The sequence below is a fragment of the Pseudomonas sp. DF5 genome (assembly GCF_058148225.1).
Genome location: NZ_JBYVYM010000035.1, coordinates 1 through 53,294, shown reverse-complemented (window position 1 = coordinate 53,294; position 53,294 = coordinate 1). Strand labels below are relative to the sequence as shown.

Here is a 53,294-nt window from a genome sequence, read left to right as displayed (position 1 = left end):
TCCGACGGTGGTCTGCGTGGCGGTCTCGCTGTTCTGTTCGGTACTGTTCAGCTATTGGCAATGGGGTTCGGCGCTGGTGCTGTCGGGGTTGGCAGGCATGACGGCGGGCTTTATCTGCAACAAACTCTACGTGGGGCGCACATGATGGTCTGGGCTGTGATTATCGGGATGGGCCTGCTGGTATTCCTGAACCGCTACGTATTTCTTGAGCCTCGGTTGCCGGTACGCCTGAGCAGCAATGCCCGGCAGTTCCTCGGTTTCGCGGTGCCGGGCATGCTCACCGCGATCTGCGGGCCGATTGTGTTCATGCCCGACAAACAGTTGAACCTGCAGTGGGACAACCCCTACCTGATCAGTTCGCTGGTGGCCGTGGGCCTGGTGCTTTACACCCGCAATACTCTGCTCAGCATGTTGTTGAGCATGGGCTTTTTCTTTTTGCTGCGCTGGTGGCTCTGAGTCTCCGGCGCGAAACTGTTCTACGCTTAACGGATGATCCCTTGAGGACGGGAGGTGGACATGGCCACTGAACCAAAGCGTCCGGACCTGGATGATGAGACCGATGAACCGACGGAGGAAGAAATCGAGCGGCAGAAGCGTTCGACGCCGGACTGGAAGCACCCCGACGACGGTAAAGAGCTGTCGGACCGCGACCAGGAACGCCCGCTGAAGCCCTGATCGGTTTGCACATCCCCAAAGCCCCGCCAATTGATGGCGGGGCTTTTTAGTTTTTGTAGTTTGAAATGCAATCACCTGGGGAGCAGGCGCTGGAACCAAACACTGTGTACCCTTATCCAACCTCGGCTCGCAGCGATTGGCGGGCCGGTCGAAGGATAAATGGGCGAGGGGCTTTTGCCATTAAACGTGACGGTCGCAAGGTCTGGCCCAAGGCAAAACATGAAGCAGTTGATCAAGGTTCTATCCGTATTCGCCATCGCCGTCGGCCTGTTTGGCTGCATCGCCGCGCCCATTGAAATGACGCCGCAGACGCAACAGCGTCTGCAAGCGCAGGCGCCGATCCGCTTTCTGCTGACCTTCGACGACGGGCCCAGCGCGTCCGGTTTTTACAACCCAACCGCCACTGTACTCGACAGCCTGGCGCGCAATCCGCTGCAACCGGACATCAAAGCCGTGTTCTTCGTGCAGACCCGTGCCTCGGGCGCCGGCGGCAGTGACGTGGGCCGCCAGCTCATGCGGCGCGAACAGGCCGAAGGGCATCTGCTGGGCTTCCACACGGCCACTCCCCACCACACCAACCATCGCTCCCTGGAGCCGGAACAACTGGAACAGTCGCTGACCAACGGCAGCGCAGACATCGCCGCGATCACTGGCACTCCACCGAACCTGGTGCGTCCGCCGTTCTGGAACTACGACAAACGCACCTTCGCCGCTTATCAGCAGCATGGCATGCACGTACTGCTGACCGACCTGAGCGCCAATGACGGCAAGATCTGGGGCTTCAACGCCAGCCCTCGACGACGGGCCAATATGCTGCGGCAGCTGTCCGAAGTGCGCGAGCGCATCGCCCTTGGCGAGTTGCCGACGGTGGATGGGGTGATTCCGGTGGTGGTGACCTTTCACGACCTCAACCGCTACACCGCCCGGCATGCCCGCGAATACCTGCAAATCCTCCTCGACAGTGCCAACGCCACCGGTCTGGCCACGGCGCAGAAACCGTTTTACGACGACACGACAGCGCTACAGCGGGCGGCCATGGCGCGCACCGTCAAGCAGAGTTCCGAACCTGTTCGTTTGCCGGGGATCTGGAATTGGATATGGGATGGGGATTCTCACTGAACGACGTCGGGGGTGATTGACTGTGTAGCAGCTGTCGAGCCTGCGAGGCTGCGTTCGGCTGCGCAGCAGTCGTCAAACCAGAACTTGCGGTGCATCAGGCAAACCCCGCCAGCCGGATTCACGACTGCTGCGCAGCCGAACGCAGCCTCGCAGGCTCGACAGCTGCTACGGCGAACGCAGCCTCGCAAGCTCGACAGCTGCTACGGCGAACGCGGGCTCGCCAGCTCCTACGAAGCTCACTGGCGCATTGCGCAAGCTGAACTAATCTCAGTGGATCCAATCGGAAAACCGTCCATGGAGGGGCGTCTATCATGGTTTCAATTGAGCAGCTTTGCCAGATTGTCGAGTCCGGTTTCAAGCCGCTCTCCTGCGAATGCACCTTGAACCAGAATGAAACCTTGCGGATCAAGGTTTTCGATCAGAGCTCCGGGCGGATTGAGTTGTTGATCACCGGCGTATCCCCCGACAAACTGATCAGTGTTCGCGATATTTCCAACCTGATCGGCGAACTTCGCACAGAAATGCGTGCCGGTCGCCGAGCGTTCGCCGGTGTCGTGGCCTAACCGCGACTTCTTGTAGCAGCTGCCGAAGGCTGCGTTCGGCTGCGTAGCAGTCGTAAAATTGGAGATCGCGATACATCAGGCAGACCGCATTAGCCAGATTCACGACTGCTACGCAGCCGAACGCAGCCTCGCTGGGGCTCGACAGCTGCTACGGATTGCATTTACGGCTCAACTGTCGCGCGGCAGCAGTTCATCGATCATCCGCAAGCAATGATTCAACCCTGGCGATACATCGCCCACGCGCCTGCTGAGAATGATCGGCGAGGTTGCGTTGTCTTCCAGCACCGGGGTGAAGCCGATGTCGTCGCGGTGCAGCAACTGCACTGAGGCCGGTACCAGTGTCACCCCGATTCCCGCCCCCACCAGACCAATCGCCGTTTGCAGCTCGTTGGTCCATTGCGCCACCTTGATGTGCACGCCACTGGCTTCGAATAACGCGATCACGTGGTCGGCGTAACTCGGGCGCGGGTTGCCGGGGTAGAGCACAAAAGGTTCTTTCGCCAACTCACGAAGGCTGATGGGCCTGGCGAGGAGCGGATGGCCGGCGGGCAGGGCGGCGACCAGTCGATCTTCGGTGAGCACGGTCTGCAGAATGGCCGGGTCGTCGATGCGGATGCGCCCGAAGCCGACATCGATGCGCCCGGCCTTGAGCGCCTGCACCTGCTGCAACGTGGTCATTTCCGAGAGCCCCAACTCCAGCGCCAGTGGCTCGCCACTGCGCAACCGGCGAATCAGTTCCGGCAGCACGCCATAGAGGGTCGAGGGCGCAAAGCCGATACCCAGCCAGGTCTTTTCACCCAGGCCGATCCGCCGCGTGTTGTCGCAGACCTTGCCCAGTTGTTCGAGCAGGGCGGTGGAGTGTTCATGGAAAAACCGCCCGGCGTCGGTCAGCTTCAACGGTCGGCCGCGCTCCAGCAGAAGTACCCCGAGTTCGTCTTCCAGCTGCTGGATCTGCCGGCTCAGCGGCGGTTGGGCGATGTGCAGCAGTTCGGCGGCGCGGGTGAAGTTGAGGGTTTGAGCCAACACCTGAAAATATCGCAGGTGACGCAGTTCCATGGGGCCTCCGAACGTCGATCTGTTGAATACCTTTAAGGTATCGAGTCAGACCAATTCTATATTGGCTTCCCGAAAAAAGCCGTACCAGAATCGGTTCCAGAACTTAAAGAACCTGACGGGTATCGCGACATGCTTGCAGCAGCCATTGAATCGATCGAGACGATCATCGTCGATCTGCCGACCATTCGCCCACACAAGCTGGCGATGCACACCATGCAGAACCAGACCCTGGTGATCATTCGGGTGCGCTGTGCCGATGGCATTGAAGGTATCGGTGAGTCGACCACCATCGGCGGCCTGGCCTACGGCAACGAAAGCCCGGACAGTATCAAGACCAACATCGACAAACACTTCGCGCCACTGCTGATCGGCCAGGACTGCGGCAATGTGAATGCCGCGATGTTGCGCCTGGAGCGCAGCATTCGTGGCAACACCTTCGCCAAATCGGGTATCGAAAGCGCCTTGCTCGACGCCCAGGGCAAGCGCCTTGGCCTGCCGGTCAGCGAACTGTTGGGCGGACGGGTTCGCGATGCATTGCCGGTGGCCTGGACCCTGGCCAGCGGCGACACCGCCAAGGACATTGCCGAAGCGGAAAAAATGCTCGACCTGCGCCGCCACCGGATCTTCAAGCTGAAAATCGGCGCCGGCGAGGTCAACCGCGACCTGGCTCACGTTATTGCGATCAAAAAGGCCTTGGGCGATCGCGCCAGCGTGCGGGTCGATGTCAATCAGGCCTGGGACGAAGCAGTCGCTCTGCGGGCCTGCCGGATCCTCGGCACCAACGGCATCGACCTGATCGAACAACCGATCTCGCGCAATAACCGCGCCGGCATGGTGCGCCTGAATGCCATGAGCCCGGCGCCGATCATGGCCGATGAATCCATCGAGTGCGTGGAAGATGCCTTTAACCTGGCACGGGAAGGCGCCGCTTCGGTGTTCGCTCTGAAAATCGCCAAGAACGGCGGCCCGCGCGCCGTGCTGCGAACCGCCGCGATTGCCGAGGCGGCCGGTATCGGCCTGTACGGCGGCACCATGCTTGAAGGCGGAATCGGCACGCTGGCCTCGGCCCATGCCTTTGTCACCCTGAATACATTGAGCTGGGATACCGAATTGTTCGGCCCGCTGCTGCTGACCGAAGACATCCTCAGCGAGCCCTTGGTCTACCGCGATTTCCAACTGCACGTCCCGTCAACACCGGGGCTGGGCCTGACCCTGGATGAAGAACGCCTGGCGTTTTTCCGTCGGGACAAAAGTTCCACTGTCGTTCATCAAGCCTGAGGAGGGCATCATGCTGTTTCACGTAAAAATGACCGTGAATTTACCGGTCGACATGAACCCGGAGCGCGCCGCTCAGCTCAAGGCAGACGAGAAAGCCCTGGCCCAGCGCCTGCAAGAGCAAGGCAAGTGGCGTCATCTGTGGCGCATCGCCGGGCTCTATGCCAATTACAGCGTGTTCGATGTCGACAGCGTTCAGGAACTGCACGACCTACTGATGCAATTGCCGCTGTACCCGTACATGGCCATCGAGGTCAACGCGCTGTGCCGGCATCCTTCTTCCATTCGCGAGGATGACCGCTGAACCCAGCCTGTTCAGTTCGCTACGCTAATAATTACAAGATGAGGATCCACCATGAACGTCAAGATTTCCCACACCGCCAGTGTCCAGAAGTTTCTCGAAGAAGCCAGCGGCCTGCTCAACGAGGCCGGCGATCCGCGGGTCAAAGCGCTGGTTTACCGCATCCTGCGTGATTCGGTGAACATCATCGAAGACCTGGCCGTGACCCCGGAAGAATTCTGGAAAGCCGTCAATTACCTCAACGTGCTGGGCGCGCGGCAGGAGGCCGGTCTGTTGGTGGCCGGGCTCGGTCTTGAGCATTACCTCGACCTGTTGATGGATGCCGAAGACGAGCAGGCCGGCAAATCCGGCGGCACCCCGCGGACCATCGAGGGGCCGCTGTATGTGGCGGGTGCGCCGCTGTCGCAAGGCGAAGCGCGTCTCGATGACGGCGTCGATCCGGGTGTGACTCTGTTCATGCAGGGCCGGGTGTTCAACACCGCCGGCGAACCGCTGGCCGGGGCGGTGGTGGATGTCTGGCACGCCAACACCGGCGGCACCTATTCGTACTTCGACACCACCCAGTCCGAGTTCAACCTGCGTCGCCGGATCGTCACCGATGCCGAGGGCCGTTATCGCTTCCGTAGCATCGTGCCGTCGGGCTACGGCTGCCCGCCGGATGGTCCGACCCAGCAACTGCTCAATCAACTGGGACGTCATGGCCAGCGGCCGGCGCACATTCACTTCTTCATTTCGGCACCGGATCATCGTCACCTGACCACCCAGATCAACCTCGATGGCGATCAGTACCTGCATGACGATTTCGCGTACGCCACCCGTGACGAACTGATCGCCAAGATCACCTTCAGCGACGATCCGCAGCGTGCAGCGGCCCATGGCGTGAGCGGTCGTTTTGCCGAAATCGATTTCGACTTCACCCTGCAGTCGTCCGCCCAACCTGAGGAGCAGCAACGCCACGAACGGGTCCGCGCACTCGAGGACTGACACCTCTCGAGCAGCCGAACCGGGCCACGAGATAACCGACCGTTTATCTCGTGGCCTTCTGTGTTTCGGCCCTAGAATGGCGGCGCCACCGATAACAACAATGAGAGTGAACCGATGATGCAAGCGCAATTGTTGAGTCATCGCAGCAGAATCTTCGACCATGCCGACCCGTATGCGGTGTCGGGCTACGTCAATCAGCATGTTGGCAACCATTGCCTGCAGATGCCCAGGGCCGGCCGGCCGCTGGCCAGCCTCGATCATCGCAAGTTTGCCAGCCTTGATCTGTGCCGCATCAGTTATGGCGCCAGCGTGCGGGTTACCTCTGGCGCGCTGGACAGCATCTATCACTTGCAAGTGTTGTTGCGCGGCAATTGTCTGTGGCGTGGCCACGATCAGGAACATTACTTCGCGCCCGGGGAGTTGCTGCTGATCAACCCGGACGATCCGGTGGATCTGACCTATTCCAGTGATTGCGAAAAATTCATCCTGAAAGTCCCCACCCGGCTGCTGGAGTCGGTGTGCGAGGAGCAGCGCTGGCGGTATCCGGGGCAGGGCGTGCGGTTTCTGGAGAACCGTTATCAGCTCAATGAACTGGAAGGTTTCGTCGGCCTGCTGGCGATGATTTGCCAGGAAGCCGAGGCATCCGAGCCGATTCCTCGCGTGCAGGAGCACTATGCGCAAATCGTGGTCAGCAAGATGCTCGGCCTAATGAAGACCAACGTCATGCGCACCGACCCTGGCTCAGCCTCGGCCACGTTCGAGGCGCTGGTCGATTACATCGCCTGTAACCTCAAGCAAGACATCGACAGCGAAGAACTGGCGCGCCAGGCGCGGATGAGCCTGCGTTCGCTGTATGGGCTGTTCGAACGCAATGCGGGGGACACGCCGAAAAACTACATCCGGCAGAAGAAGCTCGAACGCATTCACGCCAACCTGAGCGACCCGACCTGCAACGTGCGCAACGTCACGGAAGTGGCCATGGATTACGGCTTCCTGCACCTGGGCCGGTTCTCCGACAGCTACCGCAAACAGTTCGGCGAATTGCCTTCCGACACCCTCAAGCGCCGGCACTGAGATCAATGAGCAACCTGTGGCGAGGGAGCTTGCTCCCTCGCCACATTGCAACCATCAACCGCCCTTTGCACAAAACGGATACAGGTCTGCACCCCGCGGATAGTCCGCCCCATCACCACGTCCTAGCATGGCCCTGCCTGAATAAAAACAATGGAGGCGGCGGCCATGTCCCTGCGACCCGAATACCTTCACTCCCTGCTTGAAGAAGACCCTGAACAGGGTATCTATCGCTGCAAGCGGGAGATGTTCACTGATCCGCGGCTGTTCGACCTCGAGATGGAACACATCTTCGAAGGCAACTGGCTGTACCTGGCGCACGAAAGCCAGATCCCCAACAACAACGATTTCTACACCACCACCATGGGGCGCCAGTCGATCTTCATCGCGCGCAACAAGGATGGCGTGTTGAACGCCTTCATCAATGCGTGCAGCCACCGCGGGGCGATGCTCTGCCGGCACAAGACCGGCAACAAGAGCTCCTACACCTGCCCGTTCCACGGCTGGACCTTCAACAACTCCGGCAAGTTGCTCAAGGTCAAGGACCCGGCGGCGGCCGGCTACCCGGCGAGCTTCAATTGCGAAGGCTCCCACGACCTGACCAAAGTCGCGCGTTTCGAGTCCTATCGCGGCTTCCTGTTCGGCAGCCTCAAGGCCGATGTGGTGCCGTTGGTAGAGCATCTGGGCGAGTCGGCGAAGATCATCGACATGATCGTCGACCAGTCCGCCGATGGCCTGGAAGTGCTGCGCGGTTCCTCCAGTTACATTTACGAAGGCAATTGGAAACTCACCGCTGAAAACGGTGCCGACGGCTATCACGTCAGCTCCGTACACTGGAACTACGCCGCCACCCAGAACCAGCGCAAACAGCGCGAAGCCGGCGATTGCAATCCGACCATGAGCGCCGGCACCTGGGCCAAGCAGGGCGGTGGTTTCTATTCCTTCGACAAGGGCCACATGCTGCTCTGGACCCGTTGGTCCAACCCCGAAGACCGTCCGCTGTACGAACGTCGCGACGAGTTGGCCCGGGACTTCGGCCAGGCCCGCGCCAACTGGATGATCGAGAACTCGCGCAACCTGTGCCTGTACCCGAACGTGTACCTGATGGATCAGTTCAGCTCACAGATTCGCATCGCCCGGCCGATCTCGGTCAACCGCACCGAAATCACCATTTACTGCATCGCGCCCAAAGGTGAAAGCGACCACGCCCGTTCGAGCCGGATTCGTCAGTACGAGGACTTTTTCAACGTCAGCGGCATGGCCACTCCGGACGATCTGGAAGAGTTTCGTTCCTGCCAGACCGGCTATCAGGGCAGCGTCACCACCTGGAACGACATGTCCCGTGGTGCTGAGCACTGGATTGAAGGCGCCGATGACGCGGCCAGGGAAATCGACCTGCATCCGCTGCTCAGCGGGGTGCGAACCGAAGATGAAGGCCTGTTCGTGCTGCAACACAAATATTGGCAGCAAACCATGCTCAAGGCCCTGGCCGCCGAACAGTCCGACCTGATTGCAGTGGAGGCCGTGCAATGACCATGACTTATGACGCGGTGCGCGATTTTCTCTACCGCGAAGCTCGCTACCTCGACGACAAGCAATGGGACGACTGGCTGGAGTTGTATGCGCCGGACGCAACTTTCTGGATGCCGTCCTGGGATGACAACGACGAACTCACCGAAGACCCGCAGCGGGAAATTTCGCTGATCTGGTACGGCAACCGCACGGGCCTGGAAGACCGCATCTTTCGCATTAAGACCGAGCGTTCCAGCGCCAGCGTGCCGGACACCCGCACCTCGCACAACCTCAGCAACATCGAGCTGATCGAACAGGCCGACGGCCTGTGCAAGGTGCGTTTCAACTGGCACACCCTGAGCTTTCGCTACAAGACCGTCGACAGCTATTTCGGCAGCAGTTTCTACACCCTGGATGTGCGCGGTGAGAACCCGCTGATCTTGGCCAAGAAAGTGATCCTGAAGAACGACTACGTTCGCCAGGTCATCGATGTTTACCACCTCTGAGGCGGCCGTCATGACTCATTCCATAGCATTCAATTTCGAAGATGGCGTCACCCGGTTCATCGACGCCAACGCCGGCGAAACCGTGGCCGATGCCGCTTACCGCCAGGGCATCAATATTCCGCTGGACTGCCGCGACGGCGCTTGTGGCACTTGCAAGTGTTTTGCCGAAGCCGGGCGTTACGACCTGGGCGAGGATTACATCGAAGATGCTCTCAGCGCCGACGAAGCGCAGCAGGGTTTTGTCCTGACCTGCCAGATGCGTGCGCAGAGCGATTGCGTGGTGCGGGTGCCGGTTTCATCGGATGTCTGCCGTACCCGTCAGACCAGCTACGACGCGACCATCAGCGCCGTGCGTCAGCTGTCCGACAGCACCATCGCGCTGTCGATCAAAGGCGAGTCCCTGAGCAAACTGGCGTTTCTGCCGGGGCAATATGTGAACCTCGGGGTTCCCGGCAGCGAGCAGACCCGCGCGTATTCATTCAGCTCGTTGCAGCGTGACGGCGAAGTCAGTTTCCTGATTCGCAACGTGCCCGGCGGCTTGATGAGCAGTTTCCTGACCGGCATGGCCAAGGCCGGCGACAGCATGAGCCTGGCCGGACCGTTGGGCAGTTTCTATCTGCGCGATATTCGCCGGCCGTTGTTGCTGCTGGCCGGTGGCACCGGTCTGGCGCCGTTTACCGCGATGCTGGAAAAAATCGCCGAGCAGGGCAGCGAGCATCCGCTGCATTTGATCTACGGCGTGACCAACGATTTCGACCTGGTGGAAATGGATCGACTGGAAGCCTTCGCCGCAGGAATCCCGAACTTCAGCTTCAGCGCCTGCGTGGCCAACCCCGACAGTCGGCATCCGCTCAAGGGCTACGTGACCCAGCACATCGAGCCACGGCATCTGAACGATGGCGACGTCGATGTCTACCTGTGCGGCCCGCCGCCGATGGTCGAAGCGGTCAGCCAGTTCATTCGCGATCAAGGCATCGCGCCTGCGAACTTCTACTACGAGAAATTTGCCGCCAGCGCGGCCTGAAAATGTTCTGCGGCGACGCCCCCCTGTAGGAGCGAGGCTTGCCCGCGAAGAATGCACCGCGGTTTTTCAGGTATTTCGCGTCATCGTTCTTCGCGGGCAAGCCTCGCTCCTACAGGACTAACTGATCTTCGTCACGAGGTACACATGAACAGATTCCACGAAAAAATCGCGCTGATTACCGGTGCCGCCCAAGGCATCGGCCGGCGTGTGGCGGAACGCATGGCCGCCGAAGGTGCGCGGTTGATTCTGGTCGATCGCTCCGATCTGGTGTTCGAACTCCAGAAAGAACTGGGGCGGGACAGCCAGGTGCTCGCCCTGACCGCCGACCTTGAGCAATACAACGAATGCAGCCGCGTGATGCGCACCGCGGTCGAGCGCTTCGGGTGCCTCGATGTGTTGGTCAACAATGTCGGCGGCACGATCTGGGCCAAGCCTTTCGAGCACTATGAAGAGTCGCAGATCGAGGCCGAAGTCCGCCGCTCATTGTTCCCGACGCTATGGTGCTGCCATGCCGCGCTGCCGTTCATGCTTGAGCAAGGCAACGGCGCCATCGTCAACGTTTCATCCATCGCCACCCGTAGCGTCAATCGCGTGCCTTACGGTGCGGCGAAGGGCGGGGTCAATGCGCTGACCGCGTGCCTGGCGTTCGAAACCGCCGGTCGTGGAGTGCGGGTCAACGCGACCGCTCCCGGTGGCACCGAAGCGCCGCCACGGCTGATCCCGCGCAACACCGCAGAACAAAGCGCTCAGGAAAAGCTGTGGTATCAGCAGATCGTCGACCAGACCCTCGACAGCAGTTTGATGAAGCGCTACGGCACACTGGATGAACAGGCCAGCGCTATCCTGTTTCTGGCCAGCGACGAAGCCTCCTACATCACCGGCATGGTCATGCCGGTCGGTGGTGGCGATCTGGGCTGACCCTTCAAGGGGGCGTTGGCAGCGATGAGCTACAAGCGACGCTGAAACGCTCTGACGATTCTGAGCGTGGCGTCGCTTGTGTTCAGGTTCTGGACGGCGTCCAGCGGGTACCAGATACAGTCGAAGATTTCATTCTGTGGCCGAGCCTCGGCCAGGTTTACGACCGACGCCTCGTAGACATGATGTCGGGTGCTGATCGTTTCCAGCTCCATCAGGTACAGCAGGCCGTCGACCCCAAGCCCGGTTTCTTCATAAAGCTCTCTTGTGGCCGCGCCCGCGATGGTTTCGCCAGGCTCGATTTTTCCGCCCGGCAAGGTCCAGCGTCCCCTGGGTTTGCGCACCAGGAGAATGTGCCGGTCCTGCTCGCAAATGACGGTTGCGCGTACTTTCATGGATTACCCGACTGCTGCTTGTCATAAAACAGTCATAAAAATGCAATATTCGGACCGCAATCCGCAGACGAGTCTGCTTCAAGGGTTAGAGTCGACAGGGCGGTTGAAAGTGCAATGGGATGCCGGAATCCTGACGCGACGTCTGGTCGGCACATCAGTGAAGGTCGGGTGTAAGGTAATAAGTGGACTCTGGACTATCACTGCCGAAATGGAGGTGAATTATGAGCGTTTCGATGCTGACCAAAATGCACATGAACGGCTATGACGTACTCAGCGTGAACAGCGGTCCGTGGCGGGTGTGCACCAAAGGTGACCGGCTTGGGTCCTTTGGCAGCCGAGAGGAAGCACTGGCCTATGCGGCTGCGCTTCCCGCCTACAGAGCCCGGTCGGGTAAATCGTCGCGTAGTCATAAATCAGACAAATAGTACACCTGAAGCCCCGGTTCGCCGGGGCTTCAGGTGATAAGGTCGTGGTCTCAGTAACCGCCGCCCATCCCGCCCGTGGTGGGGGAATACTCTCTGGCTTTTTGTTGGACACGACTCCATTCAGCACAAGTCATGAAACTTTTGTGGTCGACCTTGCCCCTGCCGTCGAAACTGACGTTGTACGGCTGCTGATGGCCCGCTTGCGTCAGTTTGTAATCGAAGCAGGTGCCAGGCTCCACCGTGCGATCGGTGATCGATAGCGGTTTGCCGCCAATCTGCTCGACCTGATCCTTGGTCATGCCGGCTTCGACCTTGGCGACCAGCGGCTGGTCCCGGTAAATTTGTGATTCGGTGTTGCAGCCACCTGTCGCCGCCAGCACGGCGATCAGCGCGCATAGAGGCTTGTTCATGGCAGCGCTCTCTAGTGAGCTTTCGTTCGAGTGATGGTTTTTGCTTTCACCTCTTCAGCATAGCCTGCCAGCCGCTCTTCATCGCCCTGGAACAAGGAGCACAGCCTGAGCGTCGCCTCTGCGTCCACATCATTGCCGGCCAGGCGCAACTGCTCTGCGATGCGCAAAAGCTCTACCGCCGACCACCTCAGGTCCGACGCCACACCTTGCAGGTCGCGCCGTAGTTGCTGTTCATATTCGTTAAGCCACATGATGACCTCCTGCAATTCCCCGCTACGAAATAGTAATCCCATTTACCTCGATGGAGCGTTATGTTCGTCTGATCCAAAGAGAGTCGAAATCATGCAACAACCTGCCTACCAACTGCTGGAAGTCGCCAACGGCAAGCCGATCAAACTCTGGACCGAAGGCGTGCCGGTTGAAAGCGAAGCCCGGCAGCAACTGATCAATACCGCGAAGATGCCGTTCATCTTCAAGCACCTGGCGGTGATGCCGGATGTGCACCTGGGCAAAGGCTCCACCATCGGCAGCGTGATCCCCACCGTGGGCGCGATCATTCCGGCGGCCGTGGGCGTGGACATCGGCTGCGGCATGATCGCCGCGCGCACCTCGCTGACTGCTGCCGACTTGCCGGACAACCTGCATGGTCTGCGCACGGTCATTGAAAAGGCCGTGCCCCATGGCCGCACGTTGAGCCATGGTCGCCGTGATGAAGGCGCCTGGGAACGCGTTCCACAGCAGGCCGATCAGGCCTGGGCAGCGCTGAGCCCACGGTTCAAGGCGATCACCGACAAGTACCCGAAACTCGCCAGCACCAACAACCGCCATCACCTGGGTACCCTCGGTACCGGCAACCACTTCATCGAGGTCTGCCTGGACGAGGCCAATCGCGTCTGGTTCATGCTGCACAGCGGTTCTCGCGGCGTTGGCAATGCCATCGGTACGCTGTTCATTCAATTGGCCCAGGCGGACATGCGCCAGCACATCGCCAACCTGCCGGACCGCGACCTGGCCTACTTCAAGGAAGGCAGCCGGCACTTCGATGACTACGTCGAAGCGGTGGGCTGGGCTCAGGACTTCGCCCGGCAGAACCGTGCCTTGATGATGCAAGCGGTGATTCACGCAGCGCGGCAGGTGATCCGCAAACCTTTCGAGGTTGCGCTGGAGGCTGTGAACTGCCACCACAATTACGTGCAGAAAGAGCGGCATTTTGGCGAAGACATACTGGTCACCCGCAAAGGCGCGGTGTCGGCGCAGAAGGGTGAGTTGGGAATCATTCCCGGCTCCATGGGAGCCAAAAGTTTCATCGTTCGCGGCCTCGGCAACGAGCAATCGTTCTGTTCCTGCAGCCATGGCGCAGGTCGCACCATGAGCCGCACCAAAGCCAAGAACACCTTCACCGTCGCCGACCAGATCCGCGCGACCGCCCATGTGGAATGTCGCAAGGATGCGGCGGTCATCGACGAGATCCCAATGGCCTACAAGGACATCGACAAAGTCATGCACGCCCAGCGTGATCTGGTGGAAGTGCTGCACACTTTGCGACAGGTGGTATGCGTGAAGGGGTAGGGATGGAAGGTGCTTCCACTGGTCGGGAAAATCAACGGGAGTGAACAGCTCTGCTGTCGTAAGGAGGTAGTGATCCATTCGCTGGGGCGAGGTATCTCAAATGACGGCGACTGATGATTTCAGACACCATGCGCATGAACTGATCGCAGACCTGGACGCGGCCACCACGGAAATGATGAAGCTGATTTCGGCCCATCAGTTCAGTGGGCCGGAATGGGAGCGGGTCACGAAATGGCAGCATGAAGCGTATGAGCGATGGATGAAGTATCTGAATGCGAGTTCGTATACCGATTCCGGCTCGGGGGCCGATCCGGGGCAGGGCGAAGCCTCTATATAAAAGCTCCCTATAGCGGCATAGCCCAGCGTTTGCTGGATGTCTGCGCAGGCACAGGCTACATTTCCCGTTTTTCAGGATAGGAAAGCATCATGCGGATGTTGATAGCGGGAGTAGCGGTGGCTGCGTTGGCGGGCTGCTCATTGCCCGCATCCCTGGTGCCCGGTGAGCCCAATGTCAGCAAATACAGCGATAAGGCACCCAAGGAGTATGCCGGGTGTGTATTGCCGTTGTGGCATCAGGAGATTGCGGGAACGACACAAACCGCGATTTCCAATGGCTACCGGATCACTGCACCGAGCATCATCACGGCTGACGAAATTGTGGATATCGTGAAGTCGAAGGATGGCAGCCGGGTATCGCTTTACCAAGGGCCACCATGGGCCAAGTCAGGGGCGCTGCGTCAGGCTGTTCGGGATTGCTTGTAACGGTTTCTTCCGTAGATGACTCAAAAATAGTGTGGATATTTAATGAGTTACGAGATTTAGTAACTGGATGGTGAGTCAAAATATCTTGTTACAGATCAATTGATTGGGTAATATTGCCCCGCGTTCACCACCACGGTTTATGCATTTTTAAAGCCCAGGCGTCCATCAGCTGCCTGGGCTTTTTTTTGTCTGGAGTTTGGCGATTGCTTAGAAGCACGCTGCCGGCAAAGCGCCAGCAGCGTCGGTGATGAGGTGGGTAAAGCTATTGCTGCCTGTTGTTATCCGGCCGGATCAGCCTTGCGCCGATCACTGCCAGAAGGATTGCCGGTGTTTATAAGCCTTCTTTCGACCAGGACATTTCGCAGGGCCTGGCGTGCCGAAGGATCCAGTTGATGTTCTCTCTCCTTGAGTTCAAGCAAGATGGGGCTGGACCATCCACGATAGGTTTGCTCGGTAATACGAGTAGGCGTCATCTATCTCTCCCTTGTGAGTCGCCCGACAACACAGTGGGCGACGTCCTGTGCGATAAAAATCCTAGTCGAGGAAACGATTTGTCGCCAGCGATGGGCAGTGCCGATTGTCCTGCACAACGAAAGTTGTTGGTGATTCGGGCGTAAACTGAAAAAGCTACCTCATCAAAAGGAGCCGAATATGATCGCCGACCAAACAACTAGACAGGTGTTGGAGCAAAGCACTGTCTGGGACCAATATTTCTGTGCTGCGCTGATTGCCGAAAGCCATCTGACGGCACCGGTGGTAGGAGAAACCACCCACGAAGACAGGCAAAACATGCTGATTCAAAGGGCCAAAGCGCTTGCCGACAAGATGCTTGAAAACAGAAGATAAAACGGAGCCCGGCCATTGCGCCGGGCTCTTCATTTATCGCCCTTTGACAGGTCACCTGGCCAGACTCCGACTTGGCGACGCGATGGACTGATCCGGTTTTTTGTGGGCGCACGGTTCCTTGTTCGTGGATCGTCTACAGTTGGTAATTCATGGATACGGAGATCGAACATGAAGTGCTTAATTTGTCACGCTGTCTCTAACACTGTTCATGTGGCTGAAGACTGGTCAGAAGTTGCATGCTCGGCCGGGTGTGGACGCTTCCGGGTCTCGGCGAACCTTATTAAAAAAATGAAGGGCCGGAACGAGTCCTTCGACATCGAGCGCACAAGACAATGGCTCAAGATGTCCCGCAATGACGAACCGGTGCCGTTGATATCGCGCTATGACTACAACGTTGCCTTGTTGCATCGCGACACTGAGGAGAAGCCAGTCATTGCGCCGAGTCGCACCAGGCAGCCGCTGACTTCGGATTAGACGCTGCCGAAGGCTGCGTCTTTTCAGCGGCTCCTGAACGTTCTACCGCCATGCAAAAACAAGCAACCTCCTTGGATAGCCCGTGTCGATATCAACATGTCCGCACTACTCGTCACACCTGTCCGGGTTGTCAGCGTTTATGGCGGGCTGAAAGCGGCTATAGCTGAATGTTCAGGAGGTGGCTATGAACTGTCCGCTATGTGGCAATACCAATGCGCTGGAAGATCTTTCGTTCGGGGGTGGATTGCGAATTCATTGCGAACCGTGTGGCGGTTTCTATCGAATTTCATCAACCCTGCATGCCTTGGCGGAAGGAAAGATTTATCACACCGAGCGCGCTCGAGCCCGCCTGAAAAAGAAGCGTGAGACCGGCAAGCTGGAGGATCAAGAGCCGGCGCTAGGCCCCGAAGACAAAGACCTGCTTATCGAGGCCAGGCTAATGAGTCGCGCAATATGAATGCAGTTCAGCGAGGATGCGTTGCGACTTCCGCTGCACATTGCCCAAGCGATACGGTGATTGCTCAACTCGTCGCTGACGATCGGTAACGCGTTTTCTCTGATCTACGCTGAAAACATGGCCGGAGGACTTTCCCCATGTGCGGGCGCCTTTCCCAATACCGTGGCATTCACGACTTTGTCGCGGCGCTGAGCATGCCCAACGCCCTGATCAACTATGCCGGTGACCAGCCTTTCGAGCTCTACAACGCCGCGCCAACCGCCCAGCTCGCCCTTTTTCACCAGGAAGGTCAGTTTCTGCGAGCCGACATGGTTCGCTGGGGATGGCGGCCGCAGTGGGCAACGGATCGTGCCGCGCCGATCCATGCGCGGGTAGAGAGAGTTGCCCACAATCCTTTCTTCAGAGTGATCTGGCCGCACCGGGCGATCGTCGCGATCGACAACTGGTTTGAATGGGTTGACGAGGGTGGGCCGAAGAAACAGCCCTACCTGATCCGACGGAGGGATCGCGCGCCCATGCTCTGCGCCGCGATAGGCCAGTACCCTAACGCCGAGCATGAACCGGACGAGCATGACGGCTTTGTGTTCATCAGCGCCGACAGCAGAGGTTGCATGGTGGATATTCACGATTGGCAGCCGGTGACGCTCAATCCTGAACTGGCCCGGGCATGGCTGAGTCCGGCTACACCGAAAGACCGCGCCGAGCAAATAATGCTGTTGCAGTGGGAACCGACCGAGGTTTTCGAGTGGTTCAAGGTCGACACACCCTGTGAGCAATGTGCGAAATCAGGGAGCCCACCTGATCATTCCGACGGGCTGAATCGCAGGCAACCATCCATCAGCATCCAACGCAAAATAGTTCGATCGGGTCCAGTCTGAAGCGATTAATAAAGGCCGAAGGATTTTATTTTTGGTTTAAAACGCCTCTCTCTTATTCCTGGACATGAAGCGCCGCGCTCAAGGACGTATCCATACGGGCGATGTCCGAGGAGAAAGCACATGTCAATCGAGACCGCTCAATCATCTTGTTCGGTATGTGTAGTCATTCCGATGCACAACGCCGCGAGCAGCATTGAAAAAACGCTGGAGTCCCTGAGCCAGCAAACCCGCTTGCCCGACAACGTGATCGTCGTTGACGACGGTTCCAGCGACCTCAGCCCGCAAATGGTCAAACACTATGCGGCACCCTTTCCCTTGACACTCTTGCAGCAGGTCAACGAAGGGCCGGCCAGCGCATGGAACAAGGGGCTCCTCCATGCCAAAGAAACATTAATCGCCTTCCTCGACGCCGATGACCAATGGCATCCAGACAAACTGGAAAAACAGTTGGCACTCTATGAGGAGCTCATTGGCAAAGGACATCGGGTTGGACTCATCGATTGCTTTCAGTTGAGTGAGTTCAGCGACGGGAAACGGCAGCTGGAAGATCGACGCAAATGCGGCAATCATTTCGCCGACTTCATTCACGAAAACATCATCAACGGAACGTCCGGTGTGCTGGTGGCACGCGAGGTGATTGTCGCCCTGGGAGGTTTCGATCAAACACTGCACTTTGCCGAAGACCGCTTGCTATGGACCCGGATTGCCGAGCACTGGGAGATTCATACAGTGCCGCAGGTATTAGTGAAGCGTGGAGTCAACAGCGACAATATCACCGCGCAACCGCGAAAAAATTACCCGCACAAGCTCAAATTCATCGAACTGTACCTCGCGCGTTATGGAGCAATGCTCACCAAACAGCAGCGCATTCACTTCGTGCTGGCCAATCACGTCGATTTTCTCAATGCGTTTTCCAGACGCGGCGAACATGCGCAAGTCATCAAGGTATTCAGGCGAATGCGTGAGTATTCGTGGCAAGCACTGATTTTCCTTAAGGGCAAACCGACCCTGCGTTATCTCTATGCGCGAGTGAAAACATTATGCCGGGCCGCTTGAACCGTATTTCGGCTGGCACATCCCACGCGGGATACGATCACCTTCATAACCCCAACTCCCGATCAATCACCGCAGCCGCGCACGGGTCACCGCCGATCCTCTCCTGCCAACCAGGCAGCGATGCCAGCACCGGCGACCAACAGCAAACGTGCGAGAGAGCAGGCGTTCCCGGATGGATGGTCGAGTTTGTAACTTGCTAGATACAAATATAAATCTGTATCATTTAGTTTCATGTCAAGGGTGCGAGGGAGTGCATTGCCCATATAAAAATAAGGTCCAGGTAATGCTCAAAATGCTACTCGTGTATGGTCATCTGATTGCCACATGTATTGCTCTGGGGAGGGTGCTGCAGGCAGATCACAAGCTATGGAGCTGGCGTAAGGATGTGTTGAACCAGGTGCAGCGTGAGTATGTCGATGAGACTCAAAAAATCGTCACGCTCGCTCTATTGGCTCTTTGGGGAAGTGGCTTGCTGCTGGTGCTTCAGGGCTACCTCTATGAGGGGAGCGCGTATCTGCTCAATCAGAAGCTCTGGGCCAAGGTGAGCGTTGTCGCGCTGCTGAGCGTCAACGGCGCTTTGCTGCATCGAATCGGTTTTCCGCTGCTGCAGAAGGCCCCCTTTGTCTTGTTACACAGCTGTGCCCGGACTCGCCTTGCACTGTTGGGGGCGCTCTCTATGAGTGGCTGGTTATTTGCGGCATTTCTGGGGGTGGCCCGAGCGTGGAATCACGTATTGCCTTATTTGCATGTGATGGGTGCTTTTGCCGTGTTCTCGTTAGTGGCTTGTGCAGTGGCGTGGATAGTCGCCAGCACAGCGGGCGCCATGGATGATAAGTGGTCGAGCACTGGCAGCGAGTGAAGCCTGATTGTGCCCACTGAACGATGCGCCTCTGCGCGCGGCAATGTGCGCAGGGGCTGGTAGAGCGTGTTCTGATCACCGGAGGATCCATTGGACTTGCTGTTCCTTGAACATGAGGATTCCTGGCCTTTCGTTCACCGGCAGGCTGTTCAGGTTTATTCAGAATTGTGTTCGGGACACATGGCACAACTCTGGATAGAGTTTTCACCGCTCACCCAGCTTTGGCTCTTTATCAAGCACGGAGTGCTAGGCCTTGGTTGGGGGAGCACCTTTTTTGATTTTTCTCGACAGAGAGGATGATGGCGCAAGGAGGCGAAAAGACGGGCGAGGCTGGGATGTTGAGGGATGCATGGTCGGCCCGCAGGTGTTGATCCAACAAAACTCGGATGCACTCAGTCAGCTCCGCTAGTTGCCATTGGGCGCGAAGGGAGCATGCGGGTGGTGTCGGAGGGGAAGGGCGTGACTGACTATTTGCGACTCGACAAACATCGATGCCCCTACATTGGGGTGTGATCTGCGCGAGGTCGTCACCTCTGGCTCTGCCTGCACCGGCTTCTGTCCAGCGTGCTCAATGACTGGTCTGATCAAAAGTCCGGTGCCGCGCTTTGCTGCAGATCACACACCGATGCGCTCTCATTGAGAGGATCGGGCAGTTATCGTCAGGCTGACGTGGTGCTGGTTTGTCTTGCTTGCACGAAATGCGCGATATCAGCCGTGAGTGATGGAAAGGTCGCTGATGATGCATACCGAACCGTCTTCCGGGTCGGTGGTGTCGGAGTAATCGATCTGGTTGTATACGCCGCCGTGGAAAGCGAGAGTTTTCGTGTCCCAGGTATTGTCGAGGCGCATGATTGCGGAAGTGGATTTGACGCCGTTACAGCTCGCCGAGACGGATACAGCGCCGCTCGAATTGGCGTGGATGTTGATCTTGAAAAGTGCACCGAGCGGCACGTTTTCCAGAACCGTCGTGTTCACCGGGTCTTCCTGAAGATAGCTCGACCGGAACCCCATAGTGATTTGGCCTTTGTTCCAAAACACTTTTACAGGTGGCCGCTCTGAACCCTGTACATGAATCTGGCTGATCACAACCTTCTGTAGCGAGTTGACCTTCGTGACTCGCATTTCCTGTCGGTTCCAGTGGTCAGCAGCGCTGGCGAACAACCAATAGCCTGGCTCTTTCCACTCGCAGCGCGTCCGCAGGGTGCTCTTGCTCGAAGCACCGAGCGTCGGCGCCGTCATTTGCAGCGAGCCATCTGGAAGCATTGAAATAACTTCTGGGCATTCAAGCAGTGCCCGCCAGCCGATCAATTCAAGCGCGATCGGGTTGGTGTCGGAGATCGGAAGCGGTGTAGCGATTGTGTAGTTGCTGATGTCTACGGTCATGGTCATTCCCCTATTTCATTTGATGTCACCCTTTGCTCAGTTGAGCCTTACATTTGATGCTGCTGGGCCTATGATGCGTTGGCCTGAATCAAAATATAGGCATTCCCATAAATCATGTCAATGGGAATTCCCATAATTCAGCTGCTCCCACATTCTTATGGTGAGAGGGGGTCTGCATTTGGTGAGATTGGATGCGCTGAAATTCTTCTTGGGAGTGCAGCTACGCGCAATGCGACGAACTCCTCAAGCTCGTCCAGGCATCGAGGATGGGGCGTCCAGTAGAGCGTGTATTCGTTCTACTTTGCGAAGACTGCACGTTGGAGCCAATTCCGTCTTTCTGCTTTGGTGAGCGTATCGAATCCATGCGACGGTAAAGTGCCAGGGATTTCGAAGGGTCGAAAGGCTTGAAAGCAGCAGAAAAATATCCTGCATTTCAAGATAACCATTCCGTCAGCGCGAATACATCGCCCACCAGAACACATGTCCCAGAATCGAAATCTGCTGCTCCTGGATTTGCTGGAACGTGTAGTCCTCGTCCGGATGCTCGTCTCGGTTAAAGCTTCGCAGTCGAACTCCGGTGGGTGTGCGGTACACCTGCTTGACCCTCAGCTGACCGTGATGGTTGATCGCGTACATCTCGCCGTCGACGATATCGCTCAATGTGTTCTTGCCGACGTTCACGCCAACCGTGGCGCCGTCGCGCAGCACCGGCAGCATGCTGTTGCCACTCACCGCCACACACTTCGCGTTGCTGAACTGAACGTTGTTGTGGCGAAGGTCTTTCTTAAAGAAGCGCAGCCTGGCGCTGGCGCTCTCGGCGATCGCGAATCGGCCGGAGCCCGCCGCTAACTCCACTTCCTGGAGAAATGGCACGTAAACCTCGTCGTCATCGAGCGGGGTTTCGTCATCCCATGTCTCAATGTCTGACATTGCCATGTGTGGCTGAGTGCGCTCAGCGGCTACCACGACACCTTTAAGCATGTCGCCAGTGCCTTCAGCGAGCCACATAGGGGAGACGCCACAGGCCGAAGCAATCTGGGCAGCAAAGGCTGTCGCCTTCGATTTGCCGCGCTCAAGGTCGGAAATTGATGTCTGCGTGAGGCCGGCGCGCTCAGCAAGCTCGGTCTGGTTCAGACCGGCATGGCGACGGGCGGTTTTGAGTCTTTCTTTGAATTCCATCCGCGAAGTATTACGGGCGCTCCCATACTCTTGCAAATCGGTATTCCTATAATGATGTGGTATGGGTGTTCCCGTATGGACATTACGGATTACTTGATTGACGTCAATCGCATGTGTCTGCCTGCTCTGTATTCTGCGCTGAAACCGACTGTTGGTAGCGCAAGGCTTATTGCTTATGACCGAATTGATACTGACTCACCTCGACTCGCTGGGATGCGCACGTATGGTCGATGTGACAGATAAATGTGTGACGTCCCGAGAAGCAGTAGCTGAAGCATGGGTTCATATGCTTGCCGAGACTCGACAGCTGATTGCCAGCGGTGCTCACCCTAAAGGCGATGTATTTGCGGTAGCGCGGATCGCCGGCATTCAGGCGGCCAAACGCACGAGCGAGTTGATTCCGCTCTGTCATCCGCTGCTTCTGAGCAGTGTTAACGTCGAGTTGAGTTTTGAAGGTGACCAACGCGTACGCATTGTTTCTCGGTGCAAGTTGTCCGGACAGACCGGCGTCGAGATGGAGGCACTGACCGCGGCCAGTGTGGCGGCCTTGACCCTGTATGACATGTGTAAGGCTGTGGACCGGGGCATGAGTATCGAATCGGTGCGGCTGTTGGAGAAACGCGGTGGCAAAAGCGGTTGGTATCAGGCGCAGGAACAATGAAGCTGAATGTTTTGTATTTCTCGCGATACCGCGAAACGCTTGGTCTCGACAGTGAAACGATTGAAGGTGATTTCACTTCCGTCGATCAGTTGCGTCAGCACCTGATACATCGTTCTGGCGTCTGGCAGGTGCTGGCCGAACAGAACCTCATGTGTGCCCGCAATCAGGACATGTGTGGGCTTGATGAGCCGTTGATAGACGGTGATGAAGTGGGTTTTTTCCCAACCGTAACGGGAGGGTGATTCGATGATTCGAGTGCAGACAGAGCGCTTCGACCCCGGCGCCGAAATCAATGCCCTGCAGGCTTTGAGCCTGAATGTCGGCGCCGTGGTGAGTTTTGTCGGGTATGTACGTGACACCAACGTCGGACAAGAAGTCGCCGGGATGTTTCTTGAGCATTACCCCGGTATGACCGAAAAGGTCCTGGGCAAGATCGCCGACGAAGCCCGGCAGCGCTGGCCATTGCTCGGACTGGTGCTGATCCATCGAATCGGCGCGCTGCAACCGGGAGAACCCATTGTCTTTGTCGGCGTCAGCAGCAGTCATCGTCAAGCGGCTTTTGATGCCTGTGCGTTTGTAATGGATTACCTGAAAACCCGCGCGCCATTCTGGAAGAAAGAACAGGTGGCCGAGAGTTCCCATTGGGTCGAGGCTCGCAACAGTGATCGCGAGGCGGCGCAACGATGGGAGTGACGTTTCCCTCGCAGTGAGTGGAGCGTGTTCAGCTGTATTGAGAGCGAGAATCCCATGCTCTATCCGCTGTTTCTGACGTTGCATCTGTTTGCCGCGCTGATTTTCATCGGCACGGTGTTCTTCGAAGTCCTGTTCCTTGAAAGTATCCGCAAACAGCTGCCCGTCAAGGTCATGTTGCTGGTCGAGCAGGGTGTCGGTCGACGTGCACGCACCTTGATTCCATGGGTCTTGCTGGTGTTGTTCGGTGCCGGATTGGGGATGGTCTGGCTGCGCTATTTACCGGTCCTTGCCACACCAATGGCCTCATCGTTTGGCACATTGCTGATGTTGAAAATCGTGGTGGCCGTCAGCGTACTGCTGCATTTCCTGGTCGCCATGTTTTTGTTCAAAAGTGGCCGGATGAGTGCTCGATACCTGCATTTCATCCATGGCAGCCTGTTCTGCCACATGGTTGTCATCGTGTTGTTGGCCAAGTGGATGTTCTACCTGACGTGGTGATTGGGCTTGCCTGGTGTCTGTTGCGCGAAAGCACTTTGCTCGCGCTTGATGCAAATCAAGGAGCATGGGTCGCCAGACTCCGACACTGGCGGTCCGCAGCCAGTCTCGGAGACCCGTTATGCTCAATTCGTTTCACAGCCCCGGTGAGCTGAACGTCAGGTGCGATCAAGGCGTGCTCGACCCCAACGGCCATGTCGACACTGAAAAATTTCACGACGGCATCGGCTCTCTGGATTTGCATCGTGCATTGCGCGTCAGCCGTCAGAAGTGCCGTCCGCTGTCGCTGAACGTGCAACTGCCTTCTAACCTCAAGCGTGCCTTGTGGTCCCCTCGCGAAATTTCATGCGAGCACAGTGTTGTCGAACACTATCTTCAGCGTCTGGAACATGAGATCGACCTTGTCGGTTGTCATCTGGGATCCGGGCAGCGGGTCGAGCAGTTCCATCTGGGAGGCGGAACACCTGCCATCAACCACCTTAAAAGGCTGATGAATCACCTTCGTGGTCGATTCAACTTTCTTGGACACGAGTGCGGAGACTACAGCATAGAAGTGGACCTTCACCATACGGATTGGTCGACCATGGGCATGCTGCGTGACTTGGAGTTCGCTCATGTCAGCATCGGCGTTCCGGACATCGGTGCCGACAGTGCGATGTCGGTGGCCTGCTACCAGAACCCGGCACCGATCCACTCGCTTATCGATGCCGCTCGTACCTTCGGCTATCGATCCATCAATGTCGATCTGGGTTATGGCCATGCCTGGCAGACGCCAGAAAGTTTTGCGCTGAAACTGGCAACCATCATCGCACTGGAGCCGGACCGGTTGCTGGTGTTTGATTATGCCCGGCCACCTCAACGCTATCGGCCAAAGGCTGCAGACACAATCAGGGCGTTTTGCAGCGCGGAAGATAAAGGCGCCATGCGCCGGATCTGTTTTGAACAGTTGATCGGCGCTGGTTATCACTACATTGGGCTGGGGCAGTTTGTCCGGCCCGATGACGATTTGGCGATTGCTCAGGAGCGCGGCCGATTACGTCGCAATTGTGAGGGGTTTACCCGTCACGGGCATTGCGACCATATCGGGTTCGGTTTGGGCGCTATCAGTCAGATCGACGGTTTGTATGCGCAAAACACCGACGAACTGGAGCGGTACCAGCAGCAACTGGACATGGGCCAACTGCCGACGAGTCGTGGCTGGCGCTGTGAGGAAGGGGATCAGGTCAGGCACATGGTCATGGAGCGCCTGGCGTGTGATCTGGAGCTGGATATCCAGGCAATCGAGACGCGTCATGGAGTCATTTTTCGCCAGTACTTTTTCACCGCCTGGCCTGTGCTGGAGCAATTGAGCCGTGACGGGTTGATCGAACTGTCTGACCGTTTCATCAGCATTCTTCCGGCCGGTCGGCCGCACGTGGATGCCGTCTGCAACCTGTTTGAAAAGGATTCGGACGGTGCGGGGCATGAACCCCTTTGCGAATGGATTGATCATGACAACTTCATTTGATTTCAATCGCGCCCTGGTCGAAAAGTATGACCTCCCGGGGCCGCGCTATACCTCTTACCCGACCGCTCCGCAGTTTCATCAGGCGTTCGCCGTCGATGACTATCAGCGTGCGGCCTCGGACAGCAACCAGGCGACAACGCCAAAATCGCTGTCGGTGTACATCCACATCCCGTTCTGCAAGAGCCTTTGTTACTACTGCGCCTGCAACAAAATCATTACCCAAAAAACCCACCGCGCCGTCGAGTACCTGACGTACCTCAAGCGCGAAATCGTGATGCAAGCTGCCTTGTTCGACCGCACTCGCAAACTCACGCAACTGCACTTGGGCGGTGGCACGCCGACCTATTTGACCGGCGAGCAACTGGCTGACCTTATGGATTGCCTGCACCAGGCATTCGACATGGATGACAGCGATGACCATGAGTTTTCCATCGAGGTCGACCCTCGCACCATCAGTACGCAGCAGATCCAGTTGTTGCGTCAGTTGGGGTTCAATCGTTTGAGCTTTGGCGTACAGGACTTCGATCCCGACGTGCAGGCCGCGGTCAATCGGCAGCAAAGTGAAGAGCAAATCCATGCGCTGGTCGCTGCGGCGCGGCTGGCGCGATTCAAATCGATCAGTGTCGATCTGATTTACGGCCTGCCATTGCAAACCGTGCAGAGTTTCGATGTCACCCTCGCCAAAATCATCGCGCTGCGTCCGGACCGGATTGCCGCCTACAGCTACGCCCATTTGCCGGAACTGGTGCGCGCACAACGGCTGATTCGTTCGGCCGACATGCCGCCACCGGAGCGCAAACTGGAATTGCTTGAACTGACTGTCCGTCGTCTGACTGAGGCCGGTTATGTCTATATCGGCATGGACCATTTCGCCTTGCCGGACGATGAGTTGGCGCTGGCCCGGGCCAATGGCACGTTGCAACGCAATTTCCAGGGTTATTCCACCCACGCCGATTGCGATTTGATCGGTCTCGGGGTGTCCTCCATCGGCAAGGTCGGCGACAGCTACAGCCAGAGCGTCAAGGAGCTTTCGCAGTACTACGCCCGTATTGATCAAGGCTTGTTGCCTGTGCATCGGGGTTACCGGTTGAGCGCCGATGATCGGCTGCGCCGTGAAGTGATCAGCGATCTGATGTGCCACGGCCGGATCGACTTTGGCAAGTTTGAAGCGCGTCATGACATCTGCTTTACCGATTACTTTGCCGATGCGCTGATGCAACTGGAGGAGCATGTTCGCGATGGCTTGCTGCAGATTCACAAAGACGCGTTGGTGTTGTTGCCCCACGGGTATTTGATGATGCGCAGCGCGGCGATGGCGTTTGATGCCTATTTGGGCGGTGATCAAAAAGGCCGGTTTTCACGTACCGTTTGAAGTCCCCAGTGTTGGCGTCCGCGATGCCAGGAGGAAATGATGAGAACCGAGTTTCAGGATCGTTTGGCGGTGGTCACGGGCGCCAGTTCCGGGATAGGCCTGGCCTTGTGTGCGGCGCTGTTGCCGCGCGGGGTCAAGGTGCTGGCGATGTCACGGAAAATCGGTGAATTGCCGGCCTTGCAGCAGATCTATGGCGAGCGCTTGCAATGGTGTGCCGGTGACGTGACCTGTCAGGATGACCTGCAGGCGCTGGCCCAACGTGCATCGACACTGGGCCCGGTGGATTATCTGGTGCCCAACGCGGGTATCGCCGAAATGGCCGATAGCCTCGACATGCCGGCCTTCCAGCGCCAGTGGGCGGTCAACGGCGCAGGGGCGTTGAATACCTTGGCGGCGTTGCGCGGGGAACTGGCGAATCCTGCTTCGGTGGTGTTTGTCGGCAGCTTCCTGACCGGCTCGAGTTTTCCCGGTCTGGCCGCCTGCATTGCCAGCAAGGCCGCGCTGGCGGCGCAGGCGCGCACATTGGCGGTGGAATTCGCGCGTTATGACGTGCGCATCAATCTGGTTTCGCCGGGGCCGACCGCGACCTCGATGTGGGACAACCTGGGGTTGAGCGACGGGGAACTCGACGACGTCGCCGACACTCTCGGCAAACGGCTGCTGCCCGGTCATTTCCTCGATGCGTCAGCGGTGGCCAATGTGATTGTCTTTCAGCTGTCTCAAGGCGCGCGGGGTGTTTATGGTCAGGACTGGAAAGTCGATAACGGTTATACCCTGAGCTGAAGAGGTAAACACAAACCCTGTGGCGAGGGAGCTTGCTCCCGCTCGGCTGCGTAGCAGTCGTAAAATCAGCACCTGCGTTTAATCTGAATGTACGCAGTGACTGCTTTTAGGGCCGCTTCGCGCCCCAGCGGGAGCAAGCTCCCTCGCCACAAGTGCGATGTGTATTTCGATATTCAGACACAAAATCTAGTGCGACGTCCCCTCGGCAAATTCGATCTTGTTGCCCACGTTGTACTTGCCCGACGGCTTGTTCATCGGCAGGCGCTTGATCTCTTTGAGGGTGTTGCTGTCGTAGACGATCAGCGCACCGTCGGTGGCCCAGATACTCAGCAGCAGGTAGCGACCGTCGCGAGTGAATTCGACGTGGGCGGCGGTCTTTCCAGGCATCGGGCGCAGGGTGTGGGCGATTTCCAGGGTCTGTTTGTCGATCAGGTGGATCGCATCGTTGTCGGGGCCGAAGAACACGTCGGTCCAGGCATACCGCGAGTTGACGTGGCTGCGCATGAAGAAGCCCGGCCCCAGGGTTGGTATTTCCTTGAGCAGTTTCCAGGTCTTGAAGTCGATGACCGAGATCAGGCCCTTGCTGATGTTCGGCGTGGCGAACACCCACTCACCGTTGCGTTTCCAGTAGGTCCCGGACCCCAGGTGCGGCATGCCCGGCAATGGAATGTCGGTGACCACCTTGCCACTGTCGAGGTCGATCACCTGACCGCCCTTGGCCTTGCGCGACGTGGCCAGCAGTTGCTTGTAGTCCGGTGAAAAGGAAAAGTCGTCCAGTACATCCTCGGCGTGGATCCGGCGCGGTTCGAAGTCCGGCGTGCCTGCGCTCGGCAGCTCCCAGACTTCCTTCACGTCCTTGAGTGCCACGATGAAGCTGTCCCGTGGCGGCGCGGTGTAGACCGCGCTGACCCGTGACGCGGTGCCGTCCTGGCCGATCGCCGGAATGGTTTTGACCAATGACAGATCACGGGCATCGAGCACCACCAGGTTGCCCGGCAAGTAGTTGCCCACCAGCACCCATCGGCCGTCCTTGCTCACCGCGAGGTTGCGGGTGTTGAGCCCGGCGCGGACCTCGGCGATCAGTTTCAGGTTATGCAAGTCATACAGGCTGATCCAGCCATCGCGAGAGGCCACGTAGACGAAGCGTCCGTCCGGCGAAAACTTCGGCCCGCCGTGCACTGCAAAGTGCGAAGCGAACCGAGCCAGCACTTCAAAGCGGTCGCCGTCGAGGATGTCGATGTGATGATCACCGGCTTCCACCACCACAAACAGGTTCAGTGGATCGGCGCGATGCTGGGGCGTGTCGGGCAGTTTGTTGATATCGGCGAGAACCGAATGACTGCCGCGAATGTCATCGTTACTCCAGGTGGGTGGGGTGGCGGGTGGTTGCTGGAGGTAGTCCACCAGCGCGTCGATCTGCGTGGCGTTGAACACGTTGGCATACCCGCTCATCTGACTCGCGGGACGACCGTCCTGGATCACGCTGCGGATTTCGTCGGGTTTGATCCGGCTCAGGCTTTCCGGCAGCAAGGCCGGTCTCGTACCGCCGAGACGGTTGGCACCATGGCAGCGCTGGCAATGCTGTTGGTAGAGATTGGCGGCCGTGTCGTTGGGCGGAACCGCTGCACCGGCATGAACCGCGCCGATCCATAACAATGGGCCAAGCACCATGCGCCTCATATCGCCACCTTGCGCTGGCGTTGCAGCGCTGCGGGGTAAAAGCGCGCCGGGAATTCCTGTTGTTGGGCAGCGAACAGATCGACCACTTTGCCGATCACCGCAAGTGTCGGAATGCCAGGTGGGCATTCCCGTGCCAAGGTCGGCAATTGGTGCAGCCTGCCTCGTGCAACATGCTGGTCGGGACGCGTGCCATTGCTGATCAGCGCCGCCGGTGTCTCGGCGGGCATTCCGGCTTCGATCAAGCGCTGGGCGATAATCCCGAGATTGGATAACCCCATGTAAAACACCAGGGTCTGGCTGCTGTCGACGAGGCTGCTCCAGGGTAATTGCAACTCACCATCGTGCTGCAGGTGCCCGGTGATGAATCGACAGGAGTTGACCAGATCCCGATGGGTCAGTGGAATGCCAGCGTAAGCGCTACACCCGGAGGCGGCAGTAATGCCGGGGACCACCTGGCAGTCAATGTTGCGTTGCAGCAGGTACTCCAACTCCTCGGCGCCACGGCCGAAGATGAACGGATCGCCACCCTTGAGCCGGACCACACGCTGCCCCAGATCGGCGAGGTCGGCGAGTAGTTCGTTGATCTGATCCTGAGGCAGGCTGTGGCAGCCGCTGGCCTTGCCGACGTAATGCCGGGCGCAGGTGAGGGGGATCAATGCCAGCAGCTCGGGGCTGATCAGGCGGTCGTAAACCACGGCGTCGGCTTGCATCAACAGGCTCCAGGCGCGCAGGGTCAGCAAGCGTGGATCGCCGGGGCCGGCGCCGACCAGGGCGACTTCGCCCGGTCTGAACGGGGACTCAAGTGCAGCCGGTAAAATAATCGATGGATGCATGGGACGTCCTTGGTACTTCATCAGGTGGGCCGGCCCCATCCTTTGTCAGATGGCTCGCCAGGCGGGTGCTTCAGTGCATGACGCAAGGGATGGTCGTTAATGGTGGTATGCCGATTTCCTCATCGCTGAGGTGGCATCCGGGGTCCTGGCCCCAGAGATCACCTTCGGCCCAGGCGCGGGTGCGGGTATTGCCGTTGCAGATGCTGAGCCAGCGGCATTGGCCACAACGGCCACCCACGGCGCGAGGATGCGCGCGCAGTTGCTGCAACAAGGCGTCCGGGCGGTCCAGCCACAGCGTGCGAAACGGTGTGTGCCGGACATTGCCCACCGAGTGCTGCCACCAATAGGTGTCGGGGTGAACTTCGCCGGTGTTGTCGATGTTGGCGATGCCGCTGCCCGAGGCATTGCCGCCCCAGGCGCGGAGCATGTGTTCCAGGCGCCGGTAATGCTCGGGTAGATGCAGGCCTACCCATTGCAGCAGGAGAATCGCGTCGGCATCGTTGTTGCCGCTGACAAAATCGCTGTCGCGACCGTGCTGGATATCTTCCCAGGCCCGTTCGAAGATCAGCGTCATCGCCTCGCGGCTCATCTGCTGCCGGGCGTCGAGCTGGCGGCTGCGTTTGCCGCGACCGCTGTAGTTGAGGTGCGACAGATAAAACTTCTGCACGTCGTATTCGCGCATCAGTGCCAGTAATTGCGGCAGCTGTGCATGATTCTCCTGGGTCAGGGTGGTGCGCAGGCCGACGCGAATGCCCTGTTCGCGACAGAGCCGGATCGCCCGCATGGAACTGGCGAAGCTGCCCTTCAATTGGCGGAAGGCGTCATGGGTGGCTTCCAGGCCATCGATGCTGATCCCGACATAGTCGAAATTCGCTGCGCGGATCTGCGCGATGTTCTGCTCATCGATCAACGTGCCGTTGGTGGACAACGCCACGAAGAAACCCTTGGCGCGGGCGTAGGCGCTGAGGACAAACAGATCGTCACGCAGCAGGGGTTCACCGCCGGAAAGAATCAATACCTTCACGCCGGCATCGTGCAGATCGTCGATCACGGTCAGTGCGGCGGGCGTATCCAGTTCGTCGCGAAAGACGCTGTCGGCGGACGTGGCGTAGCAGTGCTTGCAGGTCAGGTTGCAGCGCCTGAGCAGGTTCCAGATCACCACCGGCGGCCGGTTGCTGCCCGGTGGGCTGGTTCTGGGGGCGGGCACCTGGCCGGTCAGGGCACGCAGGTATTGGCTGATCCTCAACATGCAACTCTCCTTGAACCAGCGCGTGTTCAGCGTGGCACTGGCGGTAGCCGTAATCCGGTTTTTTTCAGGATGCGACTGCTCACCAGCATCTCGTCGGCGACACAGGCGTCGCCCAGCAAGTAGCGCAGGTGTTCGCGGTAGCTGTCGATTTCCTCGCGGCTGCGACCGTGCACCATGGCGAACAGGTTGTAGCGCCACGTGGTTCGTCGCGGGCGTCGATAACAGTGGCTGACAAAAGGCTGTGCGCCGATCAGCGCGCCGAGGCGCGGCATGTCGGTGTCGCGCACATCCCAAACGGTCATGCCGTTGTAGCGATAGCCGAGGCGATAGTGGTTGGGGACGGCGGCAATGCGCCGGATCGCGCCCTCGGCCTGCAAGCGCTTGAGCAGATCCAAGGTGGATTCGATGCTCAGGTCCAGCTGTTCGGCGAGCCAGGCCCACGGGTCATTCAGCAGCGGCAGGCCGGCCTGGGTCAGTTCAATCAGCCGGTGTGCCAGGGTGTCTTCAGACCGGGAAGTACAGACCGACATGGTAAGTCTCCTCTTTAGGCAAGTTGAGCAGCGGCAAACCGGTCAGGGTTTCGATGTATTGCAAGGTTTCGGTGACGTCTTGTTCGGTCGCGCAGGCGAGCACGAACCACATGTTCCAGGCGTGTTCGCGCCGGTAGTTGTGCGCCACTTCAGGCAGGGTGTGCAGTTGCTCGGCGACCTCTTCGAACCGTTCTTCCGGCACTGCCAGCGCCGCGAGGGTGAAGGCGCCACCGAGGCGTTCGATGTCGAACATCGGACCGAAGCGCGTGAGTATTCCTTCACAGAGCAGTTCGTGGAGGCGGTGGAGCAATTCAGGGCTGCTGCTGTCCAGTTCGCTGGCCAGCGCCTGCCAGGGGTTACGCACCAGCGGCAGGCCCAGTTGCAAGCGGTTGATCAACCGACGGTCAAGATCATCCATGGGGCTTGGTTCCCGTTGAGGAGGCGGCAAAGCGTGCGCCGCATTGTTTGTAGGCATGGGTGCTGAACAGCAGTTGATGGGGCAGGTCACTCAGCAAGTGTTCTTCCAGCAACGCCTGGATCTGCGCCTCGACCTGCGCGCGTTGGCGTCCGTGAACCATGCAGAACAGGTTGTAGCGCCACTGCGGCAGGCGCCGTGGCCGTTGATAGCAGAGGGTGATACCGGCTGCTCGCCCCAGGCGCTGGCCGACTTCATCGATCAGCGCGTCCGGAACATCCAGCACCAGCATGGCGTTGGCGGTAAAGCCCAGTGCGCGATGGTTGAGCACCAGGCCGACCCGACGAAACAGCCCCTGTTCGTGCCACTGGTGCATCTGCGCGAGCACCTGGTTTTCGTCGGCGTTTATCCGTTCCGCGAGGGCCTGATAGGGGCGCGAAACACGCGGTAATCCGTCTTCCAGGTGCCTTCGTAAGGCCAGTGTCTGTTCGGGGCTCAATCCTGGTGTCATAGGCCTTCTCCCAAGGCAAAACCGAGGTCGATGCGGTAAGCGGTCAACATCGGCAGATCCAGCGCTATGAGGCCGGTTTCGTTCTCAAGTGCTTCGAGAACGCGTTCGATGTGGGGGCGATCAGGCCCGGTCAGCACAAACCACAGGTTGTAGAAATGCTCCCGTGCGTAGTTGTGATTGACCTCGGGATACTGGCTGACGCGCTCGGCGACCTGTTGCAGACGTTCGGCGGGCACGGCGAAGGCGGCGAGGGTGCTGGCCCCGGCGCGGCTGTGTTCGAACACCGGGCCGATCCGTGAGAGGGGGCCGGCCTGAGCCATTTTTTCCAGACAATCCATCACCTGGGCCTCGCGGCAACCGAGAATCCGGGCCATCTCCTTGTAAGGTTCCGGGCACAACGGCATGCCGTGCTGGAAGCGGTCGATCAGTTGGCGGCTGAGCAGGTCGAGGTTCATTTCAATAGCCCATTTTCTGCGCGCGACTGCTGAAGAAGATGCCGCTCGGCGCGGTGGCGGGAAGGGTGCTCAGCTGCTTCAGGCTGTACGGATCCCAGACCTGAACCTGATCGCCATCGCGTAACGACAGCCACAACTGGTCGCCGCGCGCGGTGAATTCCATGTGCAGCACCGCCGGCCCCGGTCGCAGATCGGCGACTACGGCACGGGTTTCGGTGTCGATGACCTGGACCCGATCGTTGTCCGGGTAGGCGAAATTGACCCACAGTTGCCGACCGTCCGGCCGCGACGTGACGAACACCGGTTGGCCGGCCACCGGGATGGCAGCGGTCTGCTGCCACGTGCGGGAATCCATCACCAGCACCTGATGACGGCCGACGGCGGGCACGAAGGCCTGGTTGTCGGCAACGGCCCAACCCTCCAGATGCGGCATCTTGTAGACGGGCAACTTCGCCTGGCCGCGTCCGTAATCACCGAGCACTCGCTGCACCCCGCGCTCGGGGTGCCAGAGGTCGAGTTGCGCCATGCCGTCTTCGCCGAACAGCCCAGCCATGTAATAGCGACCATCGGGGGTAATCAGCGCGTCGTAGGGTTGCTGGCCGATGCCGGTGAAGCGGCTGATCCGTGGCGTGCTGCCCAGACTGAAATCGGCGGTCCAGATCTCGCCGGTATCGAACAGGCTGAACACAAAACGCTGACCGGGCGCGTCGACCAGGCCGACCACCCGTGAGCGTTTGCTGCCATCGGCGAGCGGTGTCGCGGGAATATCGGCCACCTGTTGCAGAGTGACGGCATCGAACACCTTCACGCCGCCGGGCACGTAGTTGGAGACTGCGATCAACTGGCCGTCCTGACTGATGGCGCCGCCGATGCTGTTGCCGCCCTGGATGACGCGATGGTCGATGCGTTGGGTCAGCAGGTCGATTTTGCTCAACCCGCCGTCGCGGCCGAACACATAGGCATAACGCTGGTCGCGGGAAAACACCACCGAGGCATGGGACAGATCGCCGAAGCCCTCGAGGCGGGCCAGCGCAGTGTGGGTAGCGCTTTCGATGATTTGCACGCTGCCGGTGGCGCGCTCCACCACCACGCCCAGATCGCCGGTACCACGCAAAGGTGACTGAGCGCAGGCGGACAACAACAGCCCGGTCGCCGCTAAAAGCAGGGTTGAACGGATCATGGTGCGGGATATCCCTGGAGAAGAAGATCGACCAGCCAACGGATGTCGTCCGGGCTGAGCAACGGGGCCCAACCGGGCATCGCGGTGCCGGGGCGGCCTTGGGTGACGGTGGCAATCAGGCTGTCGCGGGACTTGCCTGCCAGCGTTGCACGCGTCAGGTCCGGACCCAATCCGCCGGTCATGTGCAGTCCATGACAGGCGCCGCAATCCTGGGCCAGCAAGTGCTCGAGTTGGGCCTGACGCTTGGCGTTCGGTGCCGCAACCGAGGTCGCGCAAAAAAGGAGGAGGGCCGCCAGAACCACTGCGTGTCGATGAACCGTCATGGCGCCCTCCGTTGGCTATTTGAGACTCAGGACCCAAGTTGCAAGCGTCTTCGCTTCGTCTTCCGTCACCGGGTTGGCCGGCATTGGTATCGGGCCCCAGTTACCTTGCGTACCGTTCTTGATGTGGTTGGCCAGAGTGTCCGTGGCACCGGCCACGCCAGCGTTCCTGGCGGCTACTTCCTTGAGCGCCGGGCCGACTAATTTAGTGTCGATGGAATGGCAGGCGGCGCAGGGTTTGCTCTTGAACAGCTCCGGCGCGTCTTGGGCCACCACCGGTTGCAGGCTCAATGCGCCGGTCAGGGCGATCAGTGAAAGCAGGGTATTTTTCATGAGGATTCCTTTCATTGATGGAGCTCAATAAATGTCGTGTTGGGTGTTGTAGACGTTGAATTTCCCGGTGGGGGTGATCAGTCGCTTGTCCTTGATCACCGATTTGAGCTTCAGCGTTTTGTCGTCGATCACCACCAGCGCCGATTCGTCCGACTGGCCGCTCCACACGGAGAACCAGACCTCGTCGCCAGCCTTGTTGTATTCCGGCTGCACGACCCGCATGGCCCCTTGCTTGATGCCGGCGTACTCGGCGATGGGCAGCACGGTGTAGCCGGCGTCGAGTTTGTCGATGTTGAACACCGCCACCGACTGACTCAGTTTGGCGTCCGGGTTGAGGGTGGTGTCGACGTACAGGTGACGGGAGTCGGGGTGGGTTTTGATGAACAGCGATCCACCGCCCTGACCCTTGAGCGAGGCGACCTGTTTCCAGGCATATTGCGGGTGTTTGACCGGGTCGGTACCGATCAAGGAGATGCTCTCGTCACCCAGATGGCTGGTGGCCCAGACCGGCCCGTAGGTCGGGTGGTCGAAGTTGGCACCGCGACCGGGGTGAGGGGTTTTGCCGACGTCGACCAGGGCCGCCAGATTGCGCTCCTTGGAATCGATCACGGCGACTTTGTTGGAGTTGTTGGCGGCGGTCATGAAGTAGCGATGGGTGCTGTCCCAACCGCCGTCATGCAGGAAAGGGGCGGCATCGATGTAGGTGATGGTGAGGTTTTTGATGTCCTGGTAATTGACCAGCATGACCTTGCCGGTTTCCTTGACGTTGACGATGAACTCCGGCCATTCGTGGGAGGCGATGATCGCCGCGACCCGGGGTTCCGGGTGATATTCCTGCTTGTCGACAGTCATGCCGCGGGTCGAGACGATCTGTTTGGGCTCCAGGGTTTCGCCATCCATGATGGTGAATTGTGGTGGCCAATAGGAGCCGGCGACCGTGTATTTGTCTTCGTAACCCTTGAACTTGGAGGTCTCCACCGAGCGCGCCTCGATGCCCACTTTGACTTCGGCGACCTTGGTCGGCTCCACCGGCCACAGGTCGATCATGTCGATCCGGGCGTCTCGACCAATCACCAGCAGGTAGCGACCGGAGGCAGAAATGCGCGAGATGTGCACCGCGTAACCGGTCTCGATCAGCTTGACGATTTTCTTGCTGTCACCGTCGATCAGGGCAATCTTGCCGTCATCGCGCAACGTCACTGAAAACAGGTTCGGCAGATTGAGTTTGCTCAGTTGCTTCTTCGGACGATCCTCGGGCTTGACCAGCACTTTCCAGGTTTTCAGCGTCTCGGCCATGCCCCATTCCGGTGGCGTGGGCGGTGTGTGCTGGATGAACTTGGCCATGGCCGTGATCTGATCCTTGGTCAGTGCATTGGATGTTCCCCAGTTCGGCATGCCCGCCGGTGAACCGAAGGTAATCAACGCCTCCAGATACGGTTGGCCGCGAGACTGGGTGATGTCCGGCGTCAGTGGTTTACCCGTGGCGCCTTTGCGCAGCACGCCGTGACAGCCGGCGCAGCGCTGGAAGTAGATTTCCTTGGACGCGTCGAACTCGGCCTGACTCATGTCGGGCGCTCCGGCGGTTTTGACCATCAGCGGGCCGGCCGCAGCAGCGGCGGGTTCCTCGGCTCTGGCTGCGTGAGTCACCGCGAGGGCCAGCGCCGACCACAGTGTGGCGACAGTCAGAGCAAACGTTTTTCTATTGCTGATCAGCATTCCATTTCTCCTCAGGCAAGACCTTTGCGATGTGCTGGAACGGCAGCGCAGAACGCAGGTTCTTAGTGCCGTGCAAGGCTATGCCCGAGCAGGCCAATGCTTGCTTGACCGCGATCAAGTTTGCCGGCCATGTCACTTGCCAGGTTGTCGCAGGCGCCCGTAGCGTGTGGCTTGAATCCGCTTTTGGAACAGACAGCCCATGGACCGAATCCAGTCTTGCGAACCCTTCTATCAACCGCTCAATAATGAGGAGGCGCTGTTCGAGCAAGCCTGGCGACACGGCATGCCGGTGCTGATCAAAGGCCCGACGGGGTGCGGCAAGACCCGTTTCGTCCAGCACATGGCCCATCGGCTGAAGCTGCCGCTGTACACCGTGGCGTGCCATGACGACCTGAGTGCCGCCGACCTGATTGGCCGTCATCTGATTGGCGCCCAAGGCACCTGGTGGCAGGACGGGCCGCTGACCCGCGCGGTGCGTGAAGGCGGCATTTGTTATCTGGACGAAGTGGTCGAGGCGCGGCAGGACACGGTGGTCGTACTGCACCCACTGGCCGATGATCGTCGCGAGTTGTTCCTGGAGCGCACCGGCGAAGTGTTGCAGGCGCCGTCCTCATTCATGCTGGTCGTGTCGTACAACCCCGGCTACCAGAACCTGCTCAAAGGCATGAAGCCCAGCACCCGACAACGTTTCGTGGCGATGCGTTTCGGCTATCCGCCGGTGGCCGATGAAGAGCGCATTGTCGCCAGGGAGGCTCAGGTGGACAGCGCGTTGGCGGCGCAAGTGGTCAGGTTGGGGCAGGCCCTGCGAAGGCTGGATCAACATGATCTTGAGGAAGTCGCCTCGACGCGGCTGCTGATTTTTACTGCGCGAATGATCCGCTCCGGCATGAGCCCGCGTGAAGCGTGCATGGCTTGCCTGGCCGAGCCGCTGAGCGATGATCCGCTGACGGTTGCGGCGCTGATGGGCGTGGTTGATGTCCACTTCGGCTGAGTCCAGGGGCGTTGCGCGTGGCCACCTGCCGGGCGATCTGGCGATGTGGTTTTTCATTTTGGCCGAGTTGTCGGTGTTCGCCATCCTGATTCTGGCGTTCGCCGTGACTCAGGCACTCAAGCCGCAGCTGTTCGGTGAAAGCCGTCAATTGCTCAACACCTCTACCGGCCTGGCGATGACCCTGAGCCTGCTCACCGCCGGGCTGTTCGCCGCGCTGGCTCAGGAGCAGGTCAGGCGTTCCCGGTCCCGCCACGGCGCCGTGCTTCTGCTGGCCGCGTTGCTTGCCGGCAGCGTCTACGTGGTGTTGAAGCTTACCGAATACCGGCACTTGCTGGCTTCGGGGCTGGGCATGGAGCACAACACGTTTTTCACCCTCTACTGGATCCTCACCGGTTTTCATTTTCTCCATGTGCTGCTCGGCATGGTCATTCTCGGATGGCTGGCCGAGCGCTGCCGTCGAGGCCTGTACAACGCCGCCAACCGCAGCGGGTTTGAATCGGGCGTGCTGTATTGGCACATGGTCGATCTGATCTGGGTCGTGCTGTTTCCGCTGGTGTACGTGCTGAATTGACGGAGGTTCTGATGTCAGCTTCCAGGTTGTTGCTCGTCTGCTGGGCAGCGTTGGCCACATTAAGCGTGTGCACCGTTGTGTTGTCACAAGTCGGCGCGACGTGGCTGTTGTCCATTGCCATTTTGCTGGTGGCGGTCGGCAAGGCCTGGCTGATCACCGATGGCTTCATGGAGATGCGCCATGCGCCGCGATTGTGGCGCCGGTTGATGGTGAGCTGGGCGCTGGTGTTGGCGGCCGTTGTGGGGCTGACGCTGGTGTCGATCGGCTAACCAATCCATGTAGCAGCTGGCGCAGCCGAACGCAGGCTGCGCCAGCTGCTACATGGACCGAGTACGACTTAAGCGTATTACCCGACCAAAACCATCTGCCTTTCTTGATCGCCATCAAGCAGGTTTTACCCCCTCGCTTTCTATCATGGGCACGCCAAGCAAAGAGGAAGCGACCATGTCAGAGACCTTCACCAAAGGCATGGCCAGGAATATCTACTTCGGGGGAAGCGTCTTTTTCTTCCTGATATTCCTGGCCTTGACCTATCACACGGAACAGACCTTTCCAGTGCGCAGCAACGAAGCGCAGTTAACCGAATCAGTGATTCGCGGCAAGACGGTCTGGGAGCAAAACAACTGCGTCGGCTGCCACACGTTGCTGGGCGAGGGCGCCTACTTTGCGCCAGAGCTGGGCAACGTATTCCAGCGACGCGGCGGGGAGGAGGGCTTTAAACCTTTTCTGCATGCCTGGATGAAAATGCAGCCGCTGGGCGTACCGGGCCGACGAGCGATGCCGCAGTTCAAGTTGAGCGAGCAAGAGGTGGATGACATCGCCGAGTTCCTCAAATGGAGCTCGAACATCAACACCAATGGCTGGCCGCCAAACAAGGAGGGCTAAGAGATGAGCATCGCTAATCCGCATCTGAAATTCGCCTCGCAAGCCGTGGCCAAACCGTACTTCGTGTTTGCCCTGATGCTGTTTCTCGGTCAGGTGCTGTTCGGTTTGATCATGGGGGTGCAATACGTGATCGGAGACTTTCTGTTCCCGATCATTCCCTTCAACGTGGCGCGGATGGTGCACACCAATCTGCTGATCGTCTGGTTGCTGTTCGGCTTCATGGGCGCCGCCTATTACCTGATTCCGGAAGAGGCCGACCGCGAACTGCACAGCCCGAAGCTGGCGATCATTCTGTTTTGGGTATTCGCCGCTGCTGGTGTGCTGACGATTCTTGGCTATCTGCTGGTGCCTTATGCGGGCCTGGCCAAACTGACGCATAACGAGCTGTTGCCGACCATGGGCCGGGAGTTCCTGGAGCAGCCGACCATCACCAAGATGGGCATCGTGGTGGTGTGCCTGGGTTTTCTCTATAACATCGGCATGACCTTGCTCAAAGGTCGCAAGACCACCGTCAGCATGGTGATGATGACCGGGTTGATCGGCCTTGCGGTGTTCTTCCTGTTCTCCTTCTACAACCCCGGTAACCTGGCCCGCGACAAGTTCTACTGGTGGTGGGTGGTGCATCTTTGGGTGGAAGGCGTGTGGGAGCTGATCATGGGCTCGATGCTCGCCTTCGTGCTGATCAAGATCACCGGTGTCGACCGGGAAGTCGTGGAGAAATGGCTCTACGTGATCATCGCCATGGCGCTGATTACCGGGATCATCGGCACCGGTCACCACTTCTTCTGGATCGGTGCGCCCGAGGTCTGGCTGTGGGTCGGCTCGATCTTCTCCGCATTCGAACCGCTGCCGTTCCTGGCCATGGTGATCTTTGCCTTCAGCATGGTGAAGAACCGTCGTCGGCAACACCCCAACCGTGCCGCCACGCTGTGGGCCAAGGGCACCACGGTCACGGCGTTCTTCGGTGCGGGTGTCTGGGGCTTTCTGCATACCCTGGCGCCGGTCAACTTCTACACCCACGGTTCGCAATTGACGGCAGCGCACGGTCACCTGGCTTTCTACGGTGCTTACGCGATGATCGTGATGACCTTGATCAGCTACGCCATGCCACGACTGCGCGGGCTGGGTGAAGCGGGTGACGAGCGTTCACAGACCCTCGAAGTCTGGGGCTTCTGGTTAATGACCCTGTCGATGGTGATGATCACGCTGTTCCTCACCGCGGCCGGTGTCGTACAGGTTTACCTGCAACGCTGGCAGGCCGATGGGATCGCATTGCCATTCATGGCTACGGTCGAACATCTGCAAGTGCTGTTCTGGGCGCGTCTGGGTGCTGGTATCGGCTTCTTCGCCGGGCTGCTCTGTTACCTGTTCAGCTTCAAGCAACGTGGCCGCGCAGCCTTGCGCGCTCCGGCGGCGGTTGTACCTTCATGATCGGGTGCAATGGCTAGGAAAAGGTCGGCCCGGCTGATACAGCGGGCCGTTTTTTGGTTCCAGCAAGGGCAAGCACCATGGCGTTTACCGTCGAACTGGAAGAGTGGGTAGGCAGTGTCTGGCATCGTTTCATCACCCGGCGCGCCAGCCCGGACTTCCCCGAAGCACGGGTTGAACTGGCCAGCCAGCAACGCCCGCTGGCGCTGTTGTTTCGCGCCATGGGTGGTGCCAATGGCGTCGGTGTGGAAGCGGCCAGCGACCGCGATCTGCTGCTGCGACGCAATGTGTTGCAGCAAATCGCCGGCACCTGCAAACAAGTACCGCTGGCGTGGTGTGACGAGCGTAATTTACGGCTGCCGTCGAGCCTGGCGGTGTTTCCCGAAGTGGCACTGAATGAGGAACTCTATCGCTGGCTCGCGTTGCTGGCGGCGCAGGCCGGGCCGATGCGCCACTGGGGCCGGGACAATCAACGCTGGACGCAACAGCTGCTGCGACGCTATCCCGCGTTGCGTGTTCGTTACCAACGACTGGTCGATGCCCATCTGCAATTGCGCCCCGATCCGGCCTCGTTGAACGCCAGCGAATCGGCACTGGAACGGGCGTTATGCCAGGCGTTGCGCGAGCCCGGCAGTGTCGAGCATTTTCCCCGCAGCGAACGGGCCGCGTGGCCGCTGCCGCTGTGGTTGTACCCGCCGCAACACCTCGTCAGCCCCCAGGCTGCCGATCTGGGCGATGAGTCCGAAGAGTCTTTGACCACGCCACCCGGCGAGCAGAAAGGCGGGCGTAAGCGCGCGACGCGGATCGATGAAAGCACCCGTGAAGGCGGGCTGCTGGTGGTGCGTCTGGAGAACCTGTTCAGCTGGACCGAGCACGTGGAGCTGGATCGCTGGTCGGATGACAGCGAAGACCCGGACGCTGCCCGAGTCGCCGACGACCTGGATGAATTGACGCTGTCGCGCACACGCCTGCGCAAGGGGGGCGGTCTCAAGCTGCATCTGGATTTACCACCGGCCGATGTCGACGATATTCCCCTCGGCGAGGGCATCAAGTTGCCGGAGTGGGACTATCGCAAACAACGGATGCAGGACAGCTTCGTCAACCTGCAAATGCTGGTGCCCCGCGACTGTGAGGCGCAGCCGCTGCCGCTACGCCTGAAGGCCTCGGCGCACCGTTTGCGGCGTCAGTTCGAGCACCTGCGCAATGATCGTCAATGGTTACGCCAACAACCTCAGGGATCAGAGCTGGACATGCAGGCCTGGCTGGATTTTCACGTTGATCGCGAGCATGGCCAGTGCGCCGAACGCGGTTTGTTCATGGAGCAGCGGCAGACTCGCCGCGACCTGGCGTGCCTGTTGCTGGCCGACGTGTCGATGTCCACTGACGCCCACCTGAACGATCAGCATCGTGTCATCGACGTGATCCGCGACAGCCTGCTGCTGTTCGGCGAAACCTTGTCGGTGCTGGGTGATGATTTCGCCCTGTACGGGTTTTCCTCGTTGCGTCGTCAGCAAGTGCGCATGCAGGAACTCAAGTCGTTCACCCAGCGGTATGACGACAACACCCGAGGTCGTATTCAAGGTCTCAAACCGGGGTATTACACACGCATGGGCGCCGCCATTCGCCAGGCCACGCAACTATTGGGCAAGAGTAAGCGGCGCAGCAAACTGTTGTTGCTGCTGACGGATGGCAAACCGAATGATCTGGATCTGTATGAGGGGCGTTACGGTGTTGAAGATACCCGCGAGGCGGTGCTGGAGGCACGGCGTCAGGGGCTGACGCCGTTCTGTATCACGATCGATCGCGAGGCCGGGGATTACCTGCCGTACATGTTCGGCGCCAATGGCTACACATTGATCCGTCAGCCCGAACAACTGCCCCTGCGCTTGCCGCAGTTGTACCGCCAACTGACCCAACTGTGATGTCCTTGACCATCTGCGTCCCTGTAGCAGCTGCCGAGCGTGCGAGGCTGCGTTCGGCTGCGCAGCAGTCGTAAATCCTGAGCCCACGGTATTCCTGAATCACCGCGGTGAATGGTTTTACGACTGCTGCGCAGCCGAACGCAGGCTGCGCCAGCTGCTACAGGGATATGTGCGATCTTCAGCTGCGCGGCAGCCAGAAAAACATCACCACGCAAAAGACCGTCAGGCCAACGCAGAACCACATGAATCGGCGCTGTCGACGTTCCCCGGCGTGTTCAGCCAGTGCCGGCAGGGGCATGCCGCATTGGTGGCACTCGGTTTCTTGTGAAAGGTTGGCATGTTGGCAATACAGGCAGACGGGCATGGCACTCACTCGAACTGTTCCAGGCGCAGACGATCAAGAATGGCGATCTGACGGCCGTCCTGGGTGATGATGTTTTCATCGATCAAGCGGCGGATGATTCGCGAAAAGGTTTCTGGCTGGATCGACAGATGCCCGGCAATCAGTTGCTTGGCCATCGGCAGTTCGAATTGGCAGTCAACGGTTTGCTGGCGCACCAGTTGCGTCAGCAGATAACGCACGACCCGGTGGGTGGCGTTTTTCAGCGACAGGGTTTCGATTTCGTTGACCCGTTGATGTAAGCGAACGCAGAGTTTGCCCAGCAGTGCAAAGGTCAGCCGGCTATTGCTCTGCAGCAGGCGCATGTAGGTGCTGTTGGATAAACGATAGAGCTGGGTGGGGCAGATCGCTTCGGCCGAGGCCACATAGTTTGGGGTGTCCATCAGCATCATCGCCTCGGCGAAGGTTTGCCGCTCACTGATGACCTCGAACACTTTCTCCTGCCCATCCGGTGTCAGCCGGTAGATTTTTACCGCGCCGGCAATCACGAAATAGAACGCATCGGCCGGCTCACCCTGACGAAACAACGGCTCGCCTTTGTCGATGCTCAGCAATTGGCTGGTACTCATCAATTCGTCCAGCTGTTCTTCGTTCAGCGGTTCGAACAGATGATGACTGCGCAGAATCTGGTGATGGACGCGGTGAAGCACCATGAGAATTCATCCTGAAGATTGAGAAGGGGACTGGCGATCAAGTCAGACGAGGCCCAGGGAAACGCCGCTGGCCACGGCCAGGATTGAGGTCAGCACCACGAACCAGGCCAGTGGCTGGATGACTTTTTTCATGACGACTCCGGGTAATCGAGAGGGGGGTCAGGGTTTCCGTAAGGTTGCCCATGCTGAGCAAGACGCGGGCCAGGCCCGGAGGCCTTTGTTTAGTGGGGTTCTCAGCGACCAGGGTAGAAAATACCGTGATCTTTAGGGTTTAAATAACCATTAAAGGGTCATTTATACCCTGAGCCGATCACCCTGTGGCGAGGGAGCTTGCTCCCGCTGGAGTGCGAAGCGCTCCCAAACATCGGCCGTCGCAAACCGACAGATACAACGCGTCAGCCGGTTTACGGCTGCTGCGCACCCGAGCGGGAGCAAGCTCCCTCGCCACAAAGGGCACGCGCTCGGTATCGAGGCACGCCCCTTGCACACTTGATCTGCGACAACGGCAATGGATCGGTAATACCCGATGATTGCCCCTGGATTTGCCTCGGCACCTGCGGGTTGGTGTCAGGTCAGCAGCAAGGTAGAGGAGTGGTTTTATGCAAGTGCTTGACCGCCGTAAAGCGATGGCAATCACGCCGCTGTTTCGGCTGGCCTTTCGGCCATTTTTCCTCGCCGGTTGCCTTTTGGCGGTGCTGGCCATTCCGCTCTGGCTGGCGGCCTTCAGTGGTTCGATTTCCAACTGGCAGCCGGCGGGCGGATGGCTGGGCTGGCATCGGCATGAATTGTTGTTCGGGTTCGGCTTGGCGATTATCGCGGGCTTTCTGTTGACGGCGGTGCAGACCTGGACTGGTCGTCCCGGCCTAAGCGGCAAACCGTTGGCCGCGCTGGCGTTGCTGTGGTTGTTGGCGCGGGTGGCCTGGCTGGCCAATGCGCCATTGCCGTTGCTCGCAGTACTGGAACTGGCGTTCCCGTTGGCGGTGGCGGTACTCATGGGCTTCACCTTGTGGAAAGTGCGGCAGAAACGTAACTACCCGATTGTGGTGGTCTTGATGTTATTGGCCTTGGCTGACGGGTTGTCTCTGTACGGCCTGGTCGAGGGGCATGAAGGCTGGCAGCGCCAAGGCGTACTGAGCGGCCTCTGGCTGGTGGCGGCGATGATGGGGTTGATCGGCGGGCGGGTAATTCCGTTCTTCACCCAGCGCGGCCTTGGTCGGGTTGAAGGCGTTGTCGCCTGGCCCTGGCTGGATCGATTGCTGTTGGTCGGTTCGCCGCTGGTGGCGTTGTTGTATGCCGCAGGACCTGCGCTCGTCCCCAATGTCTGGGTGGGTCTGCTGTTCGCGGTGCTGGCGGCAGGGCATCTGGTGCGCCTGGTGCGCTGGCATGACCGGGCACTCTGGCGCGTGCCGTTGCTGTGGTCGCTGCATCTGGCTTATGGCTGGTTGGCGGTGGCTTGTCTCGGGATGGCGCTGTGGCATTTCGGTGTGCCGATCAACCCGAGTCTGGCGGTGCATTGCCTGACCATAGGGGCCATGGCTGGCCTGGTGCTGGCGATGATCGCGCGGGTCAGCCTCGGCCACACCGGTCGACCCCTGGAACCGCCATCGGGCATGACCCTGGCCTTCATTTTGCTCAACCTGGCGTGTCTGAGCCGGGTCGTGTTGATTCTGTTCTTCCCGTTGGCCGCATTGTGGCTGGCCGGTTTGTGCTGGGCGCTGGCGTTTGCGCTGTATGCCTGGCGCTACGGGCCGATGCTGCTGCGGACCCGGGTTGACGGTCATCCGGGATGAATACGCGAATGAATGGAGGCAGCCGCTGATGTATCCCTTTTTACTGGTCACGCATTTGCTGGCGGCGATTGCCTTCATTGGCACGCTGTTTTTCGAGGTGGTTATCTGGCATCGCGCTCGCCAGCAGTTGACGGACGTATCGCAAGTGACGGCGGACCAGGCGATTGCCGTGCGCTCGCGCAAAGTGCTGCATGGCGTGGTGTTGCTGTTGTATGGCGCCGGCATCGGTTTGGCGTGGCAGTACCGGGGCGCATTGAGTCAGCCGTTGGCCAGCAGTTTTGGTACGTTGCTGAGCCTGAAAATCCTGTTGGCCCTGAGCATCATTGGTCATTACTTGCTGCTGGCCTATTGGCTGACCCACGGGCGCCTGACCGCGACCCGCGCATGCTGGATTCGCCGCAGTATTCTCGGGCACATGGTGTTGATCGTGATCCTGGCCAAGGCCATGTTCTATTGGCACGGCTGATCGCAATACGTCCCTCATAAACAAAACCCGCGTCATCCGGTTGGATGGCGCGGGTTGGGGGGGCGGCAATCGATCAATGGCGGGGGTTCAAGGCATTAATGAACAACACGTTGTTTTCCAGGTGGATGTGTTGCATCAAGTCGTCCTTGAACTCCCGCAGCCCGCGATAGAGGGCGCGCCAGGTGTTACAGGCATCGGCGGGCGGGATGATGTGATTGGTCAGGGCGAGCATTTGTTCCAGTGCCTGGCCATGTTGATCATGTTCGAAACGCAGCACCTGTATCGGCGGTGCGGCCTGAGGACCAACGCCTTGTTGCAGCATCGGGAACAGCACTTGTTCTTCCTTGAGCATGTGGCCTTCGAGCTCCTGCTGCATGTCAGTCAGCAGATCGGCCAGGCCGTTGGGACAGCTGCTGCGTGCACCATGGACCTGTTCGACGCGGCGAGCCAGACGGATCAGTTCCGGCAGTTGCTCGCGGTGGCGGGCGTGGTAGCGCGTCAGAAGATGGGCGATCAGCAGTTCCGACGGTTCGTTGCGCCAGTCGTGCTGGGTTTCGCCAGCGTCTTGCAGAACCTGCAGGGCGTCGGCGATGAGGACCGGGTCGAGGTTTTTGCCAAGGGCCGCTTCACGCAGGCTTTTATGCCCGCCGCAACAGAAGTCCAGTTTGAAGGTGTGAAAGATCCGGGTGGCACCGGGAATGTCGCAGGCCAGTTGGCCGAGGCTTTGTTCCAATAGGGGCTGGCTCATCAGGGTTCCTTGTTTGGGTTTCAACGGTTCCCCAGGCTCATTGCACCCGGCATGCCATTTTTAACGTATTGAAAAACATGGATTAATTTTTAGTTGTGGTGATATTCACCCTGATGCTTCAGGGTAAATACAACTATAGAGGGTGATGACTACCATGCTGCGAGAAAGCCTGGCGGCCGACCTGATCGTCGAGTTGCCCAATGCCGTGCGGTTGCAACGACTGGTCCAGACCCTGCGCGAATACTTCAACAGTGGCGCCGTGGGCTTGCTGCGTCTGGATGACGACAGCCTCAGGCCCGTGGCGACGGTGGGGCTGGTGCATGAAGCGTTGGGACGCCGGTTCGTCATCGCCCAGCATCCTCGGCTGGCGGCGATCATGGCGTCGCGCGAGCCGACCTGGTTCGAGCCCGACAGTCGCCTGCCCGACCCCTATGATGGCTTGCTCGACAACCACGTCGGCGAACCGCTGCCAGTGCATGACTGCATGGGCGTGAGCCTCTATGTCGAGGGGCGGATCTGGGGCGCGATCACCCTCGATGCGCTGCACGCCGGAACCTTCGACAACCGGGCGCGGGAAGAACTCAAGCGTTGCACTTTGCAGATCGAAGCCGCCGTGCGGGTCACTCGCCTGGAGCAGGAAAACCGCAGCTTGCGCCTGTCCCGCAGCGATCCCCAGGACTTGCGCATGCCCGTCGGGGAGGGCGAGATCCTTGGGCAAAGTGAGGTGTTGCATCAGTTGCTCAATGAGCTGGATGTACTGGCCGATTCCGATCTGCCGGTATTGCTGCTGGGCGAGACCGGCGTCGGCAAAGAGTTGTTTGCCCGGCGCTTGCATCGTCTTTCAAGGCGCCACCACAAACCGCTGATACAGGTTAACTGCGCAGCCTTGCCGGAGTCGCTGGCGGAGAGTGAGTTGTTCGGGCATGTCAAAGGCGCCTTTTCCGGTGCCACCAGTGACCGCGCCGGACGGTTCGATGCCGCCAACGGTGGCACGCTGTTTCTTGATGAAGTCGGGGAGTTGCCCTTGAGCGTGCAAGCGAAATTGCTGCGCACCCTGCAAAACGGCGAGATCCAGCGGCTGGGCGCCGACAAGCCTTTGCACGTCGATGTGCGAATCATCGCCGCCACCAATCGGCACCTGCCGGACAGCATCCGCGATGGCTTGTTTCGCGCCGATCTGTATCACCGTCTCTCGGTGTACCCGGTGCCGATTCCGGCCCTGCGCGAGCGTGGTCACGATGTGTTGATGCTGGCCGGGCATTTTCTGGAGCTCAATCGGGCGCGGCTCGGCCTGCGAGGTTTGCGTTTGTCGCCGGCGGCGGAGCGAGCCTTGCTGGCATACACCTGGCCGGGCAATGTGCGCGAACTGGAGCACGTCATCAGTCGGGCGGCGTTGAAGCAGCTCAGTCGCGGGACGAGTCGCACATCGATCATGACGCTGGAGCCAGAGGTTCTCGATCTCGACAGCCCGATGGCCGCGCCGGGGGCAGAGGTCGAGCCATCCCGGGACATTACGGCTGATCTGCCGTTCCAGCCCCTGGGCGAAGCCGTCGATGATTACCAGCGCAAGAAGATCCTCGAGGCCCTGAGCCTGTCCGGGGACAACTGGGCCAGCGCCGCGCGGATGCTGGAAGTCGACCCCAGCAATTTGCACAAACTGGCGCGACGCCTGCGTCTGAAGTAGGTCAGGGCGCTGCCGTGTCGACGCTCGGTGTTGATGGCGGTCAAGGTGGTATCGCGCAGTGCCTCGCACACTGCGCAAAACCTTCCGGAGATCACTGTCATGCCCCTGTCCCTGGCCCAAATGCGCCGCAACTACACCCTTAATGGCCTGCAAGATGAGGCTGCGCTGGACGATCCGCTGGCGATGTTCCGGCAATGGCTGCAACAGGCCCGCGATACCGAGTGCGCACCTGTCGAGGCCAATAGCATGGTGCTGGCGACGGTCGATGATGAAGGGCGGCCGCACTGCCGGGTGCTGTTGCTCAAAGGCTTGAGCGATGAAGGCTTTACATTTTTCGGCAATTATCAGAGCGACAAGGGGCGGCAACTGGCCGCCAATCCCTATGCCGCCATGACGTTTTTCTGGCCGGGGCTGGAGCGTCAAGTGCGCATCGAAGGCCGGGTGTCCAGGCTCGACCCGCAACTCTCGGATGCATACTTCGATTCCCGCTCGATGGCCAGTCGCCTGGGCGCCTGGGCTTCACCGCAAAGCCGTCCGTTGGCCAGCCGTGCAGCGCTGGAGTCGATGCTGGCGCAAACCATCAAAGGCTTCGTCGGCCAGACCGTTTCGCGCCCTGAGCATTGGGGCGGTTATTGCCTGCACCCTGAACGTCTGGAGTTCTGGCAGGGCCGTGCCGACCGCTTGCATGACCGTCTCGATTACCGGTTGCGCGATGGCCTGTGGAAACGGAGCCGGTTGGCACCTTGAAAGCGATGGGGGCAGTGTGGGAGCGGGCTTGCCCGCGAAGGCGTCATTTCAGTCAATACATGTGTTGAGTCGAGTATCGCCATCGCGGGCAAGCCCGCTCCCACAGGTTTTGTGTGCCCGGCACATCTCTCTATGTCCCCGTCGAGGTACCTCCTTGGAGGAATAGGCTCGTTCGCTATTCCGGTTCAGGCTTTGGGCCATACCCTCATCTACGGGAAAGCCTGGATATGGCCCATCTGACGCAACGCCGTTTCGAACCCCTGAACATTGCCGTGCTGACCATCAGCGATACGCGCACCTTTGACACCGACACTTCAGGACAGACCCTGACGGATTTGCTGCAAACGGCCGGGCATGTGCTGATCGATCGTGGCCTGGTCAAGGATGATATTTATCAGATCCGCGCAACGGTCTCCCAGTGGATCGCCGACCCCCGGGTGCAAGTCATATTGATGACTGGCGGCACCGGTTTCACCGCTCGTGACAACACACCGCAAGCGGTGCTGCCACTGCTGGACAAACATGTGGAAGGCTTCGGCGAATTGTTCCGCCAGGTGTCGCTGGAAGAGATTGGCATGTCCAGTCTGCAGTCCCGGGCACTGGCCGGGATGAGCAACGGTGTACTGGTGTGCTGCGTTCCTGGCTCGCCGGGTGCCTGCCGGACTGCCTGGAACAAGATTCTGCTCGAGCAACTGGACAGTCGCACCGGCCCATGTAACTTCGCCCCGCATTTGAAAGCGCAAGCACAGCGGGTCATCGACGCCTGCGAGACACGCTCATGAGCGGCCGGGTGTGCGACCTCGGCAACCTGATGCCCGTGGACGAGGCCATCAGCCGTCTGCTCGACCAGGCACCGCCACCACCCCTGGCGCAAATGATCCGTCTGGACCAAGCCATGGGGCGGGTACTGGCAGCGGACATTCATTGCCCGGTGAATCTCCCTGCCTGGGACAACAGTGCCATGGACGGTTATGCCTTCAGGGCTGCCGACCTGCCGGCGGAAGGTGGCTGTTTGACGATTGGCGGCCGAATTGCGGCGGGGGATCAAGCGTGTTCGCCCTTGCTCGCGCAACAAACGGTACAGATCTTTACCGGCGCGCCATTACCACCGGGTGCCGATACCGTGGTGCCGCAAGAGCGCTGCCGGGTCGAGGGCGAGCGCGTCTGGTTCCCGCCGGTATCCGTTGGCGATCACGTGCGCAAGGAGGGCGAGGAAGTTCGCCGCGGGCATCTGCTGCTCAAGGCCGGCAAACGCCTGCGCGCGCAAGAACTGGGATTGCTGGCCGGTGCCGGGATTGCCCGGGTCGAGGTCTATCGGCCGTTGCAGGTGTGCCTGCTCAGCAGCGGTAATGAACTGCGTGAGCCGGGCGATCCCTTGGCGCCCGGGCAGATTTACAACAGCAATCGTTACTGCCTGGCGGCGTTGTTGCGCGGCTGGGGCGTCGAGGTGCACGACTATGGCGTCATGGCAGATGAGCTGGCGGCCAGCCGGCATGCCCTGAGCCTGGCGTCTTCGGAATGCGACTTGCTGTTGAGCTCCGGGGGCGTGTCGGTCGGCGAGGAGGACCATCTCAAACAGGCCATCGAGGAACTGGGCAGTGTGAATTTCTGGCGGCTGGCCATCCAGCCCGGTAAGCCATTGGCCTATGGCGCAGTGGCCGGCAAACCGTGGATCGGTATGCCGGGAAACCCGTCAGGGGCGCTGATTACCGCGTTGGTGGTGGTGCGTCCGTTCCTGCTCAGGGCTCAGGGTATGACTGACGTGCTGCCAGTGCCGTTGGCTGTACCCGCCGGGTTCGACTGGTTGCAGCGTAACAAGCGTCGACAATACCTGCGGGCCAGATTGATGCCCGGCGCCGATGGCCAGTTGACTGTGGAACTGCACCCTCAACAAAGCTCGGCGATGTTGACCGCCGCCTGCTGGGCCGACGGGCTGGCGGTGATCGAGTGCGAGCAGCAAGTGCTCAAGCACGACAACGTGATGTTCCTGTCCTTCGCCGACCTGATGCATTGATGGCAATTGATTGCCGTCAAGGCTGTGCCTGCCGGTCTCGCTAGACTGGCAGCGCCTTTTTCGAAGGGTGCGCCACAGACGCCGGGCGCTGCCCCGGACGCGTAATTTCATGAGGATTACCCATGCAACTGGTCTGCCCGGCAGGGAACCTGCCTGCGCTTAAAGCGGCGGTGCGCCAAGGTGCCGATGCCGTGTATGTCGGCTTTCGCGATGACACCAATGCCCGGCATTTCGCGGGGCTGAACATGGACGACAAACAGTTCGACGCCGCCGTCGCCCACATTCGCCAGCATCAACGCAAACTCTACGTCGCGGTCAACACGTACCCACAACCCAAGGGTTGGGAGCGCTGGCAACGGGCGGTGGATCGTGCCGCCGATTTCGGCGTCGATGCGCTGATCGCCGCCGACCCCGGGGTGCTCGACTATGCCAGTCAGCGTCACCCGCAGTTGGCCTTGCATCTGTCGGTTCAGGGGTCGGCAACCCATGCCGCGGCGCTGGAGTTTTATGCGCAACGCTACGGCATTCGTCGCGCGGTATTGCCACGGGTGTTGTCGTTGGCGCAGGTACGTCAAGTCGCCGCCAGCAGCCCGGTGCCCATCGAAGTCTTTGGCTTCGGCAGCTTGTGCATCATGGCCGAAGGGCGTTGCCACCTGTCTTCCTACATTACCGGTGAGTCGCCGAACCTGTGCGGTGTCTGTTCGCCAGCCAAAGCCGTGCGTTGGAGCGAGGACGCCGAAGGCTTGAGCGCGCGCCTCAGCGAAGTGCTGATCGATCGCTACACCCCTGACGAATCGGCCGGTTACCCGACCTTGTGCAAAGGCCGTTTTCTGGTCGATGGCAAACGCTTTCATGCGCTGGAGGAGCCCACCAGCCTCGACACCCTGGACTTGCTCCCGGAATTGACGGCCATTGGCGTCGAAGCGGTGAAAATCGAGGGCCGCCAACGCAGCCCGGCGTATGTCGAACAAGTCACCCGGGTCTGGCGCGCGGCATTGGATGCTCACCGTGGCGCGCCCGGCAGTTTTCGGGTCAAGGAAGAATGGCGTCAGGTGCTGGCCGGTTTGTCCGAAGGCAGCCAGACCACCCTGGGCGCTTATCATCGATCATGGCAATGAGGGACGCGACATGAAGCTCAGCCTGGGACCGGTCCTGTTTTATTGGGACAAAGAGCAACTCAGCAACTTTTACGCCGACATGTCGACCTTGCCCCTGGACGTGATTTATCTGGGGGAAACCGTGTGTTCCAAACGCCGGGCCTTTTCCCTGGATCAATGGCTGGGGCTGGGGCGCGAGTTACAGGAATGCAGCCAGGCACAGTTGGTGCTTTCCAGCCTGACGCTGATCGAGGCTGCCTCCGAACTCTCCAGCCTGCGCCGGCTGTGCGACAACGGCGAGTTGTTGGTGGAGGCCAACGACATGGGCGCGGTGCATTTCCTGGCCGAGCGCAAGTTACCTTTCGTGGGCGGCCCGGCGCTCAATCTGTACAACGGCCACTCATTGGCACAATTACTCGATAGCGGAATGACTCGCTGGGTGCCGCCCGTGGAGTGTTCGGCGGCGCTGATCAGCGACGTGATCGGACAGGTGCGTGAACTGGGCCGTGCAGTGCCGGAAGTTGAAATCTTCGCCTATGGGCATCTGCCATTGGCCTATTCCGCCCGCTGCTTCACTGCCCGTGCGGAAAACCGGCCCAAGGACGATTGCCGGTTCTGCTGTATCAACTACCCCGATGGCTTGGCGCTGACCAGCCAGGAAGGGCAACCACTGTTTACCCTTAACGGTATTCAAACGATGTCGGCCGAGGTGACCAATCTGCTGGCCGATTACGCCGGACTGGTGGCCTGCGGTGCCGATCTGTTGCGCCTGAGCCCTCGTGCTCAAGGCATGGCCGACGTGATCGCGGCCTATCAACGGGTTCGTCAGGGCGAGACACCGCCGCTGTTCGTCGAAGGTTGCAATGGCTATTGGCATGGCCAGGCCGGCATGCTGCGCGTCGAGGAGGTCGGCCTGTGTTGAATCGGAAAAAGTGGCTGTTGAAAGGTGCCGACCGGTTGTTGCCATTGGTGCGACGGGTGCCTTTTGCCGTGCAACGCCTGGCGTTGCAGCAGACGCTGAATCGCTGCCTCGCCGAGCCATTGCGCGAGGGCGAGTTCGAAGTGCTGCGCGGACGTTGGCTGTGCTTGCGGATTCCGGACCTGGGTTTGTCCTGGTACCTGACGCTCAGTCGTCAGGGCTTGCGGATTGCCGAGCATGCTACGGCGAACGTGACCATCAGCGGTAACTGGCGCGAATTTTTATTGCTGGCCAGCCGTCAGGAAGATCCGGACACGTTGTTCTTTCGCCGGCGGCTGGTCATCGAGGGTGATACCGAACTGGGGCTGGCGCTGAAGAACCTGATCGACAGCCTTGATCCCGATGTTCTGCCTGTATGGTTGTGGCGCAATCTGGAGCGGGCGGGGAAGGGCTTGGCGGCGGGATGACCAACGTAGATTAAATGTGGGAGCGAGCAAGTCGAATCGTCGCACCGCCGCTCCCACAGTTTGATCTGCACCCCAAAAGTTGGAT

At 59.5% G+C, this 53,294-nt stretch carries 65 protein-coding genes and 1 pseudogene (1 of these 66 running past the window's edge); 45 read left to right on the top strand and 21 right to left on the bottom strand.

Going from position 1 to position 53,294, the window contains the following annotated elements; genetic code table 11:
- The 5 genes from AC30D7_RS25975 to AC30D7_RS25955 all read left to right on the top strand — a co-directional run.
- Positions 1 to 145 carry the 3' end of an AzlC family ABC transporter permease gene (locus tag AC30D7_RS25975; protein WP_018928001.1) on the top strand. The gene continues 554 nt to the left of window position 1, outside the view, so the window shows 145 of its 699 coding nt (coding positions 555–699); its start codon lies off the left edge, out of view; it ends in the stop codon at positions 143 to 145.
- Positions 145 to 456, top strand: a complete 312-nt coding sequence (locus AC30D7_RS25970) for an AzlD domain-containing protein (RefSeq protein WP_162830927.1) — start codon at positions 145 to 147, stop codon at positions 454 to 456. Before AC30D7_RS25975 ends, AC30D7_RS25970 begins: the two co-directional genes overlap by 1 nt.
- A 60-nt stretch (positions 457 to 516) precedes the next feature.
- Positions 517 to 675: a hypothetical protein gene (locus AC30D7_RS25965; RefSeq protein WP_173861163.1), complete on the top strand. Its 159-nt coding sequence runs from the start codon at positions 517 to 519 to the stop codon at positions 673 to 675.
- A gap of 219 nt (positions 676 to 894) precedes the next feature.
- Entirely contained in the window at positions 895 to 1,794 is a 900-nt protein-coding gene (locus AC30D7_RS25960) for a polysaccharide deacetylase family protein (protein WP_490135972.1), read from the top strand.
- Positions 1,795 to 2,105: 311 nt separating this feature from the next.
- Positions 2,106 to 2,357 (top strand): DUF1652 domain-containing protein, encoded by a 252-nt coding sequence (locus AC30D7_RS25955; protein WP_258673457.1) that lies wholly within the window; start codon positions 2,106 to 2,108, stop codon positions 2,355 to 2,357.
- Positions 2,358 to 2,525: 168 nt separating this feature from the next.
- On the opposite strand, the gene AC30D7_RS25950 is transcribed toward AC30D7_RS25955, so the two are convergent.
- A complete protein-coding gene (locus tag AC30D7_RS25950; RefSeq protein ID WP_490135971.1) occupies positions 2,526 to 3,413 on the bottom strand; it encodes a LysR family transcriptional regulator in 888 nt (295 codons plus the stop codon).
- Positions 3,414 to 3,542: 129 nt separating this feature from the next.
- Between AC30D7_RS25950 and AC30D7_RS25945 the strand changes: the two genes are divergently transcribed.
- The 8 genes from AC30D7_RS25945 (at position 3,543) to AC30D7_RS25910 (ending at position 11,004) form a co-directional block, all read left to right on the top strand.
- Positions 3,543 to 4,691: a muconate cycloisomerase family protein gene (locus tag AC30D7_RS25945; RefSeq protein ID WP_490135970.1), complete on the top strand. Its 1,149-nt coding sequence runs from the start codon at positions 3,543 to 3,545 to the stop codon at positions 4,689 to 4,691.
- 10 nt (positions 4,692 to 4,701) lie between these two features.
- The gene (gene catC, locus AC30D7_RS25940; RefSeq protein WP_007936026.1) at positions 4,702 to 4,992 is read left to right on the top strand and encodes a muconolactone Delta-isomerase; all 291 of its coding nucleotides are present in this window, start codon (positions 4,702 to 4,704) and stop codon (positions 4,990 to 4,992) included.
- Positions 4,993 to 5,043: 51 nt separating this feature from the next.
- Positions 5,044 to 5,973, top strand: a complete 930-nt coding sequence (gene catA, locus AC30D7_RS25935; RefSeq protein ID WP_018927994.1) for a catechol 1,2-dioxygenase — start codon at positions 5,044 to 5,046, stop codon at positions 5,971 to 5,973.
- A 114-nt stretch (positions 5,974 to 6,087) separates the two neighbouring features.
- Complete coding sequence (locus AC30D7_RS25930) at positions 6,088 to 7,047, top strand: AraC family transcriptional regulator (protein ID WP_490135969.1); 960 nt, start codon at positions 6,088 to 6,090, stop codon at positions 7,045 to 7,047.
- Between the two features lie 165 nt (positions 7,048 to 7,212).
- Positions 7,213 to 8,577, top strand: a complete 1,365-nt coding sequence (gene benA / locus AC30D7_RS25925; RefSeq protein ID WP_490135968.1) for a benzoate 1,2-dioxygenase large subunit — start codon at positions 7,213 to 7,215, stop codon at positions 8,575 to 8,577.
- Complete coding sequence (gene benB / locus AC30D7_RS25920; RefSeq protein ID WP_258673464.1) at positions 8,574 to 9,062, top strand: benzoate 1,2-dioxygenase small subunit; 489 nt, start codon at positions 8,574 to 8,576, stop codon at positions 9,060 to 9,062. The genes benA and benB overlap by 4 nt, the downstream gene beginning before the upstream one ends.
- Positions 9,063 to 9,072: 10 nt before the next feature.
- On the top strand, positions 9,073 to 10,086 hold the full coding sequence (gene benC, locus AC30D7_RS25915; protein ID WP_490135967.1) for a benzoate 1,2-dioxygenase electron transfer component BenC: 1,014 nt from the start codon (positions 9,073 to 9,075) through the stop codon (positions 10,084 to 10,086).
- A gap of 144 nt (positions 10,087 to 10,230) precedes the next feature.
- Entirely contained in the window at positions 10,231 to 11,004 is a 774-nt protein-coding gene (locus tag AC30D7_RS25910) for a 1,6-dihydroxycyclohexa-2,4-diene-1-carboxylate dehydrogenase (RefSeq protein ID WP_490135966.1), read from the top strand.
- 29 nt (positions 11,005 to 11,033) lie between these two features.
- Here AC30D7_RS25910 and AC30D7_RS25905 read toward each other — a convergent pair whose 3' ends face one another.
- Positions 11,034 to 11,396: an NUDIX hydrolase gene (locus AC30D7_RS25905; RefSeq protein WP_490135965.1), complete on the bottom strand. Its 363-nt coding sequence runs from the start codon at positions 11,394 to 11,396 to the stop codon at positions 11,034 to 11,036.
- A gap of 221 nt (positions 11,397 to 11,617) precedes the next feature.
- On the opposite strand from AC30D7_RS25905, the gene AC30D7_RS25900 reads away from it, so the two are divergent.
- Positions 11,618 to 11,821 carry a DUF2188 domain-containing protein gene (locus tag AC30D7_RS25900; RefSeq protein WP_490135964.1) on the top strand — a complete coding sequence of 68 codons (204 nt, stop codon included), beginning with the start codon at positions 11,618 to 11,620 and terminating at the stop codon, positions 11,819 to 11,821.
- Between the two features lie 50 nt (positions 11,822 to 11,871).
- On the opposite strand, the gene osmE is transcribed toward AC30D7_RS25900, so the two are convergent.
- Entirely contained in the window at positions 11,872 to 12,231 is a 360-nt protein-coding gene (gene osmE / locus AC30D7_RS25895; RefSeq protein WP_490135963.1) for an osmotically-inducible lipoprotein OsmE, read from the bottom strand.
- A gap of 11 nt (positions 12,232 to 12,242) precedes the next feature.
- Positions 12,243 to 12,482 carry a hypothetical protein gene (locus tag AC30D7_RS25890; protein WP_019582784.1) on the bottom strand — a complete coding sequence of 80 codons (240 nt, stop codon included), beginning with the start codon at positions 12,480 to 12,482 and terminating at the stop codon, positions 12,243 to 12,245.
- A gap of 91 nt (positions 12,483 to 12,573) precedes the next feature.
- Here AC30D7_RS25890 and AC30D7_RS25885 point away from each other — a divergent pair, with 91 nt between their 5' ends.
- From AC30D7_RS25885 to AC30D7_RS25875, 3 genes are all read left to right on the top strand, one after another.
- Positions 12,574 to 13,800 carry an RtcB family protein gene (locus AC30D7_RS25885; protein ID WP_490135962.1) on the top strand — a complete coding sequence of 409 codons (1,227 nt, stop codon included), beginning with the start codon at positions 12,574 to 12,576 and terminating at the stop codon, positions 13,798 to 13,800.
- Positions 13,801 to 13,900: 100 nt separating this feature from the next.
- Complete coding sequence (locus AC30D7_RS25880; RefSeq protein WP_490135961.1) at positions 13,901 to 14,137, top strand: hypothetical protein; 237 nt, start codon at positions 13,901 to 13,903, stop codon at positions 14,135 to 14,137.
- A gap of 89 nt (positions 14,138 to 14,226) precedes the next feature.
- The gene (locus AC30D7_RS25875) at positions 14,227 to 14,562 is read left to right on the top strand and encodes a hypothetical protein (RefSeq protein ID WP_490135960.1); all 336 of its coding nucleotides are present in this window, start codon (positions 14,227 to 14,229) and stop codon (positions 14,560 to 14,562) included.
- Between the two features lie 278 nt (positions 14,563 to 14,840).
- On the opposite strand, the gene AC30D7_RS25870 is transcribed toward AC30D7_RS25875, so the two are convergent.
- The gene (locus AC30D7_RS25870; RefSeq protein WP_081625797.1) at positions 14,841 to 15,035 is read right to left on the bottom strand and encodes a hypothetical protein; all 195 of its coding nucleotides are present in this window, start codon (positions 15,033 to 15,035) and stop codon (positions 14,841 to 14,843) included.
- Between the two features lie 178 nt (positions 15,036 to 15,213).
- On the opposite strand from AC30D7_RS25870, the gene AC30D7_RS25865 reads away from it, so the two are divergent.
- From AC30D7_RS25865 to AC30D7_RS25840, 6 genes and pseudogenes are all read left to right on the top strand, one after another.
- On the top strand, positions 15,214 to 15,408 hold the full coding sequence (locus AC30D7_RS25865; RefSeq protein ID WP_490135959.1) for a hypothetical protein: 195 nt from the start codon (positions 15,214 to 15,216) through the stop codon (positions 15,406 to 15,408).
- A 168-nt stretch (positions 15,409 to 15,576) separates the two neighbouring features.
- Positions 15,577 to 15,882, top strand: coding sequence for a hypothetical protein (locus tag AC30D7_RS25860; RefSeq protein ID WP_490135958.1), 306 nt, complete (start codon positions 15,577 to 15,579; stop codon positions 15,880 to 15,882).
- A gap of 184 nt (positions 15,883 to 16,066) precedes the next feature.
- Positions 16,067 to 16,339: a hypothetical protein gene (locus AC30D7_RS25855; RefSeq protein WP_490135957.1), complete on the top strand. Its 273-nt coding sequence runs from the start codon at positions 16,067 to 16,069 to the stop codon at positions 16,337 to 16,339.
- Between the two features lie 137 nt (positions 16,340 to 16,476).
- A pseudogene (locus AC30D7_RS25850) lies at positions 16,477 to 17,158 on the top strand (SOS response-associated peptidase family protein).
- 179 nt (positions 17,159 to 17,337) lie between these two features.
- On the top strand, positions 17,338 to 18,273 hold the full coding sequence (locus AC30D7_RS25845) for a glycosyltransferase family 2 protein (protein ID WP_490135956.1): 936 nt from the start codon (positions 17,338 to 17,340) through the stop codon (positions 18,271 to 18,273).
- Between the two features lie 283 nt (positions 18,274 to 18,556).
- Positions 18,557 to 19,132, top strand: a complete 576-nt coding sequence (locus tag AC30D7_RS25840; protein ID WP_490135955.1) for a hypothetical protein — start codon at positions 18,557 to 18,559, stop codon at positions 19,130 to 19,132.
- 708 nt (positions 19,133 to 19,840) lie between these two features.
- Here AC30D7_RS25840 and AC30D7_RS25835 read toward each other — a convergent pair.
- Positions 19,841 to 20,515, bottom strand: a complete 675-nt coding sequence (locus AC30D7_RS25835) for a polysaccharide lyase family 7 protein (protein WP_490135954.1) — start codon at positions 20,513 to 20,515, stop codon at positions 19,841 to 19,843.
- Positions 20,516 to 20,965: 450 nt separating this feature from the next.
- On the bottom strand, positions 20,966 to 21,694 hold the full coding sequence (locus tag AC30D7_RS25830; RefSeq protein WP_490135953.1) for an XRE family transcriptional regulator: 729 nt from the start codon (positions 21,692 to 21,694) through the stop codon (positions 20,966 to 20,968).
- 187 nt (positions 21,695 to 21,881) lie between these two features.
- On the opposite strand from AC30D7_RS25830, the gene moaC reads away from it, so the two are divergent.
- The 7 genes from moaC (at position 21,882) to AC30D7_RS25795 (ending at position 27,205) form a co-directional block, all read left to right on the top strand.
- Positions 21,882 to 22,355 carry a cyclic pyranopterin monophosphate synthase MoaC gene (gene moaC, locus AC30D7_RS25825; protein WP_490135980.1) on the top strand — a complete coding sequence of 158 codons (474 nt, stop codon included), beginning with the start codon at positions 21,882 to 21,884 and terminating at the stop codon, positions 22,353 to 22,355.
- Entirely contained in the window at positions 22,352 to 22,597 is a 246-nt protein-coding gene (locus AC30D7_RS25820; protein WP_490135952.1) for a MoaD/ThiS family protein, read from the top strand. The genes moaC and AC30D7_RS25820 overlap by 4 nt, the downstream gene beginning before the upstream one ends.
- Before the next feature lie 4 nt (positions 22,598 to 22,601).
- Positions 22,602 to 23,048, top strand: a complete 447-nt coding sequence (moaE, locus tag AC30D7_RS25815; RefSeq protein ID WP_490135951.1) for a molybdopterin synthase catalytic subunit MoaE — start codon at positions 22,602 to 22,604, stop codon at positions 23,046 to 23,048.
- 54 nt (positions 23,049 to 23,102) lie between these two features.
- Positions 23,103 to 23,546, top strand: coding sequence for a CopD family copper resistance protein (locus tag AC30D7_RS25810; protein WP_490135950.1), 444 nt, complete (start codon positions 23,103 to 23,105; stop codon positions 23,544 to 23,546).
- Positions 23,547 to 23,664: 118 nt separating this feature from the next.
- Complete coding sequence (locus AC30D7_RS25805; protein WP_490135979.1) at positions 23,665 to 25,050, top strand: oxygen-independent coproporphyrinogen III oxidase; 1,386 nt, start codon at positions 23,665 to 23,667, stop codon at positions 25,048 to 25,050.
- Entirely contained in the window at positions 25,034 to 26,422 is a 1,389-nt protein-coding gene (hemN, locus tag AC30D7_RS25800) for an oxygen-independent coproporphyrinogen III oxidase (RefSeq protein ID WP_490135949.1), read from the top strand. The genes AC30D7_RS25805 and hemN overlap by 17 nt, the downstream gene beginning before the upstream one ends.
- 39 nt (positions 26,423 to 26,461) lie before the next feature.
- Positions 26,462 to 27,205 (top strand): SDR family NAD(P)-dependent oxidoreductase, encoded by a 744-nt coding sequence (locus AC30D7_RS25795; protein WP_490135948.1) that lies wholly within the window; start codon positions 26,462 to 26,464, stop codon positions 27,203 to 27,205.
- 186 nt (positions 27,206 to 27,391) lie between these two features.
- Here the strand turns inward: AC30D7_RS25795 and AC30D7_RS25790 are convergent, their stop codons facing one another.
- The 11 genes from AC30D7_RS25790 to AC30D7_RS25740 form a co-directional block, all read right to left on the bottom strand.
- The gene (locus AC30D7_RS25790; protein WP_490135947.1) at positions 27,392 to 28,885 is read right to left on the bottom strand and encodes a cytochrome D1 domain-containing protein; all 1,494 of its coding nucleotides are present in this window, start codon (positions 28,883 to 28,885) and stop codon (positions 27,392 to 27,394) included.
- Positions 28,882 to 29,718 (bottom strand): uroporphyrinogen-III C-methyltransferase, encoded by an 837-nt coding sequence (gene cobA / locus AC30D7_RS25785; RefSeq protein WP_028940896.1) that lies wholly within the window; start codon positions 29,716 to 29,718, stop codon positions 28,882 to 28,884. Before cobA ends, AC30D7_RS25790 begins: the two co-directional genes overlap by 4 nt.
- 70 nt (positions 29,719 to 29,788) lie before the next feature.
- Complete coding sequence (gene nirJ, locus AC30D7_RS25780) at positions 29,789 to 30,967, bottom strand: heme d1 biosynthesis radical SAM protein NirJ (RefSeq protein WP_490135946.1); 1,179 nt, start codon at positions 30,965 to 30,967, stop codon at positions 29,789 to 29,791.
- Positions 30,968 to 30,993: 26 nt separating this feature from the next.
- The gene (gene ahbB / locus AC30D7_RS25775) at positions 30,994 to 31,497 is read right to left on the bottom strand and encodes a siroheme decarboxylase subunit beta (protein WP_490135945.1); all 504 of its coding nucleotides are present in this window, start codon (positions 31,495 to 31,497) and stop codon (positions 30,994 to 30,996) included.
- Positions 31,472 to 31,915, bottom strand: a complete 444-nt coding sequence (locus AC30D7_RS25770; protein ID WP_490135944.1) for an Lrp/AsnC family transcriptional regulator — start codon at positions 31,913 to 31,915, stop codon at positions 31,472 to 31,474. Before AC30D7_RS25770 ends, ahbB (AC30D7_RS25775) begins: the two co-directional genes overlap by 26 nt.
- Positions 31,908 to 32,423: a siroheme decarboxylase subunit beta gene (gene ahbB, locus AC30D7_RS25765; protein ID WP_490135943.1), complete on the bottom strand. Its 516-nt coding sequence runs from the start codon at positions 32,421 to 32,423 to the stop codon at positions 31,908 to 31,910. Before ahbB (AC30D7_RS25765) ends, AC30D7_RS25770 begins: the two co-directional genes overlap by 8 nt.
- Entirely contained in the window at positions 32,420 to 32,878 is a 459-nt protein-coding gene (locus AC30D7_RS25760) for an Lrp/AsnC family transcriptional regulator (protein ID WP_490135942.1), read from the bottom strand. The genes ahbB (AC30D7_RS25765) and AC30D7_RS25760 overlap by 4 nt, the downstream gene beginning before the upstream one ends.
- A 1-nt stretch (position 32,879) precedes the next feature.
- Positions 32,880 to 34,058, bottom strand: coding sequence for a cytochrome D1 domain-containing protein (locus AC30D7_RS25755; RefSeq protein ID WP_490135941.1), 1,179 nt, complete (start codon positions 34,056 to 34,058; stop codon positions 32,880 to 32,882).
- Entirely contained in the window at positions 34,055 to 34,381 is a 327-nt protein-coding gene (locus AC30D7_RS25750; protein WP_490135940.1) for a c-type cytochrome, read from the bottom strand. The genes AC30D7_RS25755 and AC30D7_RS25750 overlap by 4 nt, the downstream gene beginning before the upstream one ends.
- Positions 34,382 to 34,396: 15 nt before the next feature.
- The gene (locus tag AC30D7_RS25745; protein WP_489078626.1) at positions 34,397 to 34,711 is read right to left on the bottom strand and encodes a c-type cytochrome; all 315 of its coding nucleotides are present in this window, start codon (positions 34,709 to 34,711) and stop codon (positions 34,397 to 34,399) included.
- Between the two features lie 24 nt (positions 34,712 to 34,735).
- Positions 34,736 to 36,427, bottom strand: a complete 1,692-nt coding sequence (locus AC30D7_RS25740; RefSeq protein ID WP_490135939.1) for a cytochrome D1 domain-containing protein — start codon at positions 36,425 to 36,427, stop codon at positions 34,736 to 34,738.
- Between the two features lie 208 nt (positions 36,428 to 36,635).
- Here AC30D7_RS25740 and AC30D7_RS25735 point away from each other — a divergent pair, with 208 nt between their 5' ends.
- The 6 genes from AC30D7_RS25735 (at position 36,636) to AC30D7_RS25710 (ending at position 42,224) form a co-directional block, all read left to right on the top strand.
- Positions 36,636 to 37,418: a CbbQ/NirQ/NorQ/GpvN family protein gene (locus tag AC30D7_RS25735; protein ID WP_413817535.1), complete on the top strand. Its 783-nt coding sequence runs from the start codon at positions 36,636 to 36,638 to the stop codon at positions 37,416 to 37,418.
- Entirely contained in the window at positions 37,402 to 37,989 is a 588-nt protein-coding gene (locus AC30D7_RS25730; RefSeq protein WP_064617213.1) for a cytochrome c oxidase subunit 3, read from the top strand. The genes AC30D7_RS25735 and AC30D7_RS25730 overlap by 17 nt, the downstream gene beginning before the upstream one ends.
- An 11-nt stretch (positions 37,990 to 38,000) precedes the next feature.
- Complete coding sequence (locus tag AC30D7_RS25725) at positions 38,001 to 38,258, top strand: cytochrome C oxidase subunit IV family protein (RefSeq protein ID WP_018927786.1); 258 nt, start codon at positions 38,001 to 38,003, stop codon at positions 38,256 to 38,258.
- A 175-nt stretch (positions 38,259 to 38,433) separates the two neighbouring features.
- Positions 38,434 to 38,874: a c-type cytochrome gene (locus AC30D7_RS25720; RefSeq protein WP_018927787.1), complete on the top strand. Its 441-nt coding sequence runs from the start codon at positions 38,434 to 38,436 to the stop codon at positions 38,872 to 38,874.
- 3 nt (positions 38,875 to 38,877) lie between these two features.
- A complete protein-coding gene (locus AC30D7_RS25715) occupies positions 38,878 to 40,305 on the top strand; it encodes a cbb3-type cytochrome c oxidase subunit I (RefSeq protein WP_018927788.1) in 1,428 nt (475 codons plus the stop codon).
- Positions 40,306 to 40,382: 77 nt separating this feature from the next.
- Complete coding sequence (locus AC30D7_RS25710; protein ID WP_490135938.1) at positions 40,383 to 42,224, top strand: nitric oxide reductase activation protein NorD; 1,842 nt, start codon at positions 40,383 to 40,385, stop codon at positions 42,222 to 42,224.
- A gap of 178 nt (positions 42,225 to 42,402) precedes the next feature.
- Here AC30D7_RS25710 and AC30D7_RS25705 read toward each other — a convergent pair whose 3' ends face one another.
- Both AC30D7_RS25705 and AC30D7_RS25700 read right to left on the bottom strand, forming a co-directional pair.
- Positions 42,403 to 42,597: a protein DnrP gene (locus tag AC30D7_RS25705; protein ID WP_490135937.1), complete on the bottom strand. Its 195-nt coding sequence runs from the start codon at positions 42,595 to 42,597 to the stop codon at positions 42,403 to 42,405.
- Positions 42,594 to 43,277 carry a Crp/Fnr family transcriptional regulator gene (locus tag AC30D7_RS25700; protein ID WP_018927791.1) on the bottom strand — a complete coding sequence of 228 codons (684 nt, stop codon included), beginning with the start codon at positions 43,275 to 43,277 and terminating at the stop codon, positions 42,594 to 42,596. The genes AC30D7_RS25705 and AC30D7_RS25700 overlap by 4 nt, the downstream gene beginning before the upstream one ends.
- Before the next feature lie 599 nt (positions 43,278 to 43,876).
- On the opposite strand from AC30D7_RS25700, the gene AC30D7_RS25695 reads away from it, so the two are divergent.
- On the top strand, positions 43,877 to 45,067 hold the full coding sequence (locus tag AC30D7_RS25695) for an NnrS family protein (protein ID WP_490135936.1): 1,191 nt from the start codon (positions 43,877 to 43,879) through the stop codon (positions 45,065 to 45,067).
- 28 nt (positions 45,068 to 45,095) lie between these two features.
- A complete protein-coding gene (locus AC30D7_RS25690) occupies positions 45,096 to 45,533 on the top strand; it encodes a hypothetical protein (RefSeq protein ID WP_490135935.1) in 438 nt (145 codons plus the stop codon).
- A gap of 73 nt (positions 45,534 to 45,606) precedes the next feature.
- On the opposite strand, the gene ytfE is transcribed toward AC30D7_RS25690, so the two are convergent.
- Entirely contained in the window at positions 45,607 to 46,281 is a 675-nt protein-coding gene (ytfE, locus tag AC30D7_RS25685; RefSeq protein WP_490135934.1) for an iron-sulfur cluster repair protein YtfE, read from the bottom strand.
- A 154-nt stretch (positions 46,282 to 46,435) separates the two neighbouring features.
- Between ytfE and norR the strand changes: the two genes are divergently transcribed.
- From norR to ubiT, 7 genes are all read left to right on the top strand, one after another.
- Complete coding sequence (gene norR, locus AC30D7_RS25680; protein ID WP_258674173.1) at positions 46,436 to 47,965, top strand: nitric oxide reductase transcriptional regulator NorR; 1,530 nt, start codon at positions 46,436 to 46,438, stop codon at positions 47,963 to 47,965.
- Between the two features lie 99 nt (positions 47,966 to 48,064).
- Positions 48,065 to 48,712, top strand: coding sequence for a pyridoxamine 5'-phosphate oxidase (gene pdxH, locus AC30D7_RS25675; protein ID WP_490135933.1), 648 nt, complete (start codon positions 48,065 to 48,067; stop codon positions 48,710 to 48,712).
- A gap of 227 nt (positions 48,713 to 48,939) precedes the next feature.
- Positions 48,940 to 49,494, top strand: coding sequence for a molybdenum cofactor biosynthesis protein B (gene moaB / locus AC30D7_RS25670; protein WP_490135932.1), 555 nt, complete (start codon positions 48,940 to 48,942; stop codon positions 49,492 to 49,494).
- Positions 49,491 to 50,726, top strand: a complete 1,236-nt coding sequence (locus AC30D7_RS25665) for a molybdopterin molybdotransferase MoeA (RefSeq protein WP_490135931.1) — start codon at positions 49,491 to 49,493, stop codon at positions 50,724 to 50,726. The genes moaB and AC30D7_RS25665 overlap by 4 nt, the downstream gene beginning before the upstream one ends.
- 122 nt (positions 50,727 to 50,848) lie before the next feature.
- Positions 50,849 to 51,844, top strand: a complete 996-nt coding sequence (ubiU, locus tag AC30D7_RS25660) for a ubiquinone anaerobic biosynthesis protein UbiU (RefSeq protein WP_064617223.1) — start codon at positions 50,849 to 50,851, stop codon at positions 51,842 to 51,844.
- A gap of 10 nt (positions 51,845 to 51,854) precedes the next feature.
- On the top strand, positions 51,855 to 52,745 hold the full coding sequence (locus AC30D7_RS25655) for a U32 family peptidase (RefSeq protein ID WP_490135930.1): 891 nt from the start codon (positions 51,855 to 51,857) through the stop codon (positions 52,743 to 52,745).
- On the top strand, positions 52,739 to 53,209 hold the full coding sequence (gene ubiT / locus AC30D7_RS25650; RefSeq protein ID WP_018927803.1) for a ubiquinone anaerobic biosynthesis accessory factor UbiT: 471 nt from the start codon (positions 52,739 to 52,741) through the stop codon (positions 53,207 to 53,209). Before AC30D7_RS25655 ends, ubiT begins: the two co-directional genes overlap by 7 nt.
- Positions 53,210 to 53,294: the final 85 nt, after the last annotated feature.

Coding starts and splice junctions, on each gene's coding strand:
- AC30D7_RS25910 (WP_490135966.1), top strand. CDS start 10,231: ATGAACAGATTCCACGAAAAAATCGCGCTGATTACCGGTGCCGCCCAA.
- AC30D7_RS25830 (WP_490135953.1), bottom strand. CDS start 21,694: ATGGAATTCAAAGAAAGACTCAAAACCGCCCGTCGCCATGCCGGTCTG.
- catA (WP_018927994.1), top strand. CDS start 5,044: ATGAACGTCAAGATTTCCCACACCGCCAGTGTCCAGAAGTTTCTCGAA.
- AC30D7_RS25945 (WP_490135970.1), top strand. CDS start 3,543: ATGCTTGCAGCAGCCATTGAATCGATCGAGACGATCATCGTCGATCTG.
- AC30D7_RS25810 (WP_490135950.1), top strand. CDS start 23,103: ATGCTCTATCCGCTGTTTCTGACGTTGCATCTGTTTGCCGCGCTGATT.
- ahbB (WP_490135943.1), bottom strand. CDS start 32,423: ATGACACCAGGATTGAGCCCCGAACAGACACTGGCCTTACGAAGGCAC.
- norR (WP_258674173.1), top strand. CDS start 46,436: ATGCTGCGAGAAAGCCTGGCGGCCGACCTGATCGTCGAGTTGCCCAAT.
- AC30D7_RS25845 (WP_490135956.1), top strand. CDS start 17,338: ATGTCAATCGAGACCGCTCAATCATCTTGTTCGGTATGTGTAGTCATT.
- AC30D7_RS25905 (WP_490135965.1), bottom strand. CDS start 11,396: ATGAAAGTACGCGCAACCGTCATTTGCGAGCAGGACCGGCACATTCTC.
- AC30D7_RS25955 (WP_258673457.1), top strand. CDS start 2,106: ATGGTTTCAATTGAGCAGCTTTGCCAGATTGTCGAGTCCGGTTTCAAG.
- AC30D7_RS25960 (WP_490135972.1), top strand. CDS start 895: ATGAAGCAGTTGATCAAGGTTCTATCCGTATTCGCCATCGCCGTCGGC.
- AC30D7_RS25710 (WP_490135938.1), top strand. CDS start 40,383: ATGGCGTTTACCGTCGAACTGGAAGAGTGGGTAGGCAGTGTCTGGCAT.
- AC30D7_RS25870 (WP_081625797.1), bottom strand. CDS start 15,035: ATGACGCCTACTCGTATTACCGAGCAAACCTATCGTGGATGGTCCAGC.
- AC30D7_RS25720 (WP_018927787.1), top strand. CDS start 38,434: ATGTCAGAGACCTTCACCAAAGGCATGGCCAGGAATATCTACTTCGGG.
- AC30D7_RS25840 (WP_490135955.1), top strand. CDS start 18,557: ATGCTCAAAATGCTACTCGTGTATGGTCATCTGATTGCCACATGTATT.
- AC30D7_RS25700 (WP_018927791.1), bottom strand. CDS start 43,277: ATGGTGCTTCACCGCGTCCATCACCAGATTCTGCGCAGTCATCATCTG.
- nirJ (WP_490135946.1), bottom strand. CDS start 30,967: ATGTTGAGGATCAGCCAATACCTGCGTGCCCTGACCGGCCAGGTGCCC.
- AC30D7_RS25900 (WP_490135964.1), top strand. CDS start 11,618: ATGAGCGTTTCGATGCTGACCAAAATGCACATGAACGGCTATGACGTA.
- ytfE (WP_490135934.1), bottom strand. CDS start 46,281: ATGAGCCAGCCCCTATTGGAACAAAGCCTCGGCCAACTGGCCTGCGAC.
- AC30D7_RS25730 (WP_064617213.1), top strand. CDS start 37,402: ATGTCCACTTCGGCTGAGTCCAGGGGCGTTGCGCGTGGCCACCTGCCG.
- benA (WP_490135968.1), top strand. CDS start 7,213: ATGTCCCTGCGACCCGAATACCTTCACTCCCTGCTTGAAGAAGACCCT.
- AC30D7_RS25790 (WP_490135947.1), bottom strand. CDS start 28,885: ATGAGGCGCATGGTGCTTGGCCCATTGTTATGGATCGGCGCGGTTCAT.
- AC30D7_RS25820 (WP_490135952.1), top strand. CDS start 22,352: ATGAAGCTGAATGTTTTGTATTTCTCGCGATACCGCGAAACGCTTGGT.
- AC30D7_RS25860 (WP_490135958.1), top strand. CDS start 15,577: ATGAAGTGCTTAATTTGTCACGCTGTCTCTAACACTGTTCATGTGGCT.
- AC30D7_RS25880 (WP_490135961.1), top strand. CDS start 13,901: ATGACGGCGACTGATGATTTCAGACACCATGCGCATGAACTGATCGCA.
- AC30D7_RS25665 (WP_490135931.1), top strand. CDS start 49,491: ATGAGCGGCCGGGTGTGCGACCTCGGCAACCTGATGCCCGTGGACGAG.
- AC30D7_RS25885 (WP_490135962.1), top strand. CDS start 12,574: ATGCAACAACCTGCCTACCAACTGCTGGAAGTCGCCAACGGCAAGCCG.
- AC30D7_RS25805 (WP_490135979.1), top strand. CDS start 23,665: ATGCTCAATTCGTTTCACAGCCCCGGTGAGCTGAACGTCAGGTGCGAT.
- hemN (WP_490135949.1), top strand. CDS start 25,034: ATGACAACTTCATTTGATTTCAATCGCGCCCTGGTCGAAAAGTATGAC.
- benB (WP_258673464.1), top strand. CDS start 8,574: ATGACCATGACTTATGACGCGGTGCGCGATTTTCTCTACCGCGAAGCT.
- moaB (WP_490135932.1), top strand. CDS start 48,940: ATGGCCCATCTGACGCAACGCCGTTTCGAACCCCTGAACATTGCCGTG.
- AC30D7_RS25890 (WP_019582784.1), bottom strand. CDS start 12,482: ATGTGGCTTAACGAATATGAACAGCAACTACGGCGCGACCTGCAAGGT.
- AC30D7_RS25865 (WP_490135959.1), top strand. CDS start 15,214: ATGATCGCCGACCAAACAACTAGACAGGTGTTGGAGCAAAGCACTGTC.
- AC30D7_RS25695 (WP_490135936.1), top strand. CDS start 43,877: ATGCAAGTGCTTGACCGCCGTAAAGCGATGGCAATCACGCCGCTGTTT.
- AC30D7_RS25755 (WP_490135941.1), bottom strand. CDS start 34,058: ATGATCCGTTCAACCCTGCTTTTAGCGGCGACCGGGCTGTTGTTGTCC.
- AC30D7_RS25965 (WP_173861163.1), top strand. CDS start 517: ATGGCCACTGAACCAAAGCGTCCGGACCTGGATGATGAGACCGATGAA.
- catC (WP_007936026.1), top strand. CDS start 4,702: ATGCTGTTTCACGTAAAAATGACCGTGAATTTACCGGTCGACATGAAC.
- AC30D7_RS25740 (WP_490135939.1), bottom strand. CDS start 36,427: ATGCTGATCAGCAATAGAAAAACGTTTGCTCTGACTGTCGCCACACTG.
- pdxH (WP_490135933.1), top strand. CDS start 48,065: ATGCCCCTGTCCCTGGCCCAAATGCGCCGCAACTACACCCTTAATGGC.
- AC30D7_RS25770 (WP_490135944.1), bottom strand. CDS start 31,915: ATGGATGATCTTGACCGTCGGTTGATCAACCGCTTGCAACTGGGCCTG.
- AC30D7_RS25875 (WP_490135960.1), top strand. CDS start 14,227: ATGCGGATGTTGATAGCGGGAGTAGCGGTGGCTGCGTTGGCGGGCTGC.
- AC30D7_RS25835 (WP_490135954.1), bottom strand. CDS start 20,515: ATGACCGTAGACATCAGCAACTACACAATCGCTACACCGCTTCCGATC.
- AC30D7_RS25855 (WP_490135957.1), top strand. CDS start 16,067: ATGAACTGTCCGCTATGTGGCAATACCAATGCGCTGGAAGATCTTTCG.
- osmE (WP_490135963.1), bottom strand. CDS start 12,231: ATGAACAAGCCTCTATGCGCGCTGATCGCCGTGCTGGCGGCGACAGGT.
- AC30D7_RS25760 (WP_490135942.1), bottom strand. CDS start 32,878: ATGAACCTCGACCTGCTCAGCCGCCAACTGATCGACCGCTTCCAGCAC.
- AC30D7_RS25930 (WP_490135969.1), top strand. CDS start 6,088: ATGATGCAAGCGCAATTGTTGAGTCATCGCAGCAGAATCTTCGACCAT.
- cobA (WP_028940896.1), bottom strand. CDS start 29,718: ATGCATCCATCGATTATTTTACCGGCTGCACTTGAGTCCCCGTTCAGA.
- moaE (WP_490135951.1), top strand. CDS start 22,602: ATGATTCGAGTGCAGACAGAGCGCTTCGACCCCGGCGCCGAAATCAAT.
- AC30D7_RS25795 (WP_490135948.1), top strand. CDS start 26,462: ATGAGAACCGAGTTTCAGGATCGTTTGGCGGTGGTCACGGGCGCCAGT.
- AC30D7_RS25750 (WP_490135940.1), bottom strand. CDS start 34,381: ATGACGGTTCATCGACACGCAGTGGTTCTGGCGGCCCTCCTCCTTTTT.
- AC30D7_RS25745 (WP_489078626.1), bottom strand. CDS start 34,711: ATGAAAAATACCCTGCTTTCACTGATCGCCCTGACCGGCGCATTGAGC.
- ubiU (WP_064617223.1), top strand. CDS start 50,849: ATGCAACTGGTCTGCCCGGCAGGGAACCTGCCTGCGCTTAAAGCGGCG.
- AC30D7_RS25715 (WP_018927788.1), top strand. CDS start 38,878: ATGAGCATCGCTAATCCGCATCTGAAATTCGCCTCGCAAGCCGTGGCC.
- AC30D7_RS25690 (WP_490135935.1), top strand. CDS start 45,096: ATGTATCCCTTTTTACTGGTCACGCATTTGCTGGCGGCGATTGCCTTC.
- AC30D7_RS25950 (WP_490135971.1), bottom strand. CDS start 3,413: ATGGAACTGCGTCACCTGCGATATTTTCAGGTGTTGGCTCAAACCCTC.
- benC (WP_490135967.1), top strand. CDS start 9,073: ATGACTCATTCCATAGCATTCAATTTCGAAGATGGCGTCACCCGGTTC.
- AC30D7_RS25970 (WP_162830927.1), top strand. CDS start 145: ATGGTCTGGGCTGTGATTATCGGGATGGGCCTGCTGGTATTCCTGAAC.
- AC30D7_RS25655 (WP_490135930.1), top strand. CDS start 51,855: ATGAAGCTCAGCCTGGGACCGGTCCTGTTTTATTGGGACAAAGAGCAA.
- AC30D7_RS25725 (WP_018927786.1), top strand. CDS start 38,001: ATGTCAGCTTCCAGGTTGTTGCTCGTCTGCTGGGCAGCGTTGGCCACA.
- ahbB (WP_490135945.1), bottom strand. CDS start 31,497: ATGTCGGTCTGTACTTCCCGGTCTGAAGACACCCTGGCACACCGGCTG.